This window comes from Haloarcula sp. Atlit-47R, assembly GCF_003665985.1.
GTDB classification, from domain to species: domain Archaea; phylum Halobacteriota; class Halobacteria; order Halobacteriales; family Haloarculaceae; genus Haloarcula; species Haloarcula taiwanensis.
In genome coordinates this window covers 1-43,016 of sequence record NZ_QPLQ01000010.1, presented here as the reverse complement: position 1 = coordinate 43,016, position 43,016 = coordinate 1, and the positions used below count along the sequence as shown (strand labels likewise).

53 protein-coding genes and 2 pseudogenes are annotated in these 43,016 nt (G+C 55.8%); 28 read left to right on the top strand and 27 right to left on the bottom strand.

Annotated elements, in window-relative coordinates; all coding sequences use genetic code 11:
• The first annotated feature begins 290 nt into the window (after nt 1-290).
• Entirely contained in the window at nt 291-1,313 is a 1,023-nt protein-coding gene (locus tag DVK00_RS20315; protein ID WP_121538476.1) for a tyrosine-type recombinase/integrase, read from the top strand.
• 89 nt (nt 1,314-1,402) lie between these two features.
• On the opposite strand, the gene DVK00_RS21915 is transcribed toward DVK00_RS20315, so the two are convergent.
• The 3 genes from DVK00_RS21915 to DVK00_RS21910 all read right to left on the bottom strand — a co-directional run bounded on the left by DVK00_RS21915 (nt 1,403) and on the right by DVK00_RS21910 (nt 3,016).
• Nucleotides 1,403-1,555 (bottom strand): hypothetical protein, encoded by a 153-nt coding sequence (locus DVK00_RS21915; protein WP_199722506.1) that lies wholly within the window; start codon nt 1,553-1,555, stop codon nt 1,403-1,405.
• Nucleotides 1,556-1,697: 142 nt separating this feature from the next.
• On the bottom strand, nt 1,698-2,357 hold the full coding sequence (locus DVK00_RS21275; RefSeq protein ID WP_147435208.1) for a hypothetical protein: 660 nt from the start codon (nt 2,355-2,357) through the stop codon (nt 1,698-1,700).
• Nucleotides 2,358-2,872: 515 nt separating this feature from the next.
• Nucleotides 2,873-3,016, bottom strand: coding sequence for a hypothetical protein (locus DVK00_RS21910; protein ID WP_198560286.1), 144 nt, complete (start codon nt 3,014-3,016; stop codon nt 2,873-2,875).
• 312 nt (nt 3,017-3,328) lie between these two features.
• Here DVK00_RS21910 and DVK00_RS20310 point away from each other — a divergent pair, with 312 nt between their 5' ends.
• Nucleotides 3,329-4,414 (top strand): substrate-binding domain-containing protein, encoded by a 1,086-nt coding sequence (locus DVK00_RS20310; protein WP_121578478.1) that lies wholly within the window; start codon nt 3,329-3,331, stop codon nt 4,412-4,414.
• Nucleotides 4,415-4,534: 120 nt separating this feature from the next.
• On the opposite strand, the gene DVK00_RS22355 is transcribed toward DVK00_RS20310, so the two are convergent.
• On the bottom strand, nt 4,535-4,666 hold the full coding sequence (locus DVK00_RS22355) for a hypothetical protein (protein WP_255410840.1): 132 nt from the start codon (nt 4,664-4,666) through the stop codon (nt 4,535-4,537).
• Between the two features lie 99 nt (nt 4,667-4,765).
• Here DVK00_RS22355 and DVK00_RS20300 point away from each other — a divergent pair, with 99 nt between their 5' ends.
• Complete coding sequence (locus tag DVK00_RS20300) at nt 4,766-5,047, top strand: hypothetical protein (RefSeq protein WP_232794608.1); 282 nt, start codon at nt 4,766-4,768, stop codon at nt 5,045-5,047.
• Between the two features lie 426 nt (nt 5,048-5,473).
• Here the strand turns inward: DVK00_RS20300 and DVK00_RS20295 are convergent, their stop codons facing one another.
• From DVK00_RS20295 to DVK00_RS20270, 6 genes are all read right to left on the bottom strand, one after another.
• The gene (locus DVK00_RS20295; RefSeq protein ID WP_121578477.1) at nt 5,474-5,866 is read right to left on the bottom strand and encodes a PIN domain-containing protein; all 393 of its coding nucleotides are present in this window, start codon (nt 5,864-5,866) and stop codon (nt 5,474-5,476) included.
• The gene (locus DVK00_RS20290; protein ID WP_101352139.1) at nt 5,863-6,102 is read right to left on the bottom strand and encodes an antitoxin VapB family protein; all 240 of its coding nucleotides are present in this window, start codon (nt 6,100-6,102) and stop codon (nt 5,863-5,865) included. The genes DVK00_RS20295 and DVK00_RS20290 overlap by 4 nt, the downstream gene beginning before the upstream one ends.
• Nucleotides 6,103-6,261: 159 nt before the next feature.
• Nucleotides 6,262-6,420 (bottom strand): hypothetical protein, encoded by a 159-nt coding sequence (locus DVK00_RS22110; RefSeq protein WP_233560857.1) that lies wholly within the window; start codon nt 6,418-6,420, stop codon nt 6,262-6,264.
• Between the two features lie 807 nt (nt 6,421-7,227).
• The gene (gene hcsS / locus DVK00_RS20280; protein WP_121578476.1) at nt 7,228-7,410 is read right to left on the bottom strand and encodes a halo-CC-star protein HcsS; all 183 of its coding nucleotides are present in this window, start codon (nt 7,408-7,410) and stop codon (nt 7,228-7,230) included.
• A complete protein-coding gene (gene hcsL, locus DVK00_RS20275) occupies nt 7,407-7,775 on the bottom strand; it encodes a halo-CC-star protein HcsL (RefSeq protein ID WP_121578475.1) in 369 nt (122 codons plus the stop codon). The genes hcsS and hcsL overlap by 4 nt, the downstream gene beginning before the upstream one ends.
• A 493-nt stretch (nt 7,776-8,268) precedes the next feature.
• The gene (locus tag DVK00_RS20270; RefSeq protein ID WP_199722505.1) at nt 8,269-9,336 is read right to left on the bottom strand and encodes a CNNM domain-containing protein; all 1,068 of its coding nucleotides are present in this window, start codon (nt 9,334-9,336) and stop codon (nt 8,269-8,271) included.
• 129 nt (nt 9,337-9,465) lie between these two features.
• Here DVK00_RS20270 and DVK00_RS22105 point away from each other — a divergent pair.
• The 3 genes and pseudogenes from DVK00_RS22105 to DVK00_RS20260 form a co-directional block, all read left to right on the top strand.
• Nucleotides 9,466-9,671 (top strand): annotated as a pseudogene (locus tag DVK00_RS22105) (hypothetical protein); the annotation flags it as partial.
• 176 nt (nt 9,672-9,847) lie between these two features.
• Nucleotides 9,848-11,296 (top strand): cytochrome ubiquinol oxidase subunit I, encoded by a 1,449-nt coding sequence (locus DVK00_RS20265; protein ID WP_121578473.1) that lies wholly within the window; start codon nt 9,848-9,850, stop codon nt 11,294-11,296.
• The gene (locus tag DVK00_RS20260; protein ID WP_121538755.1) at nt 11,289-12,284 is read left to right on the top strand and encodes a cytochrome d ubiquinol oxidase subunit II; all 996 of its coding nucleotides are present in this window, start codon (nt 11,289-11,291) and stop codon (nt 12,282-12,284) included. The genes DVK00_RS20265 and DVK00_RS20260 overlap by 8 nt, the downstream gene beginning before the upstream one ends.
• A 272-nt stretch (nt 12,285-12,556) precedes the next feature.
• Here the strand turns inward: DVK00_RS20260 and DVK00_RS20255 are convergent, their stop codons facing one another.
• From DVK00_RS20255 to DVK00_RS20235, 6 genes and pseudogenes are all read right to left on the bottom strand, one after another.
• The gene (locus DVK00_RS20255; protein WP_101352087.1) at nt 12,557-12,949 is read right to left on the bottom strand and encodes a DUF5684 domain-containing protein; all 393 of its coding nucleotides are present in this window, start codon (nt 12,947-12,949) and stop codon (nt 12,557-12,559) included.
• 97 nt (nt 12,950-13,046) lie between these two features.
• On the bottom strand, nt 13,047-13,199 hold the full coding sequence (locus DVK00_RS21905; protein WP_199722404.1) for a hypothetical protein: 153 nt from the start codon (nt 13,197-13,199) through the stop codon (nt 13,047-13,049).
• 211 nt (nt 13,200-13,410) lie between these two features.
• Nucleotides 13,411-13,542 (bottom strand): annotated as a pseudogene (locus DVK00_RS22100) (radical SAM domain-containing protein); the annotation flags it as partial.
• Nucleotides 13,543-13,572: 30 nt separating this feature from the next.
• Entirely contained in the window at nt 13,573-13,752 is a 180-nt protein-coding gene (locus DVK00_RS20245) for a hypothetical protein (RefSeq protein ID WP_121578472.1), read from the bottom strand.
• Between the two features lie 185 nt (nt 13,753-13,937).
• A complete protein-coding gene (locus DVK00_RS20240; protein ID WP_121578471.1) occupies nt 13,938-14,477 on the bottom strand; it encodes a MarR family transcriptional regulator in 540 nt (179 codons plus the stop codon).
• Complete coding sequence (locus tag DVK00_RS20235; protein ID WP_147435941.1) at nt 14,474-15,115, bottom strand: hypothetical protein; 642 nt, start codon at nt 15,113-15,115, stop codon at nt 14,474-14,476. Before DVK00_RS20235 ends, DVK00_RS20240 begins: the two co-directional genes overlap by 4 nt.
• A gap of 276 nt (nt 15,116-15,391) precedes the next feature.
• Here DVK00_RS20235 and DVK00_RS20230 point away from each other — a divergent pair, with 276 nt between their 5' ends.
• Nucleotides 15,392-16,396, top strand: a complete 1,005-nt coding sequence (locus DVK00_RS20230; protein WP_147435939.1) for a hypothetical protein — start codon at nt 15,392-15,394, stop codon at nt 16,394-16,396.
• A gap of 799 nt (nt 16,397-17,195) precedes the next feature.
• On the opposite strand, the gene DVK00_RS20225 is transcribed toward DVK00_RS20230, so the two are convergent.
• Entirely contained in the window at nt 17,196-18,539 is a 1,344-nt protein-coding gene (locus DVK00_RS20225; RefSeq protein ID WP_121578468.1) for a radical SAM protein, read from the bottom strand.
• A 133-nt stretch (nt 18,540-18,672) separates the two neighbouring features.
• Between DVK00_RS20225 and DVK00_RS20220 the strand changes: the two genes are divergently transcribed.
• A complete protein-coding gene (locus tag DVK00_RS20220) occupies nt 18,673-19,719 on the top strand; it encodes a radical SAM protein (RefSeq protein WP_121578467.1) in 1,047 nt (348 codons plus the stop codon).
• Here DVK00_RS20220 and tcmP read toward each other — a convergent pair.
• On the bottom strand, nt 19,711-20,895 hold the full coding sequence (gene tcmP, locus DVK00_RS20215) for a three-Cys-motif partner protein TcmP (RefSeq protein ID WP_121578466.1): 1,185 nt from the start codon (nt 20,893-20,895) through the stop codon (nt 19,711-19,713). The two genes, DVK00_RS20220 and tcmP, sit on opposite strands and share 9 nt — an antisense overlap.
• Nucleotides 20,896-21,302: 407 nt before the next feature.
• Between tcmP and DVK00_RS20210 the strand changes: the two genes are divergently transcribed.
• The 5 genes from DVK00_RS20210 (at nt 21,303) to DVK00_RS20190 (ending at nt 26,818) form a co-directional block, all read left to right on the top strand.
• Nucleotides 21,303-21,752 carry a type II toxin-antitoxin system antitoxin SocA domain-containing protein gene (locus DVK00_RS20210; RefSeq protein WP_233560856.1) on the top strand — a complete coding sequence of 150 codons (450 nt, stop codon included), beginning with the start codon at nt 21,303-21,305 and terminating at the stop codon, nt 21,750-21,752.
• On the top strand, nt 21,752-22,240 hold the full coding sequence (locus tag DVK00_RS20205; protein ID WP_121578464.1) for a hypothetical protein: 489 nt from the start codon (nt 21,752-21,754) through the stop codon (nt 22,238-22,240). The genes DVK00_RS20210 and DVK00_RS20205 overlap by 1 nt, the downstream gene beginning before the upstream one ends.
• Nucleotides 22,206-23,480: a hypothetical protein gene (locus DVK00_RS20200; RefSeq protein WP_121578463.1), complete on the top strand. Its 1,275-nt coding sequence runs from the start codon at nt 22,206-22,208 to the stop codon at nt 23,478-23,480. Before DVK00_RS20205 ends, DVK00_RS20200 begins: the two co-directional genes overlap by 35 nt.
• A 398-nt stretch (nt 23,481-23,878) precedes the next feature.
• Complete coding sequence (locus DVK00_RS20195; protein ID WP_121578462.1) at nt 23,879-24,805, top strand: hypothetical protein; 927 nt, start codon at nt 23,879-23,881, stop codon at nt 24,803-24,805.
• Between the two features lie 30 nt (nt 24,806-24,835).
• The gene (locus tag DVK00_RS20190; protein WP_158598835.1) at nt 24,836-26,818 is read left to right on the top strand and encodes a restriction endonuclease; all 1,983 of its coding nucleotides are present in this window, start codon (nt 24,836-24,838) and stop codon (nt 26,816-26,818) included.
• A gap of 74 nt (nt 26,819-26,892) precedes the next feature.
• On the opposite strand, the gene DVK00_RS21455 is transcribed toward DVK00_RS20190, so the two are convergent.
• Complete coding sequence (locus tag DVK00_RS21455; protein WP_158598834.1) at nt 26,893-27,060, bottom strand: hypothetical protein; 168 nt, start codon at nt 27,058-27,060, stop codon at nt 26,893-26,895.
• A 233-nt stretch (nt 27,061-27,293) separates the two neighbouring features.
• Here DVK00_RS21455 and DVK00_RS21270 point away from each other — a divergent pair, with 233 nt between their 5' ends.
• Nucleotides 27,294-27,833, top strand: a complete 540-nt coding sequence (locus DVK00_RS21270) for a hypothetical protein (protein WP_147435937.1) — start codon at nt 27,294-27,296, stop codon at nt 27,831-27,833.
• A 253-nt stretch (nt 27,834-28,086) separates the two neighbouring features.
• Here DVK00_RS21270 and DVK00_RS20180 read toward each other — a convergent pair whose 3' ends face one another.
• Both DVK00_RS20180 and DVK00_RS20175 read right to left on the bottom strand, forming a co-directional pair.
• Entirely contained in the window at nt 28,087-28,338 is a 252-nt protein-coding gene (locus DVK00_RS20180; RefSeq protein ID WP_121578459.1) for a hypothetical protein, read from the bottom strand.
• Nucleotides 28,335-28,616, bottom strand: a complete 282-nt coding sequence (locus DVK00_RS20175) for a hypothetical protein (protein WP_121578458.1) — start codon at nt 28,614-28,616, stop codon at nt 28,335-28,337. Before DVK00_RS20175 ends, DVK00_RS20180 begins: the two co-directional genes overlap by 4 nt.
• Before the next feature lie 89 nt (nt 28,617-28,705).
• On the opposite strand from DVK00_RS20175, the gene DVK00_RS20170 reads away from it, so the two are divergent.
• Both DVK00_RS20170 and DVK00_RS20160 read left to right on the top strand, forming a co-directional pair.
• Nucleotides 28,706-29,947 (top strand): PQQ-binding-like beta-propeller repeat protein, encoded by a 1,242-nt coding sequence (locus DVK00_RS20170; protein ID WP_158598833.1) that lies wholly within the window; start codon nt 28,706-28,708, stop codon nt 29,945-29,947.
• Nucleotides 29,948-30,578: 631 nt separating this feature from the next.
• Nucleotides 30,579-32,609 (top strand): hypothetical protein, encoded by a 2,031-nt coding sequence (locus DVK00_RS20160; RefSeq protein WP_121578455.1) that lies wholly within the window; start codon nt 30,579-30,581, stop codon nt 32,607-32,609.
• A 152-nt stretch (nt 32,610-32,761) separates the two neighbouring features.
• On the opposite strand, the gene DVK00_RS20155 is transcribed toward DVK00_RS20160, so the two are convergent.
• From DVK00_RS20155 to DVK00_RS20140, 3 genes are all read right to left on the bottom strand, one after another.
• On the bottom strand, nt 32,762-33,022 hold the full coding sequence (locus DVK00_RS20155; protein ID WP_121513187.1) for a hypothetical protein: 261 nt from the start codon (nt 33,020-33,022) through the stop codon (nt 32,762-32,764).
• Nucleotides 33,019-33,315 carry a hypothetical protein gene (locus tag DVK00_RS20150; RefSeq protein WP_121578454.1) on the bottom strand — a complete coding sequence of 99 codons (297 nt, stop codon included), beginning with the start codon at nt 33,313-33,315 and terminating at the stop codon, nt 33,019-33,021. The genes DVK00_RS20155 and DVK00_RS20150 overlap by 4 nt, the downstream gene beginning before the upstream one ends.
• A gap of 370 nt (nt 33,316-33,685) precedes the next feature.
• Nucleotides 33,686-33,931 carry a winged helix-turn-helix domain-containing protein gene (locus DVK00_RS20140; protein WP_121578452.1) on the bottom strand — a complete coding sequence of 82 codons (246 nt, stop codon included), beginning with the start codon at nt 33,929-33,931 and terminating at the stop codon, nt 33,686-33,688.
• Between the two features lie 420 nt (nt 33,932-34,351).
• Between DVK00_RS20140 and DVK00_RS20135 the strand changes: the two genes are divergently transcribed.
• The 5 genes from DVK00_RS20135 to DVK00_RS20115 all read left to right on the top strand — a co-directional run bounded on the left by DVK00_RS20135 (nt 34,352) and on the right by DVK00_RS20115 (nt 37,831).
• A complete protein-coding gene (locus DVK00_RS20135) occupies nt 34,352-35,032 on the top strand; it encodes a transcriptional regulator (RefSeq protein ID WP_121578451.1) in 681 nt (226 codons plus the stop codon).
• Nucleotides 35,029-35,346 carry a helix-turn-helix transcriptional regulator gene (locus DVK00_RS20130; protein ID WP_121578450.1) on the top strand — a complete coding sequence of 106 codons (318 nt, stop codon included), beginning with the start codon at nt 35,029-35,031 and terminating at the stop codon, nt 35,344-35,346. Before DVK00_RS20135 ends, DVK00_RS20130 begins: the two co-directional genes overlap by 4 nt.
• 814 nt (nt 35,347-36,160) lie before the next feature.
• The gene (locus tag DVK00_RS20125; RefSeq protein ID WP_121578449.1) at nt 36,161-36,460 is read left to right on the top strand and encodes a hypothetical protein; all 300 of its coding nucleotides are present in this window, start codon (nt 36,161-36,163) and stop codon (nt 36,458-36,460) included.
• Complete coding sequence (locus DVK00_RS20120; protein WP_121578448.1) at nt 36,460-36,672, top strand: hypothetical protein; 213 nt, start codon at nt 36,460-36,462, stop codon at nt 36,670-36,672. The genes DVK00_RS20125 and DVK00_RS20120 overlap by 1 nt, the downstream gene beginning before the upstream one ends.
• A 280-nt stretch (nt 36,673-36,952) precedes the next feature.
• Complete coding sequence (locus DVK00_RS20115) at nt 36,953-37,831, top strand: hypothetical protein (RefSeq protein ID WP_121578447.1); 879 nt, start codon at nt 36,953-36,955, stop codon at nt 37,829-37,831.
• Nucleotides 37,832-38,067: 236 nt separating this feature from the next.
• On the opposite strand, the gene DVK00_RS20110 is transcribed toward DVK00_RS20115, so the two are convergent.
• The 3 genes from DVK00_RS20110 to DVK00_RS20100 all read right to left on the bottom strand — a co-directional run bounded on the left by DVK00_RS20110 (nt 38,068) and on the right by DVK00_RS20100 (nt 39,266).
• Nucleotides 38,068-38,493, bottom strand: coding sequence for a type II toxin-antitoxin system VapC family toxin (locus DVK00_RS20110; RefSeq protein ID WP_121578446.1), 426 nt, complete (start codon nt 38,491-38,493; stop codon nt 38,068-38,070).
• Entirely contained in the window at nt 38,493-38,762 is a 270-nt protein-coding gene (locus DVK00_RS20105; protein WP_121538764.1) for an AbrB/MazE/SpoVT family DNA-binding domain-containing protein, read from the bottom strand. Before DVK00_RS20105 ends, DVK00_RS20110 begins: the two co-directional genes overlap by 1 nt.
• Before the next feature lie 117 nt (nt 38,763-38,879).
• Entirely contained in the window at nt 38,880-39,266 is a 387-nt protein-coding gene (locus tag DVK00_RS20100) for a hypothetical protein (protein ID WP_121578445.1), read from the bottom strand.
• Between the two features lie 376 nt (nt 39,267-39,642).
• Between DVK00_RS20100 and DVK00_RS20090 the strand changes: the two genes are divergently transcribed.
• The 7 genes from DVK00_RS20090 to DVK00_RS20060 are packed head-to-tail and all read left to right on the top strand — an operon-like array spanning nt 39,643 to nt 42,791.
• Nucleotides 39,643-40,185 carry a hypothetical protein gene (locus DVK00_RS20090; protein ID WP_233560855.1) on the top strand — a complete coding sequence of 181 codons (543 nt, stop codon included), beginning with the start codon at nt 39,643-39,645 and terminating at the stop codon, nt 40,183-40,185.
• On the top strand, nt 40,182-40,769 hold the full coding sequence (locus DVK00_RS20085) for a hypothetical protein (RefSeq protein WP_121538768.1): 588 nt from the start codon (nt 40,182-40,184) through the stop codon (nt 40,767-40,769). The genes DVK00_RS20090 and DVK00_RS20085 overlap by 4 nt, the downstream gene beginning before the upstream one ends.
• A 6-nt stretch (nt 40,770-40,775) precedes the next feature.
• A complete protein-coding gene (locus DVK00_RS20080; RefSeq protein WP_121578444.1) occupies nt 40,776-41,288 on the top strand; it encodes a hypothetical protein in 513 nt (170 codons plus the stop codon).
• Nucleotides 41,285-41,566 (top strand): hypothetical protein, encoded by a 282-nt coding sequence (locus tag DVK00_RS20075; protein ID WP_121578443.1) that lies wholly within the window; start codon nt 41,285-41,287, stop codon nt 41,564-41,566. Before DVK00_RS20080 ends, DVK00_RS20075 begins: the two co-directional genes overlap by 4 nt.
• Before the next feature lie 36 nt (nt 41,567-41,602).
• A complete protein-coding gene (locus tag DVK00_RS20070) occupies nt 41,603-42,046 on the top strand; it encodes a hypothetical protein (RefSeq protein WP_121578442.1) in 444 nt (147 codons plus the stop codon).
• Between the two features lie 2 nt (nt 42,047-42,048).
• Nucleotides 42,049-42,507 (top strand): hypothetical protein, encoded by a 459-nt coding sequence (locus DVK00_RS20065; protein WP_121578441.1) that lies wholly within the window; start codon nt 42,049-42,051, stop codon nt 42,505-42,507.
• Nucleotides 42,507-42,791: a hypothetical protein gene (locus DVK00_RS20060; RefSeq protein ID WP_101352059.1), complete on the top strand. Its 285-nt coding sequence runs from the start codon at nt 42,507-42,509 to the stop codon at nt 42,789-42,791. Before DVK00_RS20065 ends, DVK00_RS20060 begins: the two co-directional genes overlap by 1 nt.
• The last annotated feature ends 225 nt before the right edge of the window (nt 42,792-43,016 follow it).

The following is a 43,016-nucleotide window of genomic DNA, read 5'->3' as shown; positions in this document are numbered from 1 at the left end:
TGGCATTATTATCACCAGTACAACATGATCGAGTGGTTGAGAGCTAATCTGAAGATATCCTCGATCACTTAACCGTCCAAATGCACGCATCATAGCCCCGCTAAACCCGCTGTAGTCTCAACTTCCAACCGGCTCAGTTTTAGTATAGCGGTATATGATTTATAGATTGGTAATTTGGCCTGTTAGGGCTTCCAACACCGGAAATCGGCACTTCAGTCTGATATCTATTTGGTTATGATTAGTATAGTAAGCACCACCAGTTTTACCCGGACCGCCGCTGTACGGGAAGCATGGATCGGCTTCCGCCTGCATACGACGCTACTCCCGGGGATGACGCCCTCGAAGCAGCCATCGAGAAACGACTGGTCGATATCGACTCCGGGCGCTACCGAACGAACGTCGCGAGCGTCCTCCGCAAGTTCGCCGCATGGGCTCGCGACCGCCACGGCGTCGCCAGCCCCGACGACATCGACGAGAATGTCTGCCGACAGTACGCTCGCGACCTCGCGCGAGCTGAAGATCGGGACGACATCTCCCCCGAAACGGCACGCCGGTACTTCGCGTACGTCCGCTCCTTTCTCACGTGGGCCGTCTACGAGGGCCTGGTTCCAACAAACCCGGCCAAAACCAACCACGCTGAGGGACCACTGCCGACAGACGAAACCGAGAGTGACCAGCAGTACTGGACCACACGGGACCGCGACGCTATTTGTGCGACAGCCACCGCTCGCGTCGACGAAGCCAGCGAAAGCGACGGTATCAACCGCAGGGCGGCTTACCGTGACCAAGCACTCGTCTTCCTACTTGCCTACTCAGGTGCGCGTAGCGCCGAACTCGTCGCCGTCTCTGATGACGAAGCACGGAACGGGCTCCAGTGGCGACACGTCAACCTTGAGGACGGCACCATGCAGGTGTTCGGCAAGAACCGCACCCGGGAGGCCGCGCCGATCCTCGACGAGGCAATCGACCCGCTCCGACGCTGGAAGCAACTCCGTGACCCTGCCGAAGACGAAGCCGTGTTTCCCCGACTGGACAATGCGGCGAAAGCAATAGAGCCGACGCCCTCGATCACTACACAGTCTGCTCGAAACATCCTGGCCGACCTGTGTGAGTGTGCAGACTACGAGTTTGAAGAGCCGCTAAAACCTCACGGTGCCCGCCGTGGGCTCGGGCGGGAGATCTATCGTGAGAACCCACAGCTGGCACAGGATGTACTCCGCCACAAATCCATCGAGACCACGCATGAAGGCTACGCTCAGGAGGCTGCAAAGCGGACACGTGACGAAGCGAACGATATCATCTCTGGTGGGTAGACTAACCAACGAAAACGCGTAAAACTCTTTTTGTTGGTTAGCTCTTCCGAGACAGTCCCTGCGGAGAAGTCCCCAGGCTCCCTCTGGGATTACTCTGGTGCAACGATGTCTTCACACGTTGGACACTCGGCCCACATACCCTCCGTGTCGTCAGTTTTCTCGTATTCAACCAGCAGCCATGCAGTCGTGATACGCTCGTCGCAGTTTGGGCAGCGACCGAGACTGTGCGTGTCGTCGGACATGGAAAGGGTATGGAAGGAGCGCGTGACAGTGTTCCTTCCACGCAAAAATTCGATCGGTATCGAGTATAAGCGTCTGCTATGGTTCAGAGTGAATACATTTAGTACTGTTATCGCTAAGCTCTCGACACCTGCCCTTTGGTCCTCATCTTGGAGTGAACGTGAGCGATGTTCCAGAAGTTAGATTGTTGATACGGAACTTACGATTCGCTTCTGCCCCGAAAGCACAGCCTGTAGAGCATTCGATACCGACATCTCTGGTGAGGAAACGACCTGTGGTGTCGCTGCTCGTTCCGCCGCCGTGTCCGCTATCTTGTATTCTCAGACCGTCATTTGTGGTTTTTTGCGATGGCTGGACCGGTGTTGCAGACGAATTCGATACGGCCCCTGCATCTTGCATCGCTTCAGAGCTACTGGGGAACGGACTATCTTCAGGAGGGTTGACCTGTATGAGCTGGTCAAAAAATGTTCCGACCTCGATAGTGTAACTATTGGGGGGTGTAATCTCTAATATCCAGTCATAGCGGCCAGGCTCCACATTCGAGTCAGCGAAATTAAATTCAAACACACCTTCGTCAGGTCGTACCTCCGGGGTGACCTCGGATTCGCCACTTGGATACGACAGTCTGAGTGTTCGTTCCCACTCAGCCGAAATTGATGGATGATGGGTGATGAATGCCGCCTCTGTGGACTGTGCAAAGACGTACTGATAGCCATAAATGAGAAGTTTCTCACCACTTGAAGCGATAACTGACCCGTCCTCTAGAACCTCAAACGAGTACCTTGCACAGGTCTGACGAGACATGATGAGACAACTCGGCATCCTCCCGGACGCCCCGTGACGGTTACGCGCCCTCCATCTCGCACGCGAGTTTTGACAAGAAGTGGATAGACAGACGGTGCGAAGCTTTTTATGACACGCTCTGTAGAACGGTTAACAGCACTCGATCAACGGCATTGGTTTGGAGAGCTATAAGTTCTGTCTCAGTAATCATAGTAGTATTTCAACGCCTGATAAACTAAATGACACTGTGGTAGGTGTTATTACCGAGACTGATGAGCTGACGGTGATAGAAGGTGCGTATCTTTGATGAGTCGCACCGAGGCTCTACCGATTACGGATGTCGAGACGGCGAAGTGACGGTCCACCCACCGAACCCCTTCGGAAATCCACCGTCCGGTATTCAGTCGTCCTGACTGGTTCAGCACGAACGGACGTCCCGATAGACGATACCCTGTCGGTCCTGCTGGCTCGGGAGACGTCGATTTCGACTCACACCACTCTGAAGCCGGCCTGATGAGAGGGGTGGTCAAGCTGTACTACAGCCCGATAATGTCGTCCAGTTCGACGTCGGTGAGATGCCCGTCACAAACGGCACACGCATCCACGTGGTCGGGTGCAGAGCCGCCTTCCATGTGCAGGTTGCCACACTCGGTGCATACTTCGAATTCTGCGTCAAGCATACAGATTCCACGCCAGAGCTCACACACAAGAGTCTGGTGTGGTTGAACTCTGGACTCTCATGACCTGATCAGGGTACCTATACCTTCCCGTGCTGTGGAGTCTGGACTGGGGATATCGAGTTCCGTATCCCGAGTGTCCGACCTCGTGGTGCGCTGTGCGAGTGGAAAGATACCCACCAGACCTGCCAGAGGGACTCCGTACCCCTCTGCACCGTGCTGTGGCTGCCAGTCGTGGAATGATTATCACCCCCTCACTGCTGGGAGGAGAATACCCCCGACTATTACATATAGTCGCCAGTATGTCCGAATCAGATGCCCTCCCGTAGAGCCTTTCTCCGGGGTGTCGCTGCTCTATGTCCACCGGGGCTCTCAGCTGGATGTACAGGAATCTTCGGCAGGGACAGACCGACGGAACGGTACTCCACCACTGACCGCGCCGACCGCTCGGCGACGGCCTCAGCCACCCCGACGGAAACCGAAACAACTGCCGAGCCACTCAACATCGCAACGGTGGCGCTCACTGGTCCGGTCGCCCGCGCTGCGACGCTCTGGAACGGGAACCCCCTGCCGACGGACGACGAGTACGGCAGGTCGCTGGCCGACACCCTCGGAAGCGACGGGCCCGGACTGGCGGGATATTTCGGGCGCCAGCACGGACTGTCCCCGACTCGACAGGCGTTGTCCCCACCTTTCGAGATTACGGTCGCCAGCGCAACCCAGACCGACGCCCGTGACGCGCTCGCTACAGGATCGATTTCGATTGCCGGGCTCGGCACCGAGGCGTACGCCCCGATCGACAGCGAACTGGATCTCTCTGGATTCGTCCGGCACGACCTCTTTCGAGCGGGGACGGTGATTGTCGTAAGTACGGCGCTCTACGACAGTGGCGTGACCTCGATCACGAGGGCGGACCTACTCGGCATCTACAACGGGCGCCTAGACAACTGGGCATCGCTGGGCGGGCCGGCTCGTGAGATCCACCTGGCCGGGACAGTTGACGTGCAAGGTGGGCCGGAGATATTCAAAGAGACCGTCCTCGCGGGGCAACCCAGAGGCGGCGCGGACGAACTGTTTGGCCAGGTCGACCGGAAGGTGGACACCGTCAGCGACAGAGACGACACAATTACGCGAATTCCGGTTCGAGATGTCAGGAGCCTTCGTGACGGCGGGACAACCGACTACCGGATATTGCAGATCGAAGTCGATGGCGAGCCCCGTGGACCGGGAGATATCGGCTACCCCGCTACCTATCCGGTTCCACTGTTCACGACTGGTGCTCCGGGCCCGCGAGAGGCTGCCTTCCTCGATGCCCTGTCGGCAGACGCCTTACAACCCGAGATTCTGGATAGCGACGGCCGCCTCCATGTGCTACCGACTGGGGCTGACCCGAACTACTGACACCACGGTTACCTGCTCGAACCCCTCAGGCAGCACTATCCAGGGAGCATTGCACAGGTCGACTCAATCAGCAATCGAGGTCGACACTCCACCGGAGGCATCCCCACCGGACCCAGCAGTCTAGGCCTGGTAGGCGATAATAAGCATGCTGACAACGAGACAGAGCCCCCACAGCAGCGTCGACATTCCCACGATTGCGATGTCCGTCGCGGTGACCACCCAAATCGCCGTCGGGAGGAGCCACTGACCCATGAGATACAGCCCAGTAGTAGCCTGACGTGCTCGACCGACCACGTTCAGAGCGTCTACTTGCGATCCGACGACGATCGCAAGGATCGATAACATACCTATGTGAGCGTGACCGACGGTCAGCCACCCCACGTTGCCGTCTATGACTATTATATCGACGCGATGTATCTCGTGTTCGAACCGGCCGGCGATGGACGGACGAATCTCACGTTCTGCTACAGCGAAGAGGCCGTCGAAAACCCCGACTACCGCGGGGAACAATCACCGAAACTTTCCGAGCCGGAAGCCGTCGCGCCGACGCAAGCGCTCGCCGAAACCATTGCTGACGCGGCCCAGACGTATCTTGATACCATCCGGGAGTACGATCCCGATGCTGATTCTTAGTACGTCGAACCACTGTTAGATGAGTTACGTGAGAGACTCGGCGGCACCGAGAAGTAGCTGATCGGTCCCCTCTTTTGACGAATTTCGCAACTGATTGCCCGCCCGCCAGCGGACGACTCAGAAGTTGCGCGAGATGGACTCGGATACCTGGAAGTGAATCAACGACAACGGTGCCAAATTCACGTCGAAGACTACTCGCGCCATCCGGACAACCGGCGAAACGGGCCCCAAAGCGCTCGAATCGCTCGGAATCAACGTCAACGGTAGGGCCGCACTGCTGCAACTCTCCGAGGCGACTACGACCGTGCGAACGTCGCTTCAGGTCTAGAAACGCGGCGTTCTCTCTGATACTGCACTTCGACTCCTACAAACAGCTTGACCGGGCTGTCCGGAAAGTCGACGAGCTTGACGCCAGCATCGTCGGTCTCAGCGATACTCTTCAACGTCTACGACGCGCTTGGTCTCTTCGTGCGTGAGATCACGGTCACCGGAGACCACAGGTGCATCAAGTTCTCGGCCCACAGCGGCGATGAGACCGTCCATCCCCGCGAGGAACGGGCCTTGCGGTCCTACCTCGCTAGCGATTTCGCCAGCTATCTCGGCTGTCTCCGCGTCGGTCTCGTAAACTTCACCCCACGACAGGTCAGCTTTTACCGCTGCTACATCGCCGTCCGGGGCATTCCCCTCTCCGACAAGGACCTCGGCGTATGCTGGAGCCGGGATAATGAACCGTTCATCGTCATGGGCTAGTAGATACTCAGCGGTGGCGTCGACACCGTTGAGATAGTCGATGAGAAATGTCGCGTCGAGTACTTTCATTCGTCATCCGCCAGCCGACGCATCCGGTCTTTCGACTTCTGCTTGGACTTTTCACGTGTCTCTCGGGCCCGGTCAGCCTGTTCGTCTGACCACCGGCCGAACCCAGCCATGAGGTCGCGGTCGTCCTCAAGCATCCGCTGCAACACATCGTTATAGCTCTCGCCCTCCCGGCGGCGGCGGTCAAGCTCTCGCTTCACCGTGTCGCTAACTCGAATCTGCTCATCTGCGGTCGCCATTGGTACGTTGACTTTCGCGTTGACAGGCATTAATACTTGTGTGGCAAACGATGGAATCCCGCCGGGAACAGCTGCTGCTAACCTGAAAAACTCAACACGCACGCTTACTGAGCGGTCATTTCAATCGCTGTCATGAGCAAAGAAACCGTTCTACAGCGGCTACGACGAGTCGTACAGGTCCTCGACTTCCTGTCGGTAGTAGTTCTGACTGGGGTCTGGAACGGGATCAACCTCCTCTATGTCCTTCGCGATGCTGCTGGTGAACTGCTTGGGCGGCTTCCAACTGTCATCAATTTCGCGGGCCTCCAACTGTCTCATGACCGCATACTGACCGTCAGCGATGACGTACAAAGCACGAATCCCCGGCTTCTCACTCAGTGGACCTCTGAGTAGCTTCCCTGTTCGTGTATTCACTAGCCACTCAAGTAAGAGCCCAGCCCGACACTGGATTGCATACAGTTGCACTTCGTTCTCCTCGGGAGATTCTGTGCGACCGTTGTCGGCCCACGACTGGGGCAACGACCGATTCTCAGTTGCATCTTTCCAGCGCCACTTCAACTTTTTCGCCCGGTGTTACCTCGTCGGTATCCACTACTCATTGTTGGATTCTCTCAGCCACTAGAGAAACACAAAATCTGCTCTGTATCGCCTCTATAGCAACTTTTTGCTGCTTGAGAATATATGTGTCAGTACGAGGACTCACTATGAAAACAGCCGAGTCCCCCACCACGACCAGCGAGTATTCGGCCCCAGACCAGTGGATATCCCGCCAGCCCAGCGGCACCCGGGATCTTGACTTCCAGTAGATTCGTGACGACCGGTCAGCAACGTGGAACGCTGCCCTCGGCGATCTCGACCTGCCAGAACGAACGAGCGACAGTCAGTCATCGTCAGCCGTTAAGCACCGCTCCGGTGTTCGATTCTGTGAATTTCAAGCATCACTGGGCATCATGTGTAAGCACACACGCATACAACCTCAGAGAATGGACTTTGATGTGTGTCTTCAATACGTCTAATCTGACATGATCTAAACCCCGGTTGAGAACTTTGTAGGTTGAGTTGGTTAGGATTAAGTCTAGAAGTGCGAAATATGATATGAAGAACTACCGATATCGCCGTCAACTCTTAACAGCAACCGCCGGTGTCACAGGCATTGTCGTACTTGACTCCGGTCTCCTCGCTCATCGCCTTATTACACTCCTCTAGTATCGTCTCAAACTTAGAATCGGTCGCTTCGGATTGTTTCTGCGCTAGTTCCTCCCCCAGTGCTTCGGCCGCTTCCAGCACGTCTTCGTCAGTGATACTCAACAGCAGCCACCCCCAGTTGACTGAGCGAATTTTCGACCGATTTGCTCAGTTATTATCTCGTTGGTACCCTGCAAGAGTTCGACGAGCGCTTCTCGTGCTTCGCGGTGTCGCTGGATAGTGTCGTTATCTGCGATCTCCGATTTGAGGTCCTGCAGTTCGCTCATCACCGACTGGTCGAACTCACCCTGTTGCATTTGTTCCTGTTTCTGGTCAAATTCGCGGAGTAACGCTGTAGCTTCCGAGTCCTCATCAAGTGCTTCGCTCGCCTCGGCGAATTCGAGATATGTCTCGGAGTCTGTGAGTGTCTGTATGAACGTTTGAAACTTGTCTTCGACGGCTTGCTCCTCGAACTGGAGTTCACTCATGACATCCTCACCTCCTGTTTCTTCGTGAGTTCCGAGAGGCTGGTAATCTCGTCACCGAAGGCGCGCAGTTCGTCGAGCCCGACCGGCTCGTCCCGGCGCAGCGGCGCCGGCATCATCGGGGTCTCGAAATTACAAAAGATAGAATACTGCCTTCAGCTGTACTCTCTAACGATCTAAATAGTAGTGCTATTTCCGCACAAACAGGAATTTCTCCCCATAGAACCTGTTAGTGGTGAGTTGGCACTACCGATTGACCGATCGGTGTCATATAGCGACTTCCTTCAGCGTGTCATAGAAACGTTCGCAACCTTGTTGCAGTCATTGATGAACGATTGGTACAGGTGGAATGTCTACCAGTCCGATCTGCTCAATCTGTAGCCCGCTCCGGGAAAAATACGCCAGCCTCATAAGATGGTTCCGGCACCAGTTAGAAATAGCGAGTCCACTGATGTACATCTTAACGAGGAATTGTTTTTTGATGGCTCGGTATTTTTCACTCGAGTACGTTAGAGCTGCCTTGGTCAAGCGGATCTTCGATATCACCAATGATCGTTTCCAGCAGGTCAGTGACGGTCACCAGTCCAATAACCTCGCCGTCTTCGATGATGAGAGCCATCTCTTGTCGCTCTGTCTGGAACTGATCGATCGCGTCGCTCACATCGGTATCGGGCGAAAGCGTCATCGTCGGTGCCGCCAGTTCAGTGAACGCACCGTTGCCACTGGCGAGTTCCTCACGATGGCTGAACAGAGCTGGACTGTAGACGATCCCATGGAACTCAGTCAAATCCTCACTGATTAGTGGATACCGTGTATGAGGGTGCTCCTCGAGCTTTGCGAAGTTCGCTTCAGCTGAATCCTCCGTTGATATGGCTATGATTTCTTCGGTGGGGACCATGACCTCTCTCACCGACTGTTCACCAATCGTCAACGCGTTCATAATCTCTTCACGGCGCTCTGCAGGCAATTCACCCTCTTCGAGTACCGATCCAAGCCGGTTCCGAAGGTCAGCGCGGGTTTCGATGACTTCTGTTTCGGTTTCTGTCCATGCCTGAGTCATCTCGATGCCGAACAGGCCCAGTGTTGCCTTTGCAACCGAATCACCGACCCAGATAGCTGGAGCGAGTATCTTGGCAAACCAGTACAGCGGCCGTGACCCATACCGGGCGACCTGTTTGGAGCGTTCGACACCAAGGTAGGTAGGCGTCTGTTCCCCGTGTGTGAGGTGGACTAAGTTGATAATAAGAAAGCCGAGTAACGAGCCAGCCCCGACCGATGCGAACGTGGTGTTCTCGAACACCGGTTCGATCAGAGCCGCTAGTCCAGGTTCGGCGATAATCCCGAGAGCGATACTGGTTGCGGAGATCCAGACCTGGCAAGTGGTTAAGTAAAACTCCAGATCTGTGGTCATTTCCCAGGCAAGCTCAAGCCCAGGCGTATCGAACTCCGATTTGGAATATTGTCTGACACGGGTCAGCGCGAACTCGATCGCGACGAAATACGCGTTCACCCCGATGAGAATGATACCACCGAGAATCCGTAATCCAATCTCAAGCGGCTCCATCATCCCGCCGTACCAATACCAGACAGAAAATAGTGCGCAGTTCAAGATCAGTAAACGTACTCTCTGGGCGGCTGTTTCAATCCGGAGTTTGGCGAAACCAGTCCCAGTGATTGTTTCTATGAACGCTTCAACGATGCCATCCGGCCACGGCGCTGGAAGCAACTCCGCAATCCGAGACAGGCGAAGCTGTGTTCCCTAGTCTCGATGACGCGGCGAAGATATTGGACCCGACGCCATCAGTTACAACGCAGTCGGCTCGGAACATCGTGTCAGTGCTGCATGAGCTCCCTGACCACGAGTCTGGGGACCCACTGAAGCCACATGGCGATCGCCGGCGTTGTCATGATCATCGCTGGGATCGGTCAACTCTATCTATCAGCTATCGTATACTGATACGGCAATTGAGGTGTGCAAGCAGTACGGTTCTAATAATACAATACTGTTGTGGTGAATTCTCTAAAGTGGGAACTGTGGGGCTACTCATAAGCTATTGTGTCGTAGCGTAGGGTGAATGGGTCCAATCACACTATTGAGTGCCGTCGATCCAGTATGGGCGGCAATCCTCTCTCCGGAACTCGCGAGCCGTATGCAGTTCGGATGGACAATCTCCGTTCACATCATCTTCGCGTCCCTTTCGATCGGGCTCGCACCGTTTATCATCTACTTTACATGGAAAGACGTGCGGACGAACGAGAAGCGGTATATGCGATTGCGCTCGTTCTGGGTGAAGGTTTTCGCCGCCGGCTTCGTGATGGGTACAGTCACCGGGATTCCGATGAGCTTCCAGTTCGGCACAAATTTCCCACAGTTCGCCGAAGTGGCCGGTGAACTGATCGGCGGCCCGCTGGCCTTCGAAGCGAAGATGGCGTTCTTCTTAGAGGCCGTCTTCCTCGGCGTGTTGCTGTACGGCCGCGATCGCGTCAAGGATCGGACCTACGTCATCTCGTCGGTACTCGTCGGCTTCGGTGCCTGGCTGTCGGGGTTCTGGATCTTGATCGTCAACGCCTGGATGCAGACCCCACGAGGCTACGAGATGGTCACCCGCAACGGGATGGAAATCGCCAAACTAACCGACCCGTTCGCCGCGTTCTTCACCCCGAGAATGCCATGGATGTACGTCCATATGATGAACGCGTCGGTGATCTCGGTCGCACTGCTGGTCGCAGGCGTCTCGGCGTACATCGTCTGGAAAAAGCCCGATGCTGAAGCCTGGAACACCGCACTCAAGTTGGCTGTCGTACTCCTGATCGTCTCCGCACCATTCCAGGCGATCCACGGCGACGCCTACGGCCGCCACGTTGAGGACACCCAGCCACAGAAGTTTGCCGCGATGGAGGCACACTACGAGACGGGGCAGGCCGATCTACACCTGCTCGCGTTTCCGAAGTCACCTGAGGCACTCACCGATCCGCGTGCCGAGAATCTCGTCACCGTAAGCCTCCCCGCGGTTGGGTCGTTCCTCGCCAGTGGCGGGGACTTTGACGCCGAGGTCATCGGACTGAACGAGTACAAGGAGAACCCCCCCGTAGCACTCGTGTTCTGGTCGTTCCGTTTCATGGTGGGGCTCGGGTTCCTGTTCATCGGGCTCGCGCTCTGGGGCGGGTTCCTCATGTACCGAGGCCGGTTGGCCGACAGCACACGCTACCTGAAGGCGATGATCGCTGCATCACCGTTCGGCTACGCTGCGTTGCTCACCGGCTGGTACGTCACCGAGATCGGCCGGCAGCCGTGGGTCATCCAGGACGAGCTCAAGACGAGCGAGGCGGTGTCATCGACGCTCACCGGGGCCGAGGCGACACTGACTCTGGTCGGGTTCGTCGTACTCTACGTCGGGCTGATGCTGACTGCACTGTACATCCTGAAGTGGCTGGTCCGGGAGGAACTCCGGTCACTCGGCGTCCGGGAGTCGAGTGGCGGCCGGTGGCACGGCCCGATTCCGTGGGTGAGTAGCGATGACTGACACGCTGTTGCCCGTCGACGCGTACCTCGTCGAGTCCCTGCCGGAGATCTGGTTCGGCGCCGTGCTGTTCGCGTTGGGGATGTACGTTGTCCTCGACGGGTTCGACTTCGGTATCGGGATGCTTTACGCGACCCGGACGGACGAACGCGAGCGAGAGACGTTCCTGGCGGCGTTCGGACCGGTCTGGGACGCGAACGAGGTGTGGGTCGTCGCCTTCGGGACGATGCTGCTAGCGGCGTTCCCGCGCGTGTACTCGCGCCTGCTGGCGGACAACTATCTGCTCGCGCTCGGATTCGTCGTCGCGTTGGTGTTTCGCGGTCTCGGTCCGGAGCTCCGCGAGCAGCGCGACGACGAGCGCTGGAAGCGCTACACCGACTACGCGTTCATCAGCGGGAGCGTGTTCGCGCCGCTCCTGTTGGGGATGCTCGCGGGTCGCTGGCTGTTCGGCGAGGCGACGCTACCAGTGGCGTTGACTGGCGTCGGCCTAGTCGCCGTCTCGATAGCCACGGGGGCGGCGTTCCTCGCAGCCAAGACCGAGCCCGGTCTGGCATCGGAACTGCGAGCGTACGGCATCGGTGCGACACTGGCGTACCTTGGCGGTGTGGTCGTGCTGCTGGGAACCGTCGTCCTGACCGATGCGGGTGGCGCTGCCGACGCGGTGCTCTCGTTGCCCGTCACTGCAGTCGTCGCTCTCTCGGTCACCGTTGGGCTGGGCGGGAGCGTACTGGCCAGACGCGGCCGGTACCGAGCCTGGCTCGCGAGCGCGCTAGCGCTGCCCACACTGTTGACGATCTTGGTCGCAATGCTGCTGTACCCGACGATTTACCCGCCGACCGGATTGTTGGTCAGAGAAGCGGTCGTGTCGCCACTAGCGCTGAACCTCGTGACCGTCCTCGGGTTTCCGGTCCTGCTGCTGGTACTGTGGTACTTCAAATTCCTCTACGGCGTGTTTAGCGGCCCAATCAAGGGCGAGGGCTACGGGGGATAACCTCACAACCTCTCGTCGTGCCATTCTCCGCTCAGTACTGGTGACTCTCGGATCGTGGGTGTGTACGGGATGATGGAAGCACATCCCCGCGATAGTGTATCACTCTCGGTGTCACACATCACCAGTGCCGCCAACTGGAACGCGACTAAGCGTATCGGCTTGGACTGCTACAGACTGCATTCTGTTGCAGTTTGTCGAGCAGATCTCCAGTTGGGGCCATCAAAGGAAGATAGTTCGATATACATTGAGAACGCCGGTCTCAGCTTCTGAGATTATGCGAGCCCACCAGACTGACGATGCTGATAATCGCCAAAGCCCAGCAGTGGGAAGAAGAGGATACCAAGGAAGGTGAGCCCAAGCCCAAACCCGATACCTCTCCCAAACGCTCGAGCTACTCCAGCATGAATCTTATACAGCGCGTATAGATTTATCACCGGAATAAATATGAGGAGCAACCACCACCATGCATTCTCCCCGATCCGAAGCATGATATAGAGGTTGTATAGCGGAATGATTGCCTTCCACCCTGCATGACCAGCTTTCTTGAATACCATCCACATCCCGGCAATCTGGATGCCAGCAATCAGTAGGTTGAACAGGAGGAGCACAATACCACCGGCATCACTGCTTTGGAGGGGGGTAACTAACACCTCGAGGGGAACCATATCAGTAGTGGTTTACTGATTTAGTAAAAAAGTGGTGAATCTTATAGGCGTGCTTGGACACTGTCTCTGTCGGACGATAGTATTGACTAATAAACAGCTACTCCGGCGCAACGACATCTTCACACATTGGACACTCGGCCCAGATTCCGTCTGTCCCATCGTCTTTCTCGTATTCAACCAGCAGCCACGGAGTTGTGATACGCTCGTCGCAGTTTGGACAGCGACCGAGACTTCGCGTGTCATCAGGCATGGAAAGGGGATGGATGGAGCGTGTGACAGTGGTCCGTCCACGCAAAAATTGCCTGTCTTCGGAAATAAGTGTTAGCCAGGGTCTCGACCTCCCGACACAACGCTGGGGCACGGGCTCGCCGTACTGTCCCGGTTACGAACAGCGCTGGCACTGTATCGGCGATTGGTTCGAGGCAACCGAGGATGGGGAGCTGCCAGAACCGACGACCTGCCCCGAGTGCTCTAACATAGCTTAGTAGCTCGTGAACGTCGTCTTCGCTCATCGTCGGATACGTTGGTGACATCGAGACGAACACGGACACACCGGCCTGCTGGAGTTCGTCTAACGCCTGCCAGCGCGTCATCGACAGAACATCGTACTTTGAATGAAACGATCACCGTGACATCCACGCCATCGTCAAGACTGTTGAGAAGCCCATTGTCGCGACGACCAGCACCCCGAGAAGAGAGGCTTTCGGCAGGTCGTACAGCTGGGTCAGGACGACGACAGCGCCGAGCAGTTTCGCGACGAAGAGCGTGATCTTCGCGGGGAGTTCGTACTGATCGCTGTTCATGCTCCCTCCATGGCGCCGACGGCGAGTCGAGCGGGCGATGCGATCGGTGTGGACCGTCGTCCGTGGTCCGGTGGTGGCGTACACTGGATCGACGCTCACGAGTGACAGCGATGGCTCTCATGTCCTGTCGCTCGGATTTACTCCCAGTGTGAGTGTTTCCACCACTGCCACATGCACCAGACTACCTACGTGAGTAACACTATATTCCCCATTCCACGGCGTTTGCGTTCGACGAGATCACGGGCCCCCAGACTGTCGAGCGTGCGGCTGACCGTCGCTTTCGAGAGGTCCGTTCGGTCGACAATCTCACTCTGAGGCAGGACGCCATCGGCGTCAAGCACCGTCTGATAAACTAGTTTTTCATTGCTCGCGAGTCGTTCCGAGGTGGTCTCCCATTCCCGTCGACGAGCCTGCAGCAACTCGTTGCTAGCGTCGTCGGGCTGCTGGGCCGGTGGATCTGAGCGTTCGGTGTCCGCTGTGGCCACCGCTGACGAACCAGCGCCGCTGAGCAGCACTGTCGCGCTCGCTCCCGCAGCACACGCCCCGACCGCGATGACGACCGCGTCACCGAGGGAGAACTGCCAGCTACTGATTCCAATACGCTCACCACCAGCCACGACGGTTGGGGTCGCCTGCAGGAACTGTGTGACGAGGATAGCGGTAGCGATGACGAGAATCCCAGCTGCGAGTACCTCGGATCGTGGGCGGGAGCGAAGCGGTCTCATCGGGCACCCCTGTCAAGTCGAACGAGCGAGTCGACGGTCTCGGTGCGAAGGTTGACGACGACACTGTACTCGGTCCCGGAGTCAGGTGATGTCACGACGACGAGCACGCGGTCGCCGCTCCATTGCGGCTCGCGTCGCTCGAAGACCACGGTGTCGTCGTGCTGTCGGACGGTGAACGCAGACGCGTTGGGGGCGACCACCGCCTGCAGGGACGCGTTCGGAGTAGCTCCGAGCACTGCTGCGCGGTCGCTGGAGAGCTGTGTCGGAATCCGATGGACGGTGTACGCAGCGCTGTCTGCCGCCGGGATGTCGCCGCCGACTGTCTCGACGGATGTGACGATTTGCTGTGCTCGGACACGCATTTGCGTACCGACTGCTGGCGGCTCACGGTCGACCGTTCGGACGACGTACTGACTGTCACTGTGGCTGATCTCGATTCGGGACACCGTGTGCACGTCTTCGACCAGTTCGTGCCGCTGTCCGCTATCAGTCGTGGCGATGAGTGTGTCGTCCTCGACGGCGAACTCGTGGGTGTCGTCGGGGACGATGCCACTGACACTGCCAAATACTGCGAGGCTGCTCCCGAGGACGATCAGCGAGAGGACCAGCACCAGTCTGGAGGGAGGGACTGGGGACATGGTTGATTCTCGAAACATCGGTGATATGAACCTGATGGTTTTCATCAGTTTCAGCCTGTGAAACGCCGGTGAAACGCGTTTCATTCGTGTTCCACAGCTGTTTCCAACGGTACTTTACAAGGACTTTCTTGTAAGCCACGACCACAGCAGTCGGACGACCGTATGCAGTCGACCGCGGCTCTGGCTCGACGCTGGCCGGAGTCGCCCTGCGGGTCCCCGCCCGACTGGTGTCGGAGTAACCAATGCACCCGAATCAATCCACATGGAGCGAAAATCATGCAACATGACTACAGACTCGCGATGTACGCCCTCGGCATCTCGACCGTGTTGTTAATCGCCAGTGGCGCGACCGTCATCGCAGGCGCGACCCAATCTGGTGGGATCGACGGCCCAATCAACGAGACGTCCGACGCCCCGGCCAATGAGACGGTTGACATGCGACTGGACACGGACCAGCAGATCAACGTAACGGCGACCCGGACCGACGACAGTGAGTACACCTTCCAGCAAGCGCAACGCACATGCAGCGGTGCCCTTCGCCTCGACAGTCCCGAGCGCAACAGCACCCGCCATCAGGTCAGAGACGTGACCGTCACACTTGTCACCCACCACGATGGTGCGACAGTCGACGCAATCGGTCGCCAGCGGCTTGCCGAACTCGTCGTCGACGAGACGAGCGACCGCGCAGGGCTCGGTGAATACAGCCACCTCGAAGTACAGATCAATCAGTACTACGAGTCCACAGAGCGAGTGGAACCGCTGGACGTTGCTGGGATTCACGTCCGACCTGTCGACGACTGCCTCCCGTCGGTTCGGGGGACGGTCAACCGAACCAACGAGACGGTCGACGTGCGAACTGCCCGGCCAGACGTCAACGAAGTAAATCTGAACTTCGTCGACGAGGTCGGCGTGCTCGAACAGGATGACCGAGAACTGATAGAGCATCTTGTCGTGGCCGACGGACAGACAAGCTACAACGTTCGGACACATCTGGACGCAACGACGCTGGAAGCGACAGTCACGGAAGCGACCGCCGATGGCGCCGTCGATATCGAACTCCAGCGGCCCGACGGAAACGGGAGTTCGGTCATGCTGACGGTCGATCTCGACGCGGAGACCGTTACCCACACTTGGGTCGAACTCCAGATAGCTGAAGAGAACATCGAAATGGCCGACGGAGACGGCCAGGCCGAAGCCGAAAACACATCCGAACAGACTGATAGCGTCGCTATCGACCTCGACGAGTCGACCGTAACAGTGGTGAACAACACGAGCGGATAACGGCCTCTCGACACTATCGCACCGACGTTCGACTCTCTGGTAGCGACTGGGGTCACGTGGCTTGTAGCGGTTTTCTGGGGACGGCTACGAATAGCCATACTGCTGATGGCTGAGTCGTCGTATAACGGTCTCGGTGACGCCGGGGTGTTTTGGTTAGCTACCCAATTGACACCCGTCATATCACCGCAACATCCACGCCATCGTCAAGACCGTCGAGAAGCCGAGAAACAGCGGGCGGCCTTGGGAATAGTTCACGAGCGGTAGTCAGTACAGTCTACTCAAGGACCGTATCCAAGTAGACCGAGAATGATGAGCGCGATACCACTCAGTATCACAAAGAACGCAACCATAGCGGCATATGCGCGTTGCTCCTGTTTAGCTTTGTCAGGGTCAGACTCCCACTGGTTTGCACTTGGATAGTTACGGATCGACAGCGGACGAGCCAGTGCATATCCTCCAGCGAGTACACACAGGAGGCCTGTCACCTCGATGAATACCATACTCTGTACGGATAGTCCTAACCGGAACAGTGCGTTGTAACTCTTCTGCCGCTCACCTTCAGCAACACTTGATACGCATACCCACTGGGCGGGTATTTCTGGTGAGATGGTAAGAAACAAACGACGGCCAGAAATCAATTGATCGTCGGCTAACCAACGGTGGTGGGTATTGGTCAGTTAATGTTGGTTAGCGGTCTGCTCACCTACACCGTCGCAGCCATGTGCTGATACTCGGCCTGCGACGGCGGCGGCTGCAACGTTAACCCAGCCAAACCCTAGCGCGGTGCCTGATAGACGCGTTAGATGAGATGCTCTATAGACTCGCCGTCCCGGGCTAACTCGGACTGCCCAGGCGAGGTATCTGTCTCACGCTCGGAGAACGATTCCGGTGATACGGCCTGTTGCATTGCCGTGAGCTTCGACCGCAGTTGGCCGCTCGTCGAGCGCACCAGCTCATCGTCTGGCCAAGAATGGACATCGAGCCCGTCGAAGCGGGTGGCCACCTGCTGGACCGTGTTCAACTGTTCGAGGGCGTACTCGACCCAGTACTGGTGGCTGTCCTGCATCTGCTGGAGTTCCTCGGCCACGTCGTCGTAGCCGGCTTGCTCGGCGGCAGTGAGACACTGCTGGAAGTTCTGGCCCCTCGGGTTGATTGGCTCGTGGAAGACGACAACCTCACCGAGCGCTCTAACGTAGCTGAGTAGCTCGTGAAAGTCGTCTTCGCCCATCGTCGGGTATGTAGGCGACATCGAGACAAACACCGACACACCGGCCTGCTGGAGTTCGTCCAACGCCTGCCAGCGAGTCATCGGTGGTGGGGCGTTCGGTTCCATCGCCCTGACGAGCGTCGCATCGAAGGAGGGAATCGACGAGCCGACGGTAATGCGGTCACCGGCGGCCTGGAAGAGATCGATGTCCCGAGTCACGGCAGGACTTCGCGTGAGAATTCGAACCGGAATGTCGTGTGTGATGAGCTCGGCAACAGCGCCACGCGTAATCTGGGCTGTCCGTCGGTCCTGGTAACAGTCAGTGCCACTGGACAGCATCACCACGCCGCGACCACGGTCAGTCTGCTTGCGCTCGCTGGCATCACGCTCGTCGAGGATGTTGCCCAGTCGCTCTGGGAGGTCGTCTCGGTACAGCAGATAGCTTCCCCAGTCGGATTGTGGGTCGTCGACGCCGGCCTGTTCGGCGAGCATCTCATCGCGGCTGTCGATAGCCGGGGTGGTTGGCACGTAGCAGAACTCACAGCCGTGTCGGCACCCAGTGGCGACGTTGATGACGTGGTCACAGAGGCTCTTGGTGTGGAGATGGGACTCGCTCATCACCGACTTCGTCGGGTCAGTGTTGACCGTAATCCCATGCTCGGCGTGGCTCTCGGTGTCAGTGGCACAGTCCCAGCATAGCAGGTCTCCCTGTGGGTTGGCGGCAAAGCGGTCGTTGATTTCGTCGTTGCACTGGGTACACAGCAGCCCGGCTTGCCAGAGGTCGAGCCGTTCGGTCGGGGCACCGTAGTCCCGTGAGAGTGCACGGAGCTCGTCCAGCGTTGGCTGGTCGTCGAACGTAGCGACCGTCTCCCCAGCGTGTTCAACGGCGTAGGTCCGCTCGAACCAGCTATCGCCGGTGTCCCAGGTGAGGTCCATGCGTCTCTCTCCTACCTGTCTTTTTATACTGGACCCCATTAGAAGTCAGCCACGCGGAGTGAAAGTGAAACTGAACGCTACATTTGATGTATGTATTTATATCTAGAAGTAGACGAGAAAGACAAGATAACATATGACAGACGGCCACGAAGACGTTCGAACAGGAGAAGACCCTACAAAGGCGATTCTCAGTGAGTCGGGCCTCAACAGCAAGCATCTGTGTGACTACGTTGTCAACGTAGCGACAGGCTGTCGGCATGGCTGCAAGTTCTGCTATGTTCCCTCGACGCCGAACATCCGGACCCGGCCGGATATGCTCAAAGAGGAAGCCGATGTTGATAACGGCCAGAAAGAGTGGGGGAACTACGTGCTCTACCGGGATGATTTAGGCGAGAGACTGGACGGGCACTTGGATCGAAAACGAACATGGCGGGAAACAGAGCGTGGGCAGGGTGTTGTTGGTGTCTCATTTTCGACGGACTGCTACATGGATGGTCGAGCCGGGAAGATCACCCGCGATGTCGTTGACGCTATCGCAAGCCACGAAGAATACGTTCGGGTGTTAACCCGGAACCCGATTCTGGCGCTGCAGGATCTGGATGTCTTTCAGGATGCTGGCGAGTATGTGACCATTGGGTCATCGATTCCGTGTATGGACGCTGAGCAAGTGGGTGCGATTGAGCCGAGTGCGCCAGCACCGGAACTGCGGTTGAAGGGGTTGAAGGAATTCAACGAGCATGGCGTGCAGACGTTTGTCAGTATGAGTCCGACCTATCCCACGCAAGGGAAGGCCGACCTTCGGGAACAGCTAGAGCGGGTCGCAGAGTGTGACCCGGCGGTTGTGTTCCACGAGCCGATCAATCCCCGTGGTGGGAACTTCGAGATGACTGTCGAAGCAGCGCGGGACGCTGGTGAAACGGAGTTGGCCGAAGAGTTGGATGCGCTGCGGTCTCGTGAGCAATGGGTTGAGTACGCGACGGATCACCTACGGTGGGTCCAGGAGATCGGGCGAGAACTGGATTTGCCTGTGCATCTATGGCCCGACAAGCAGTTGATCAAGCACGTCGACGAAGAGACGGCAGCGTGGTTGCAGTCCTGGCGAGATCGGCAGTCACCGGAGGAGTTTGCAGAACGGAAGGTGCCACAAGAACGGATGCCGATGGTGCCAAATTCAGTCTAAGAAATCATCTAACCCGGGATGATCTATAAACCGCACCCGGTCATCATTATTCAATCCGGTCTCGGTCCCTTCAGCCAAAGCAGGTCGGTTAATAATTCGCGCCCGGTCCTGTTCAACTAACGTTTTACACGCCCTTCTGTAGTGTTTTTCAATCAAAGTGGTTTGTTCGTAGGTTAACCGCATCACATCGCCAAATCTCAACTTATCATCGGCAAAGACATCGTGAAGAAAATCAGCTAATTTTTGAATTCTCTTATTACTCTCATCACGTTCATCAAAATCGCTGAGACCCGTTTGAGAATCTGCATATCTGTAGTGATCGGGGCCCAAATATGCAAATTGATCTTCGGCACCTGCTCTAAACATGGTGTCCTTCATTAATTTGAATCCGTCGTAGTGATTTGTCGCATGTACGAGGTAGTAGTTCGTCTGCCGCGACTCCTCCTTCTTCATTTCAAAGGGCCAAACAAACTCAACATCAGCTACGGAACGTAACTGCTGTTCATATAACCGCATGAATTGTTCTGCTCGCTCATCTCTAGATTCTGCATCGACTTCTTGTCTCCAAGAGTCCGTACCCATGATTTCATCAATAGCTACCTGATGAGTCTCGCTATCTTTGAAGCGAGCCATCTTCCCCGACATGAATGTAATAAACAGCTCAATCCCCTTCGGTCGAAGATTAATGAGATCGTCAACTACGCTGAAGGGAACACCACTGAATCCGAACGGATCAACAAATATGAATGAGGGGGAAACACCGTCTTGATGCTTCGCAATAAAGTCGTAAGCAAACTCCGTGAATTCTCGATTCTGAGTGTCTGTTACGATCTGAGAGGGAGTATTTTTTTCTTCAGTTGCCACCGCTCTGCTCAGTGATTTATAATTTTCATGCGTTTTCTCTATGAAAGTACAATTAAAAGTATCTAATTTTGAATTCAGTCTTCCCACCCCGTCATTTAAATTCTCACTTACAACCTCCATTGCAAGCAATGGTGATCCAGGTGATCCATCATCATATCTACCCCATCCGGCAAACCCGTCGATATAGCGTATGTGATCGTCAACTTCCGTGATTTTATAGAGCCACGGTCGGAGATATTTTTGAAGAATCGTATGCTTGATCTCGGTTTGACCCTTCATCCGCTGTTTCTCAGGGTCGTTATCGTCTCTCATTTGCCGGTCAAGAATATCGTATGTCAAGGCGATACAAATACGCTAGGGTTGCTACGCAGCCACGAAGAGAATTTCGCTGTCAACCGGCTCCGAAAGCTCATGCCGCCGACTGTTGACGACGTTTGCGTAAGTGAGAGAGCAACATCGAGATCAAAGACCGGGCTGGAACTGGAGGTGAAGATTGAACAGGCGGACGACCTTATCACTAGGTTGTCTACGAGCTGTATGGGTTGACCGACGAGGAAATCGAAATTATTGAGGAAGCGGTCGGGGAGTGATTTCAAGTTCTCCCTCAGGCTGTAAACTTTCATTACCCAAGAGCTAGTCAGATGCGATAGGTATCTCACGTGCCACCGATTGATGAAATTGATCGCCGGACTGACGTTGTCTTCATCCTATTTTACCATATGGAGTCAATCCATGGTGTCACGAAACTCCAGAAGCTACTTTTCCTGATTGAGCAGGAAACCAACTTCTTTGAAGAGTACAGAGACGATATTGCGTTCAATTTTGCGCCCTATAAGATGGGTCCTTTCTCAGAGGCAGTTTACGAAGAACTCCACTTCCTTCTCCAACTGGGAGCTATCGAAGCTACTCCGCTAAACGGTAGTTCAGTGGACGGTGTCGGTGACGATGACCTAACAAACAAAGAATTTACTATTACCTCAAAAGGGGAGAAGATTGCATCTCAGTTAGTCGAAATTCTCGAACCCGAGTATCGAACGGAAATTGAGAACTTGGTGGAGTCATATGGCAACCTATCGCTACAGGAACTACTGGAAGTTGTCTACACGTCATATCCGTCGTTCGCCAGGGAGTCCGAAATCAAGGATGAACTTGAGTTGGAGGGAGACTGATGGCTGATATCGAATATGTCGAACAAGAATATACGAAACGGTGGGCTGAAAGTGAGGATGAGCACTCCAATCAGTACATCCCCGAAAAGTATCAACTAGGAATCCTCGCAGACTATTTGCAAAGTGAAGAGATTGTGTTCACCACTGAAGCACGTGTCTTCTCGTACCCGATCGACATTTTAGCTGTTGACGGTGATGAGACAATTGCAATCGAAATGAAAGCACGGAATATTGGCCGCGGAATTGAACAGGCCCGCCGTGACGCCGACGTGGTTGATTACTCTTATTTAGCCGTCTGGGACCATTCTGTTTCTACAGAACTTGAAAATCGTGTTGAAGACCTCTCAATTGGGCTACTAAGCATCGATGAAGACGTTGAAGTTATTTCCAAAGCTGAATCTGTGTCACAACAATTATGTAGGAAGGAAAACATCGTCAACCGAGTCTTAGACGATGTTCGAGACGATCGTCCGGTACAAGAGCAATAACGAGCGGGCTATTTTCGACGACTACCACGAATTATGGGATTCAGCTCTCGTATCAGCGCATCTCCTCGCTAATTCCAAAAAACGGGTTCCAAAGCTGCTTGCTGACTTGATTGAGGAACGGAGCCTCAGTTATTATATTGACCCTATACTTACCGAATTTCGACAAGGGAAGAGCTTCCGGTATGAGAACGGAAATCTTCGACAATGGCATAGTGCCTATGCATCTGAGCTTGGCGATCCATTCAAACGACTGCTCAACGATCCGGGGACGGTCAACGCTCGATTCTTACAGACAGGTGTAATCCAACAGATTGCACAGGACGCAATCGAATTCCAAGAAACCATTCTCTATGACCGTCTTGAATCCAATCTCGGAAAATATGAAGAATTAGACATCGGTAGAGAGGAAGCTAAACCGGACGCTGTTATCCCATGGGGACATAAACTGGAAACACAGCAAGATTACGACGCATTCGAGACAATTCTTGAAGCCTCGAAGGCCCAAGCAACTCGTCCTTTGCGACCGGTAGTGTACACATCGACGGGAAAAATCGCTCGCGGTGAGAACCGGACTGAATTGGTTCAGCTACTCAACAACGAGGATATTGGAGAGTGTTTCCTTCTGTTTGAAGATCTTGATAAGCACGATACCACAGAGTCCGAATACAAACATATCATCGACTTCGTATATGATCTCTCGTCTGCGGGTATTGATCCGTACTTCTACTACGGTGACTTCTTCGCAAACCTTCTTCACGACTTCGGCCTCCAGGGGGCGGCCTATGGGACAATCCATGGAGAGCAGTACCGAGAGTCCGTCAAGCCAAAGACAAGTAGCGGTATGTCGTCACGATATTACCTCGATAAAGCCAAAGACTTCCTCCAGATTCAGGCTGTAGTGGACATCATGACACGGGCAGATGAGCCGGTATGCGAGTGTCAATTCTGCAGCCAACACTTCGATGACTGGCTAGATCTCGCCGAGCTTGATGAAGCAGAGGATGACGAGACGGCACTGCAAACGATTGTGATGAAACACCGAATTTTGAAACGGTGGGAACACGCTCGGCTGGTTGAAGAGACAGGCGTAGAGGACGTGGTTGAAGATCTCCAAGAGGATTTCAAAGACATTTCAGGAGAGTATAGTAGCTCACAGCAGGTTGCCTCACGCAAGACGTTGCAGTACATCCAGCGGTGGCGGCAAGCCGTTGAAAATCGCACTGCACTGCTTCAAAATTAAAACCAGAAACCCCTGTGCTATCGCCGTTACGTCCACGAATTATACTTTCACTCCGCTGGTCTGACAATTAAGACCATCTGTGGACTACTGTTTACTGGAGTGTAGAACACACAATGCCCTGGATTGCAATTTATGATGGACGAAAAGCTGCCCCGCGACAAGTACCAAAAAAGACCGATGTAGAATGTCCTGAATGTGGTGGGCAGATGCGAGTCTGGAGTAGGTCCAGTGACGGGCGCGCTCGTCACTTCAAACATACCGAAGGGATGGGTCATAGCGATGGAAGTGGGACTTCAGCCTGCGAATCCGTCGCTGAATCGGATAAGCACCTAAAGTGGAAATCACTGGCTGCCGACCGATTGGAGAGTATTTTTGAGAGCAACATTTCGAACTGCCAAATGGAGAAGCGACTCGGAGCACCCCATTCGGACAAAAAGCGGCGATTTGGAGACGCAGTTATTACCTTCGAGAAGAGAGATTCCCAGCTAGGTCGTGGCGTCGTTGTTGAAGTCCAGCATAAGAATGAGTCAAAAGATATCGACGCCGCGACGGCAGACTTCATCGAGCAGGACTATGCTGTTGTCTGGACAGATGCGGATGATTTTGGGAAACACCAATGGCGGATGGCGGAGGTCGATGTCCGGTCACGCGCTCAGGAAGCGGCATGGCCTGAGTGGGTACCGTCGCAGAGTGAGTGGTGGCAACCACCGTATAGTCACCGCGCTCACCAGCAAGAGTGGCACACTGCGTGGGAAGAGTTACCTTCGGGAGAAGTGCCAGCCACACTCCCGCCAGAGTGGTACGATCAAAAGGCACGATATCTTTGGAAACAGCAATCATGGGATACTCTGTTTCCGGCGTGGGTAGAACAAGGCAAGGAGGAGTATCCTGCAACAGAGTACCAAGCTGAAGTACGTGATGAGGTCGTTGATCAGTCGGACTTGGTGATTAGCCTTCCGCCGGACGTGATTGAACCAATAGTATTTCGGACGGTTTCTTGGGAGCGGTTGTTTGCACGCGGAACAGAACCGCCCTACTCCGAGCGATCGGATGTATCCCTGGAGATCAACATCGCCCCACTCATCGACGAGAGAGTATGGAAACAGTGGTATCGAGAGGGCGTTCGTGACCGACAGTCTAAGCAGGATGGCATTGATCCCCCTCCAACGGCGTTCGACGATGTTCAGTGTCATGAATGTGGAAATTATTTTTTCTGGAAGAACGGGTATTCAGAGTGCCAAAACTGTGGAACTGAGATTGACTGGCAGTGGAACATAGCAACCGGCCGTATCTCAGAGGACTCAGTACCCGAAGAGTTCAATTAAAGATATATGTTCCTAGTTAGAAATTCAAATATGGTATTTCCTGGATTTAGTATTTCTGACAACATCGTGGGTAAATCAGTTAGCTTTGATACAATTCGATTAGAAGAATACGGAGAGTTACAACACCATTGGGAAGGCGATCTTCCTCCACAAGTCCGGTTAACGTCTGAGGCACAAGATGCGATAAAATGTGTTCTAGACAAATATTATCAAAGGTACCCTGAGCTAAGAGATTGGTACCCTCCGGGTAGTACTTCGTTTAAATTCCCAGTTCGAGAAGCTGATATTGACCCCTTACTAAATTGTTTAGCCCACTGTATTGTCCTGCGGCTAACCCCAGGAGCCCCTTCTGAATTTTCCTCATCGGAGCCTAGGACGCTGCTCTATTCGGAGTTTTTAATTGACGATTTAGATTATTCGATTAACCCCCCAGACTGGAGCCAGTTAGACGATTCCGAGATGAACGTTCAGGCCGAAATAGAGAATCAGATACCAGATGGTTATGATTCGATAGAGCTGACGCAAGAAAAATTCCGCGAGTATGTGTATGATGTGCTGAGACCGATTGCTACGGAATCAGACTGGCCCGAGGGTGCGGCTTGGAGTATTAATCTCGCTTTGCATGAATTACGGAAAGGCCGATATCAAGAGGCAGCATACGCATTTGCAGCCGTTCGGAACAGTGTTACCAAATCTCCGACTCCGGTTGAGGAGACAGACTACACTCAACTTCTTAATAAATATCTCATAACTCTCAGAGACCTTTCCCTTCATCATAGCACCGCTGAAGCACCCTCAGTTAGCCAAGAACGATTTGTTGACATATCTGACCGCACATACATTTTTGTGCCGACATTCATTTCGGAACCAACTTTTCACGATCCCTACTTCAGAATGTCCTCGCCAATCTGGATAGCGAATGCGTTAACCTTCATTTCTGGATTGGCACATGCCCTCGCAGCTCCCACAATTTCTCGAAACGAGATTGACCCGTTTGGGTCAGAAATGACATTTAATAATACTTCATTTGTGCTACGCGCCGCGAATGAATTGGTTGGAATTGACGAAAGGACGAATCAAGAAGATCCGGTTGGATACTTAGACTATATCGATTTCCGCGAATTTGCACCGGAAGCTGTCCTCACTGATGTGTTCGAATCCATCGGGTATGAGACCGTCGGTACGTTCGAAAGTTCCTTTGAATATGAAGGTATTGAGGTGTCATTAGATGCGGATCTAGTTCTCGAAAAGGATTCCAAACTACACCTGGTCTACTATAACCCGTCCGATGTCCAGAGCCTGCATCAAGAAGTGGAACAACTTGATATCGAGGCGCTACTACTCATTGTTGCTGAAGAAGAATATACTGAGACGATTATTGATAGTGCACGAAACTCTGAGACTATCGAATTGTATTATCTTGATGTGGGCTCAACTACCTTGCGTTCAGTTGACACAGGACTCCCAGTAAGGAGCCAAGCACCAGTAACAAAAAGTGAGGTACAAGAACGCCTTCGTGATCTCTACGACTCAGCAAATACTGTCGACAACCCACAGCAAAAAGGTGATTTACTCGAACAATTTGCAGAATTGCTATTTAAGAGGTACATTTCGGAGACAGAAGTTCTCCGCGTCAACAGCGAAACTGGCAGTGAAGAATTTGATTTGGTCCTTCGGAATAATCAGGAGTCCGACCCATGGGAGAACCTATCGTCGATTATTATGGTGGAATGTAAGAATTGGAGTGGGTCTGTAGGTGCGAACGTCATCCACACGCTTAATTCGAAAGCAGATACACTGGGAGCTAATTGCACCACGGGAATTTTGCTGTCATGGAATGGTATCTCAGGGTCTGAATATGAAGACGCAGCACATCAACGGATTAGAGAGCTCAAGCAACAAGGGTTTGAAGTTTTACATTTCGACAAAAGCTCGATGGAATCAATGATCGAATCTGATACTCCGAACGAAATTTTCGACCAACGATATATCGAACTTATTACAGAGTATTGACTGAAAGTTTGATGGTATAATCGACGGGAACACTGTTCCAAAGCGGGAAAATCAGGTAGAACTTGTCTCCCCACTCAAGTCCGCCGCATCGTCGTCACAACTTCCCGCTCGGTCACCCACCACTGATAGCCGTCACAGACGGCCTTGATACGCTTGAACTTGCCATTACTCCACGGTTCGAACTTGATCTTCCGTTCGGAACCGTGGACGTGCTCGTACCCCAAGCCGTTTGCGTCAGCCACACTGGCTATTCATGCCCCACTATCCGAACGAGATTACAGATCCGCAAACCACTGACTTGTGTACCACTCTCGCGGATGCGCGTACAAGCATTTCTCTGAGAGTCTGCTACTTGTCTTTCCATACTTTTTGAAGATCCTTGGAGGAGAGCGCCGAACAAAGGATCACGTTGCACAAATCTGCAGTCCCGAGAGCCAGCGCAACACACTTGTTGTCTCTATCCCAACAAGTATTCATGCCACGATACACCAAAGCACCGATTTTCTGCGGCCACTGCGGTGAACATGGGCGTCACTCGCCGGAGTCCCCGTATTGTGAGCACTTTGCGAGGGATGGGACTGACCAGATTTGGTTATCAACAGTGGGAGCCTTGCGCCGGGACCGCTTCCACCGCGACGACCGTCGGCACACGAAGTTTTATTTCCAGAACCCATTTAGCTGTCCAACCCACCCACTTTTCAGCGACGTACAACGAGAATTGAACCAGACAGATCCAACTTTTAAATTCAGATTGGATAGTGGAGGCCGCGCTCATTTCGAAATTCTTCCAGAAAATGAGGAAATGTTCTCCACCGTTCACTGCGACGACATTGATCCCGACATGGAGAAATCCTTCGGTGATAATATTTCCCACGCCATCGAAGTCGTCAGCTACAAAGCCGATCAAATGCAGAATGGTTTCCAACGGTTAGCCGGCACCGAAACCCAACCAGATCCGTTGTACGTCTTTCAGGACGATGCTCATATTGCTCTTGAATGTGCTGCTGCTGAATAGATTACAGAGAGGAATGCCCTCCACAGTAGCAGAGAGGTAATCCAGCCGTGCAAGATACACACCCTGTATCTGTCATGCTACTCAGACCATCATCTGGTAGTGATAGAATTGACGTTGGTCAGTACGCATACACACTGAGCGGATATTTCTGGTAAGGTCGTGGGAAACAAGCGACGGTCAGAAGCCAATCGGTTCTCGGCTAACCAACAGTCATAGGCGTTAGTCAACTATTGTTGGTTAGCGCTCTGCTACTCTACACCGTTGCCGCCACGTGCTGATACTCCGCCTGCGACGGCGTCGGCTGCAACGTCAACTCGGTGAGGGCCAGCTCCCTGAGCACTTCGGGCGGAATCCCATCAGTATCCCGAAGCACGGCATCAAGCGTCCATTCGCCGTACTGACTCGCGCTCGGTGCGATTACGTCGACGGACTCGGTCGGCACTTCCTCTTGAATCGCCCGCGCGGCTCGACGAACCCGCTTGCGTTCCTCCACAGTGCAGCTCACGCCTCAACACCTCGCACAAGATCGCCGACCAACGAGCCGCCGACGTGCGGGCCAACGTTCCACCCGCGCTCACTCCGAGTATATTCGCACCACTCCGAGAGCGTCTCGAAGGGCGTCTCTGCCAACGTGACCTTCTCTGCCTCACCGTCAGCCTCGACGACAGCCACGGCGAACTCATAGCCGTCCCAGTAATGCGCTGCCCCCTCGCCGTCGACGCCGGGGAAGAGCGGGCGGCCCTGAGTGAGATGACTGCCACTTTTAGAATATAATTTGATAATAGTACGGGTAGTATTAACTCAAATAGTTGCTAACTGGATAGTATATGCTGCAGCGGACACGTCGTGAGTGGCTTCGTGATCTTGGAATAGTGAGCGCTGGAAGTTTGAGTGGTTGTCTGTCCGGAGACAACGCTCCCTCCACACCTGAAGAGGCCCCCAGTCCAGAAGACACAACTACAGAAGCGAGAACACAAACGGAAACTCCACAGTCTGAGATGGGAACAGAGACTGAGACGGAAACAGAGACCGAAACAGAAACCGAGACTGAAACCGAAAGGAAACCAGAAATCAGCGGTTGGCCAATGTTTCAGTTTGACCAGGCTAACAGAGGAGTTACTACAGAATCTGGTCCTTCTGGAGAGATCACTGAATCCTGGGTGTTCGAAACAAATGAGGAGATACATTCCTCGCCAGCCGTCATGAATGGGAGTGTCTATGTGGGTAGTAATGATGAGAACTTCTATGCGGTGAACGCCGTAACTGGTGAGGAACAATGGGTCTACAGTACAGGTAGTTCTGTAACTTCATCCCCAGCGGTGGTAGATGGGACAGTCTATGTCGGGAGTAGTGACACCACGATGTATGCCCTTGATGCAACTACGGGCAGCGAAGAGTGGTCGTTCAGTTCGGGCGATTCGATAATGACTGACCCCGTTGTTGTGGATGGGATGGTTTATTTCGGCAGCAATGATGACGCATTCTATGCGATAGATGCGACAAGTGGAAAACAACAATGGTCATTCAATACTGACGGAGATATCACAGCCTCACCAGCAGTAGTTGACGGTACGGTGTTCTTCGGAAGTTTGGACTACCATCTCTATGCTGTCGATGCTGCTAGTGGGGACCAACAGTGGTCGGTGGAAACTGAGGGTTACATAAGGTCTGCACCTGCCATTGGAGACGGAACTGTCTATTTTGGATGTGGTGATGGGAACGTATATGCAGTAGACAGCGAAACTGGAAGCCAACAGTGGTCCTTTGATACCGGTGGGCCAGTATGGGGTTCGCCGGCAGTGACCGAGAAATCGGTGTATATCGGTAGCTATCACGCTGCCAATACAAGGAATGTGTACGCAATAACCCAGGATACCGGCGACCAGCGCTGGGACATGTCTCTCAATTCACCCATACCGGTGTCTCAAGTAGTAGTCGATGAAACTGTCTATCTCGCAACTGCGGGGGGACATCTATACGCACTTGAAACATATACTGGTGATAGAGAATGGGATTTTCAGCTGGGTTCTCGGATATATTCATCACCAGCGGTAGCTGATAGACGGATCTATATTAGCAGTGGAAATACTTTGTACGCACTCACAGAACAATAACCCTCTTAGTAAACATACTCACTGGGGGAGTGATTCGGTCAGATTGCGAAAAACGAACCCTCGATGGCACAACTCAGGGTTCTACCACCGGAACAAGCTCACAGACGACAGCAAGAGGGGCGGGTGTATGAGTCGCCACTTCTTGACTACGGCTATAAGACCACCGTGTGGAATCAACAGTTGGCGGTATCCCTCGTCGAGACTGAACGGTTTCTGGAGTGCCTTGGTGGACCGACAGCCGGCAATGAGTGCAAATGCGCGAAAGTTCACGAGGAGTATGAGCGACGGAGTGGAAAGACGTAGGACGTTCATGCCATGGTCGCAACAGAGCAGCTAAATCGAGTGTGCTGAGAGTTCTTACGGGGGGCTCAAGAGGCATTCGCCTGCAGGTTTTGAACACGACAAAACGAGGATGCTGGCGATGTGAAGCCGGTCTGTCTGTCAACCGATGGGCTGTCTGGTGAGCAACGACATCGTGGTTCTGACGATTGCTGATTTGAGTCAAGACTATAATATTCAAATTACATATTATACTGATACTTTTTCGGTCGATAGCCTATTGGACCCATTTTAAACGTCTGAGGTGGTGCATTTCGGTAGATTTATTCTCTTCGTAAAGTGACAACGGAACATGGATTCGGGCCAAGTGATCGCAATTGTGTTGGCAATCCTTATGTTGCTTTCTGGGTGCTCGGGTCTTGGCGGAATAGACCAGACTGAGCCAACCCGGCCGGAGTCGACTGAAGTAAGCGATAGCCCAACTGAAGAACCGGAACGCGATACCGAAGTCACTGCTGCTACATCGACAGTAACACCGACATCGGTAGACTCCGATGATGACGGGCTGAATGACCGGCGTGAAGCCGAACTCGGAACGGACCCAGACAAGGCTGATACAGACGGTGACGGTCTCAATGATCATCGTGAGGTGACTGAGCTCAAAACGGACCCAACCTCAGCAGATACGGACAATGATGGGCTTGCTGATCCCACTGAATTGGAGCGTGAGACAAGTCCACGTAGCCGCGATACGGACAACGATGGGCTCATAGACAGTGCTGAGATTGAGCATGGTACGAATCCCACTGTTCGGGACACTGATGGGGACAACCTTCTCGATGGCTGGGAGGTCCACAGCGAGGTTTATCCAAACGCGAATCCACTGCACAAGGACATTTACGTCGAAATTGACTACATGAAGAGCTACTCGCTCCCTGACGAGGAGCGAGCACTCATCAAGTCCAAGTTCGCTAATGCACCGGTGTCAAATCCGAATGGAACGAACGGGATCGACCTTCATCTCGTAAGGAGTGAACAGGTTCCCTACACTCGTACGCTTGGTGGTATGAGAACAGACGAATACGAAGAGAAGTATTTTGACCACCGCGGGCAGGCATATCATTACGCGATTTTGGTTGACCGGAGTTCTCTCTCACCTTCTGTCGATGGTGGCGCCTCTCCGGGGTCGGTACACGTGTCGGGGACCGTCGACGACACACGCATGGGAACCGTGTTCATACACGAACTGGGGCACTCGTTGGGCCTAATGCCTGATGTATACCATGGCATCGACAGCACTGATGTTCCGTTTGACGAATACCCGAGTGTACTGAACTACAACGCTCCCTCGGATCACTACAGCTACACCTCAGAAGCCGCTTCCAGCGATGGCTTTGACGACTGGGAGTATATCGAGCAGAAAATGCACACCCCACCAACTCGGCTCATGCCGGCCCCTAATGCTCTAGATCAATGCGTTGCCGTTTCGTTTGCAGGCGGGGATGGGTCCGATAGCAATCCGTACCAGATCGAGACACTCCATCAACTCGAGTGCATCGGCGTCGACTCTGATGCGAATTATGAACTCGTCTCAGATATCGACGCAACGTGGCGGACTGGGTTCGACCCGACACCACGTTTCTCTGGAACGCTCGACGGGAACGGCCACACGGTTCGTGGACTTACCGTTCATCGGTCGGGCAGCGCCGGTGGGCTCGTCAGGACACTCAACGGTGGCACAATCAAGCGAATTCATCTTCGAAATGTCTCCGTCCGTGGACATGAGAATGTCGGAGGCATAGCCAGCACCTCAAGTGGTACGATCACGCAGGTTACGGTTACAGGGAGTGTTCGTGGAGAGTGGCGTGTCGGCGGTGTCGCTGGCGTTGTTGCCGAGCCGAATGCCAACTACCGGATTGGCGAGATATCCGCCGTCGAAGTGAATGCCACAGTTGTTGGTGAACACAACGTTGGCGGTCTCGCCGGCAACAGCATTGGAAACCTAACAAACTCAGCAGTCTTCGGCAGCATCCGAGGCGAATCGGAGGTCGGCGGACTGGTAGGAACGAACTATGCACCTGGTCGGGTCGCTTCCTCGTTTAGTGCCGCGACTGTTAGCGGCGAAGAGCGCGTAGGTGGCGCTATCGGTCGGAACTACGAGTCTGGCCCAGTTGAGGATGTCTACTGGAACGCTAACACCGCTGGCCAGTCATCGTCTGCTGGCAGTCCATCGTCAAACGGGCTTTCTGCAGATAAGATGACTGGAGAAGCCGCCACAGAGAGTATGTCTGGGTTTGATTTCGGCGGGCCATGGGTTACAACCGATGGCTATCCCGTGCTTGACTGGCTCTCTGAGCGTGTCACGCGCGAGATGCGCACATAGCCAGTCTTGAGCTTACTCGCGCCATCGTGGGGTCTGCCTCACTAGGTCCCGGCACGGGGTCGCAAACTGTCAGGAGTAGTCTCGAAACCACCGCGACCCATGAGAAGAGCACACACACGATTCAGCAAAAAGTAGAGGTATCGCTGTCTCGCTCAGGCTGTCGCCACGACGTGTTGATGCTCGTTCTGGGCGGGCGTCGGCTGCAACGTCAGTCCAGCCAGTGCGAGCTCCCGTAGCACCTCGGGCGGGACACCCTCGGTGTCTCGAAGCACGGCATCGAGCGTCCAGGCGTCGTGTTCTGAGCGAACCGGCGGCGTTGTCTCAACCAGAACGGTCGGCACAGTTTCCCGGAGGGCACGGGCGGCACGCTGGACACGCTTCCGATTCTCGACCGTGCAGCGGAGCGAGCTCACGCTTCAACACCTCGCACGAGATCGCCGACGAGCGAGCCGCCAACATATGGCCCAACATCCCAGCCACGCTCCCCACGTGTGTACTCGCACCACTCTGCAAGCGTTTCAAAGGGCGTATTCGCCAACACAACCTTATCGGAGTCTCCATCATCTCCGACAACAGCCACGGCGAACTCGTAGCTATCCCAGTAATGCGCCGCACCCTCACCGTCGACGCCAAGGAAGAGCGGTCGGCCCTGGGTGAGTAGTTCACGAGCGGTACGTTCTTGTGGATTGGATTGCGTAGTTGTCATTGGTTCTTGTGGGAACCACGCGCCTCGGTGCTCCTACACCGGGGCGATTTCGTAGAAAATCGACCAGCAGCGCGTGTGTTCCTATACTTAGCTTATGTTACGCCACCACCATAAAACTATTGTCGTGCGGTAACCAAAAGGCGGCTGTAATAAATGAGTCCAACACACGGGAATCAACTCGTCTCAGATGAAGAGATAATAGACGCTTTTGACGAGATCGAGGGTCCGTTCGTAACTGCGAGTGAACTGGAGAAAGTGCTGCCCATTACCCGTACTGCCATCCACAAAAGGCTACAAAAGCTGCACCAAGATGGAGAAATCAGCCGAAAGAAGCCCACACAGCATATGATTGGATGGTGGCGTGAATAGATCAGGAGTTCTCAGAAAGATGGCGTCGGCCTGCATCTGTAAGCCACCAGTTCCGTGTATCGGCAGCCTTCTTGCTCTCTAAGAGTCCTCGCTCTTCAAGCGCCTTCAATCGCTTGTATACACCCTGACGAGACATCTCAAGCGAATCAGTTAGTTCTGTAGGGTGCATGAAGGGGGCTGGCTCTAATGCAAACTGGCGGAGGATTTCAACATCTGACACGGTTTTCTTCCGCCCTCTCTCACCCATCTTGCTTGCTATCTATCTCGCAAACAAAAATCACCACCGGATTATTCCGTTACTTCCGCTCGGATACTGGTTACCGTACGGTAACTATTAATACGGTTGACTACGGTATTCTGAGATAGGCGACGCCCACAGCAACCACCGGCGTCCCATCGAACCCATGACAACCACCAAGCCCACCCACGAAGAGTCGCATCGCTCGCCACCAACCGGCACTTCCGGTCATTCAGAAACCACCAGACGGCGGTACATTCGCTCACTTCCGTTCAGTTTCCGTTCATCGACTGAGCGGCCCACGAACCCGCCACAGCGGGCCAGAGACGAAAATCGACCCGCGAAAATCCACTTCCGTTCACGCGCGCCCCAGGCTCTTACCATGTCACCTCCCAGCGTTGGCCAGATGCATATCACGGGAGGCAACCAATGACCGCCTGGCACACCTGCACCGCCCTCCAGCGGGACCTCCTGAAAGCCATTGCCGACCACGACCACTACGACCGCGCGGCCACCGCCGACGCCCTCCAAATCGCCGTCGAAACCCGGCGCGAGGCCACCCTCGACGACGCTCGCGTCACGGACGCCCTCACCGAGCTCGAAGCCGACGACCTTGTCACCACCACCGACGGGACCTACGCCCTGACCGACCGCGGCCAGGACGCCATCACCCAGGCCGCCCGCTCGCTGGCTATCGTCACTGGCCACGACCTGGTCGCCACCGACGGCGGCACCACCATCCCCTCACACACGGCGGCGGCCACCCGACTTGACACCGTCCTGCAGGCCGCCGAACCTGCCCTCGCTGACGAGGAACTCGAACTGCTGGACGCCGTCAGCACCTACCTCCGGAACACGGACGGCTTCGTCGTCCAGACCCACGCCGAGCCCGCAATCCGCAGCCACGCGCTCGATGTAATCGCCACCCGCGAGGACGGCCACGGCGCACCCGCTGGGGACGTACTGGACACGCTCGCCCGCGAGTACGGAGCCCAGCGGGCGCTGACAGCCTTACTGGATCTACTGGTGCAAGGTGACTGCTACCAGCCCGAACCAGCGACGCTGCGGCGGGTCGACACCGACGCCGACGAGCCGGGAGGTGCCCGATGACGATCTACCACGAACTGACGGGCTTCCAGCGCGATCTGCTGGAAGCCATCGCCGCCGTCGACGACGATCCCTACGGCCTCGCGCTCAAGGACTATCTCGACGAGCGCTATGCCGAGCCGATCAACCACAGCCGCCTCTACCAGAACCTCGACCAGCTCGTTGACCAGAATCTCATCAACCGCGACGAACTCGACGCTCGCACCAACGTGTATACGCTGACTGACGCTGGCGGACAAGAGCTCCAACACCAGGCGGAAACACTCGCAGGCCTGTGTAAGCTCTCCCGACCCGTCGCTGACGGAGGGACACAGTAATGACTCGGCACCCAACGCAGCGCCGGCCCTCAGTAGTCAAAACGGAGGGCACAGTCGGCCGGTGTTGTCAGAGGCACGCAATCACCGGGCAAGTGATGACCGACTGGTACCCTACCACAATATACGCATACCTAATAAATAACAATTATTGCTGGCGAATTACCATTAGCGCAATCCGTGAGACAGTCCGCCGTCGCCCGCAACGGCGGACTGCATCGCGTGCCTCTGACAATTGTTCAGGACAAAGTGAACCACTTTGTGCCTGCACTGTCAGATTAGTTAGCCCTTATAATTGTAGTTTTCGCCTCGTTATCTGTTCTGAATACAGCGCACGGCACGCCGAAAACTGGGGTCCGGCCCCGAAACAACCTATAGGATGGGTGGTGTCGCTGGGAGCAGACAGGGCACGGATCCCATGTGGAGCCGATACAGGAGTATATAAAAGCGCTTGCGATATCCAGTCGCCGTCTGTCGGTTTCGCTCACTCTCACGATGTAGTCGACTCACACGAACAACAGCCCGAAGGCGGCCCACAGAGACAACTCCTGGAGTTCGAGCAGCAGAATGGTGGGCAGCCGGGGGGAAGTGGCGTGCAACGCACCATTGGAAGTCGTCATCCACGACGACAGGTCCTGGTCCCAGGCCAATCGATGAATTGGGTGGGATCCATAGGGAGATGGAGCGGGGACCAGAACCCAACCGACCGGTACTCACTTGGTAAGGAAAACGCCTGTGATATCCTCCCGCAGTTTACTCATTCGCCGCCCAGCGCGAACCCGCTGACAGGCCGCTCCCGACTCCGGGAGGTGGCCCGATGACCGCCCAGCCGAGTGTCGGCGAGATCGTCGCCATCACGACCACCGACAGCGAGCCGCTGTTGCTGGTCTGTCACTGCCACGAAGAGCACGCTATGGGCGTGTTACTGGCCGACCTCGCAACGGAAACGCTCCATCGGCTGCGGGCGTCCGAACCCGACACAGCCACACGCCAGCAACTGGCGCAGGCCATCAGTCGGACTGACAAGCTGATGTCGTTCACGGTCCCGACCACAGATTGTGCGCTAGTTGAACGCGACAGCAGCCGTCCTGGTCCTTTCGAAGGGGAGGATGCCTAATGGCCCGCGCCGACCCAGCGCCGGGCACTGCGACCGACACAGCGACCACAGAACCCGATCAGTGGCGACTCCGCTACATGGTCGGTGATCTCGAACACTACACCGAGTGGACGGCCGACTTCCCCACCATCGAGAACTACTACGACCAGTACCGCCGCGGTGACTACGCCCACGACGTTGTCATCGAGCGCCGGGCGGTGGTCGAAGGATGACCGGCCACGGCAACCACTACGGCGTCGATTTAGACGACTGCGAGCCACCGGGGTGGCGACAGGCGTCTGAATCCACCGACACCGAACCCACGCCACAGGACGACTCCCGATGACCGCCGCTGGTCGCACTCAGGTCGTTGCCACGAGGCAAATTCGCTGGACTACCCGGAGTTGCCACGAGCCAACTACCGCGTCCAGATAGCGCCTGCTACGTCATCGATAGCCCGTGCCGTGGTCGGCACTGCCCGGTTCGATTCCGGGGACGGGCACTGTGGTCACGATGCCACGACAATCCACCAACGACAGCGGAACCGACAGCACAGCCACCGACCAAGCACTCGCCGACGAACTCGGGATGGATATCGACCAAGAGGGAACGGACATCAACGCCCTCCAGTCGCTCGTCAGTGAACTCGGCGACGAAGTGGCACCCCCCGTTTCGAGTGTTCTTGAGCTGCTGGTCGGGACCATCGAGGACCTCCAGGAACGCGTCGACGACCTGGAGGACGACGTCGAACGGACCCACGACGTTGCCACCACGGCGGTCGGCAACGCCGCGACGAACGACCAGCGCCTCGACGACCTCGAAACCCAGCAGGAGGCGACCCACGACGTCGCCAAGAGCGCCATCGCCAAAGCCCAGCAACTCGAAGCCGATAGCGACCGCCAAGAGGACGCCGAGCAGCTGCCCGAAGGCATCGAACCCAGCACCTCGCCGCTGGATTTCTTCGCGAACTGCCGGCAGTCGAAAGTCAAGGCGATGTTTGTCGAACGCTCGAACCGCCAGAACACCTACCGCGCCATCACCGTCGCCAAGCGCTGGCCCGAATTTGCCACGACACGAACCGACGGCAGCGGCGTGTTCATGACCAAAGCCGACCTGCAAACGGCCCTGACTGCCGAACTCGGCAAGGAACCGCATCGCCAGACGATCAAGCGCGTCTGGGAGAAGCTCATCGAGATCGGCGGCGGCGACATCGTCGAGAAAACCCGGCAGGTCGGACGGGACCAGACCCAAACCGAGATTCTCGCGATGGATATGGCAACCGCCGAAGGACTGCTGGAGAAACGCTACGTCGGTCTCGATCTGCTGGAGAACAGCGACCACAAAGCCGCGACGGGTGGCGTCACACCCGTTGTGGTGGAGTCCTCGCCCTAACCCTGTGACACGCACCGAATAGAACGACAATCGCCACTGAACCGACGTTGTTGGACGCGGTGGCACATGCCCTGCCGCCGCTGACGCCGCTGTCTGCTAGCTGCAGGAGCCGGGAGCGACCCCCTGTTTTCAGGAGTGTAGTGAGTAATCGTAACACGAACGGAGCGACCACGGCGATCCAGTCGTTCACAACGGGTGTGACGGCAAAGTTGGATCAAGCGCCGCCTAACAATTCACTAGAACGGATTATCCGCCGTCTCCAGTCGAGTGATATCCGCAATCACGTCAAAGTCATCATCGAACGAATACAAATAGTCAACCCCCTCTCGCTGCATGTACGCGGCAATGGTTGCGTCACCAAGGGAGAGCCCGTCGTACGTTTCGAACAGATCAAGAGCGTTGGTAAAGTCCTTCTGTGCCGCCTGGCGGACCTCAAACCCAGCGGACCGATTGAGCCGCTCATACGTCTCGACAGCCTTCTGCTGGCGCTTTCGATTGTGTATCCAATTGAGCGTTTCGAGGGCAACGTAGTTTGTTACATGTCCTGTCGGTAAGTCGCCGTGATCCATCCCACGGACGATCTCCATAGCGATGTCGTGGTGCTGGTCATCGGCATCTGCCATCCCAATGAGAACACCTGTATCCACTACTGCAACTGCCATCAGTTGTCCCCTGGAAGGCCAGACTCATCCTCATGTCCAGCGAGGTCGTGCGTCTCTTGCCCATCGCCACCCATCGAGACGGGCTCAAAGTCATCAAACGCACCGTAGTGTTGCTTGACAACCTCTACGACGAGCGTCCCATCATCGTCAGTGTCCCAGCGGAGTTTATCGCCAGGTTCGATATCGAGCCGGCGACGCAGCGATGCCGGGATCGTAACCATCCCCCGGTCGCTAACCTTTGTCTCTTCAGGAGCGTCGTCTGCTGCCATACTCGGTAGTACCGCTGCGTACGTCATACATGTTGCGCCACATGTACCTCCGGATGAGCACTAATTGAGAGATATTCCCTCCATAGCAGCCAGAACCGACGATAACGAGCCCACCAGTCACGCTAGCAGTCGGTCATCACGAGCGGACGGAGACACCAAACGATACTCAATGCGGCCGTCGCCGAGATATTCCGCATTGTACCCGAACTCTCCGGTAATCCCACGGTCATGACGGATGTCGGAGGGCAGGCACCACTGAATGTCCGTTTGGACGTCGACGGGATCGATGTCGAACTGTCCCGGTGGGTTGTCACTATCGCTGTAATCTTGGTCGATAAACAGCGTGACAGTCAGTGCGCCATCCTCAACACCGCCAAGCTGCAGTCGGCACGTGTCTTCCATATCAAGCCCCGCACGGGACACCCAGTCAGCGTCAATGCTCAAATACAGTGAAACCTGGCCCCGTAGGATAATGTCCCGCCCCAGAATCGCTGTCTGTGACATATGACTTCATTGGCAACATTCTAGAATAAAGCCATCGGCTCAGGTGACAGTCAACTCTTACATAGCTCTTACAGCATCTTACAGCAGCGTTTCAGGCACTGACAGCATCGTACAGACTCTTGTAATTTTCCTAGGGGATTTATTCGGCCATCGCGACTCCCGTCGCGTCCGTAGTCTAGCTTCGGACAGTACCCCTACCCATGCGCGAACACGACCCCGGCGACCGACAATCGCCGGCCAACGCGGCCAAGCCCGCGTATCAACCGTATCGAACCGAATGGCACAGGGTCGACACCCGTCGACGCGTGCGAACACGGCATGAGATTGCCGGCGCGAGTCGGGATCTCACAGCAACCCTGATCGCTGGAGGTGGCGTGTGAGCGTCATCGAAGTCGACAACGCGCGCCGGTCGGACCTCTCGGTGGTGGGCTGGCTCGGTATCGGGCTCGCCGTCACCGGACTGGCCTACGCCGGCTGGACGCTGATGACTGCGGCAACTGTCGGCGGCGGCATCGTCGACGGACTGGTCGTCGGCGTCGGTGCTGCCCTGCTGGGCGGCTATGTGGCCTATGAGGTTGCCACGCCGGAGGTAGATGGCTCGTGCGACCACTGTGGCGACCGGATTGTCAACCACTCCGGCCGGGACAGCTTTGACGAGCATACCGTCGTCCACTGCAGTTCGGGCCCGCGGCGGGGCCGACTCGGGCCGCTGCCGGTGGTGATGCTCCGACGACAAGCGGCCTTCTACTACTGTTCTGGCGATTGCGCTGATGCCGATGCTGACCGACGGCGGCTGCAGAGTCCGTCGAGGGTTGACGACTCGACTGCAGCTGCCCGGTTGGCGGCGACCGACGGCGGCACGGACCAGACAGACAACCAGGGCGTTCCCCAGCCCGAAACCGGGGATTCAGACCTATGATAGGACTATTCTCGACTGACAAGAACAGTTCACGACCGATTGCGCTGCTGCTGGCTGGCCTTATCTGTGCCAGCATGGCCGTCGCTGGCGTTGGCGGCGCGGCCGCAGCGACGACCGAGACCGCGACAGCGACGGAGACTTCGACCTCGGACACGCTGGCGGACAAGACCGTCGCAGTGGACAACCAGACCCAGCAGGTCTACCTCGAAGTGACCAACACCAGCGGGCAGAGCGTCGATTACACTGTCTATGGCGTGTCTGACGGCATCACTACGCAGGTTGACTCCGGGCAGGTGTCGGCAGCCGACGGCGAGACCACGGAGAAGACATTCGCCGTTGACTCGTCGGAGTACGACAGCTACCGTATCCTCGTCGAAGAGGACGGGACCGACAGCGACTCCGAATCAGCGGAGTCCATCGAGATCGGCGAGATCGTCCAGCAGGAATCGGGCGGCAGTGGCATCTTCGGCGGTGGCGGGGATGGCCTGCTGACGCCGGTGAACATCCTCATTGCAGCGCTGCTGGGGGCGGCGGCGTTCCTACTGGGGCTGTTCGACCCGATCAAGCGCCGGATTGCGGGGTGAGACGGGATGAACCAGACCGGTGCTGATGGCGGAGGCAGCGATGATCCGAGTCTTAGCCTCGGTGACGGCAGCGGACAGGAGTCTCTGAGCGGCATCACGAACTTCCTTCAGAATGGTGGAGACGCGGGTAAAGTGCTGTCTGCGTCGATTGTCGGCCTGATTGTCTCGCCAGTCGTCGCAGTCATTGATGTCATCAACGCGGTGGCGAACTTCTTTGCCCAGCCGTTCAACAACGCGGGCGATGCGATTGGGTCGCTCCTAACGGGGCTCTTTGAGGCTCCCGGGAATCTGCTGATTGCTGGTGCGGATGTCTCGGAAACCGTCCTGCGTTCGATTCTGGGCGAGACGTTGGCCGGACTGTTCGCGTTCCCAGTGACTGTCGGGCTGGTGATGATCGGGCTGTACGCAGTCGTGCGCTATCTCCGTGAGGACGAGACTGGCGATGTGCTGCCGGGCCTGCCTATCGACGTGCCAACGGATATCTTCGGCGTCGAAGAGGAGGAGACGATAGACGAATGACGGCTCGCCAGCTTGACTTGCTGGGAGTGGTTGTATTGCTGTTTGGGTTCGTTGTGGTGGTCCCGACTGCCGACTTCAGTGCCGCCATTGCAACCCTCATCGTTCGTCCATTCGCGACGAATCCTGTGCTGTCGGCAGGCATCGTCGCTGCTGCCAGCAGCGCTTGGTTGATTGCCTCGTTTATCCGATTAGAGCGGTCTGGTCCGCCCATGCCGCCGATGTCGGTGCCAGAGTGGCTGGCAGACCGCCTAACCGAGGAGGAGACGGTCAACAAATGACGGCTCGCCAGCCCCACAACTCGGAGGTCGCTGCCGATGGCTGATGACTCGGGGCTGACGGGCTTGATTAATAACGCCGACTCCAACTCGAAGTTTGAAGATTACCGCATCGTCGATACGGCGAACCCGGTCAACTGGACTCGCGTCGGCGCGTCGATACTCCTGTCGACGGTCGCGACGGTGTACATCGGCCTTCGGAGGTACATCGACGAGCTGTTCGGCATCCCCGAGCGGCTCATCGAGGGTGTAACGTCGTTCGTCGGGGAAGTGTCGACCGGCGAGACGCCGACGGGATCGGGCGTGCTGGGTGAGCTGTTCGTCCCGATTCTGAAGTGGTATCAAAAGGACCTCTGGGCCAGCAGCGTCGAACAGTTCGGACTCTGGGGCTACCTCGTTGCGGTGGGGTTCACCCTGTTGACGCTGTTCGTCGTCGTGCGCGGCCTTCGAGAGGGAGCCCAACGGCTTTCCGGGGGTGACTGACAGTGTCACAGTCATCCAACGGCGGCGGCGATGGCCCTGCCCTCCCGCCGTCGCTGAAAGCATTCGCGTCCTCTCCGACCGGCTTCATTCTGGGGCTCATATTGACGCCGCTGCTGAACGGCGTCGAGGAAGTCGTTGAGAAAGTCCTCTGGGCCATCAACTACGTGTTTTTCGGCCATTCGCGGTCGTCGACACTCGGGGACCTCGGGCTCGTGGATGTGCCGGTCGTCATCGCGACGACGCTCATCGACGCTGGGTCCGCAATCGGTGAGCCAGTGCTCAGTGTCATCGGTTCTGGTGTCCAGTTGCTAATCGACTTTTTCAACTGGACGGGACCGGCGGGACTGCTGGGCGCGGCGATTGTGTTCGCGATTGTCGTGGTCGCGTACTCGACGTACCTGCGGACAGCCATCGAGATTGCGCTGGACTTCATCCCCGGCGGAGGTGCCTTCATCAACTGATGTCGCTCAAAGACTTTCTCACCCACCCAGCAAGTGCGGCAACGGCAACGGCGACGACACTGTTCGGGGCATTCCAGTTCGACGTGCTGGCGGTGCTACTGCAGTGGGGCTGGGCGAACCTCGGACAGTTGTTCTACGGGGCGACGTTGTTGGTCAGCTCCACGCCGGTCCTGCCGATCACGCAGGCGACGGCCTCGAAGTTCGTCGCTGGGCTGGCGGCGCTGTTGTTGCTGAAACTGCTGCTGAAAGCTCGCGAACAGATTGACAACCGAACGGACGGCTAAACTCATGATTCAGAACGAACACATCAAGCGGACGTATCGAGCAAGAACGGCGGACAGCGTGGAGGTGAGCCGATGCCAGACGTGACGACGGCAACGGTGACCGGCTGGGCCATCATCGGGATGGTGTTCTACGTGATCGGCGAGTACACGTCGGTGCTGACAAAGACAGCCTACCCGATCAAGTGGTTCAAAGGCCGCCCGGCCCGGCTGACGACGGGACTGGTG

What these genes read in the sequence shown, in the direction of transcription:
- DVK00_RS20125 (WP_121578449.1), top strand. Translation starts at nt 36,161, where the DNA reads ATGACCGCCCAGCCGAGTGTCGGCGAGATCGTCGCCATCACGACCACC.
- DVK00_RS20160 (WP_121578455.1), top strand. Translation starts at nt 30,579, where the DNA reads ATGGATTCGGGCCAAGTGATCGCAATTGTGTTGGCAATCCTTATGTTG.
- DVK00_RS20150 (WP_121578454.1), bottom strand. Translation starts at nt 33,315, where the DNA reads ATGACAACTACGCAATCCAATCCACAAGAACGTACCGCTCGTGAACTA.
- DVK00_RS20315 (WP_121538476.1), top strand. Translation starts at nt 291, where the DNA reads ATGGATCGGCTTCCGCCTGCATACGACGCTACTCCCGGGGATGACGCC.
- DVK00_RS20135 (WP_121578451.1), top strand. Translation starts at nt 34,352, where the DNA reads ATGACCGCCTGGCACACCTGCACCGCCCTCCAGCGGGACCTCCTGAAA.
- DVK00_RS20105 (WP_121538764.1), bottom strand. Translation starts at nt 38,762, where the DNA reads ATGGCAGCAGACGACGCTCCTGAAGAGACAAAGGTTAGCGACCGGGGG.
- DVK00_RS20225 (WP_121578468.1), bottom strand. Translation starts at nt 18,539, where the DNA reads ATGGACCTCACCTGGGACACCGGCGATAGCTGGTTCGAGCGGACCTAC.
- DVK00_RS20070 (WP_121578442.1), top strand. Translation starts at nt 41,603, where the DNA reads ATGGCTGATGACTCGGGGCTGACGGGCTTGATTAATAACGCCGACTCC.
- DVK00_RS20220 (WP_121578467.1), top strand. Translation starts at nt 18,673, where the DNA reads ATGACAGACGGCCACGAAGACGTTCGAACAGGAGAAGACCCTACAAAG.
- DVK00_RS22110 (WP_233560857.1), bottom strand. Translation starts at nt 6,420, where the DNA reads ATGAGACAGTTGGAGGCCCGCGAAATTGATGACAGTTGGAAGCCGCCC.
- DVK00_RS21905 (WP_199722404.1), bottom strand. Translation starts at nt 13,199, where the DNA reads ATGCCTGATGACACGCGAAGTCTCGGTCGCTGTCCAAACTGCGACGAG.
- DVK00_RS20310 (WP_121578478.1), top strand. Translation starts at nt 3,329, where the DNA reads ATGCCCTCCCGTAGAGCCTTTCTCCGGGGTGTCGCTGCTCTATGTCCA.
- hcsL (WP_121578475.1), bottom strand. Translation starts at nt 7,775, where the DNA reads ATGAGTGAACTCCAGTTCGAGGAGCAAGCCGTCGAAGACAAGTTTCAA.
- DVK00_RS22355 (WP_255410840.1), bottom strand. Translation starts at nt 4,666, where the DNA reads ATGGGTCAGTGGCTCCTCCCGACGGCGATTTGGGTGGTCACCGCGACG.
- DVK00_RS21915 (WP_199722506.1), bottom strand. Translation starts at nt 1,555, where the DNA reads ATGTCCGACGACACGCACAGTCTCGGTCGCTGCCCAAACTGCGACGAG.
- DVK00_RS20260 (WP_121538755.1), top strand. Translation starts at nt 11,289, where the DNA reads ATGACTGACACGCTGTTGCCCGTCGACGCGTACCTCGTCGAGTCCCTG.
- DVK00_RS20290 (WP_101352139.1), bottom strand. Translation starts at nt 6,102, where the DNA reads ATGGCGACCGCAGATGAGCAGATTCGAGTTAGCGACACGGTGAAGCGA.
- DVK00_RS20255 (WP_101352087.1), bottom strand. Translation starts at nt 12,949, where the DNA reads ATGGTTCCCCTCGAGGTGTTAGTTACCCCCCTCCAAAGCAGTGATGCC.
- DVK00_RS21910 (WP_198560286.1), bottom strand. Translation starts at nt 3,016, where the DNA reads ATGCTTGACGCAGAATTCGAAGTATGCACCGAGTGTGGCAACCTGCAC.
- DVK00_RS20120 (WP_121578448.1), top strand. Translation starts at nt 36,460, where the DNA reads ATGGCCCGCGCCGACCCAGCGCCGGGCACTGCGACCGACACAGCGACC.
- DVK00_RS20085 (WP_121538768.1), top strand. Translation starts at nt 40,182, where the DNA reads ATGATAGGACTATTCTCGACTGACAAGAACAGTTCACGACCGATTGCG.
- DVK00_RS20295 (WP_121578477.1), bottom strand. Translation starts at nt 5,866, where the DNA reads ATGAAAGTACTCGACGCGACATTTCTCATCGACTATCTCAACGGTGTC.
- DVK00_RS20205 (WP_121578464.1), top strand. Translation starts at nt 21,752, where the DNA reads ATGGCTGATATCGAATATGTCGAACAAGAATATACGAAACGGTGGGCT.
- DVK00_RS20190 (WP_158598835.1), top strand. Translation starts at nt 24,836, where the DNA reads ATGGTATTTCCTGGATTTAGTATTTCTGACAACATCGTGGGTAAATCA.
- DVK00_RS20210 (WP_233560856.1), top strand. Translation starts at nt 21,303, where the DNA reads ATGGAGTCAATCCATGGTGTCACGAAACTCCAGAAGCTACTTTTCCTG.
- DVK00_RS20110 (WP_121578446.1), bottom strand. Translation starts at nt 38,493, where the DNA reads ATGGCAGTTGCAGTAGTGGATACAGGTGTTCTCATTGGGATGGCAGAT.
- DVK00_RS20080 (WP_121578444.1), top strand. Translation starts at nt 40,776, where the DNA reads ATGAACCAGACCGGTGCTGATGGCGGAGGCAGCGATGATCCGAGTCTT.
- DVK00_RS20230 (WP_147435939.1), top strand. Translation starts at nt 15,392, where the DNA reads ATGCAACATGACTACAGACTCGCGATGTACGCCCTCGGCATCTCGACC.
- DVK00_RS20235 (WP_147435941.1), bottom strand. Translation starts at nt 15,115, where the DNA reads ATGTCCCCAGTCCCTCCCTCCAGACTGGTGCTGGTCCTCTCGCTGATC.
- DVK00_RS20130 (WP_121578450.1), top strand. Translation starts at nt 35,029, where the DNA reads ATGACGATCTACCACGAACTGACGGGCTTCCAGCGCGATCTGCTGGAA.
- DVK00_RS20140 (WP_121578452.1), bottom strand. Translation starts at nt 33,931, where the DNA reads ATGGGTGAGAGAGGGCGGAAGAAAACCGTGTCAGATGTTGAAATCCTC.
- DVK00_RS20245 (WP_121578472.1), bottom strand. Translation starts at nt 13,752, where the DNA reads ATGAACAGCGATCAGTACGAACTCCCCGCGAAGATCACGCTCTTCGTC.
- DVK00_RS20100 (WP_121578445.1), bottom strand. Translation starts at nt 39,266, where the DNA reads ATGTCACAGACAGCGATTCTGGGGCGGGACATTATCCTACGGGGCCAG.
- DVK00_RS21275 (WP_147435208.1), bottom strand. Translation starts at nt 2,357, where the DNA reads ATGTCTCGTCAGACCTGTGCAAGGTACTCGTTTGAGGTTCTAGAGGAC.
- DVK00_RS20075 (WP_121578443.1), top strand. Translation starts at nt 41,285, where the DNA reads ATGACGGCTCGCCAGCTTGACTTGCTGGGAGTGGTTGTATTGCTGTTT.
- tcmP (WP_121578466.1), bottom strand. Translation starts at nt 20,895, where the DNA reads ATGAGAGACGATAACGACCCTGAGAAACAGCGGATGAAGGGTCAAACC.
- DVK00_RS20115 (WP_121578447.1), top strand. Translation starts at nt 36,953, where the DNA reads ATGCCACGACAATCCACCAACGACAGCGGAACCGACAGCACAGCCACC.
- DVK00_RS20060 (WP_101352059.1), top strand. Translation starts at nt 42,507, where the DNA reads ATGTCGCTCAAAGACTTTCTCACCCACCCAGCAAGTGCGGCAACGGCA.
- DVK00_RS20200 (WP_121578463.1), top strand. Translation starts at nt 22,206, where the DNA reads ATGTTCGAGACGATCGTCCGGTACAAGAGCAATAACGAGCGGGCTATT.
- DVK00_RS20265 (WP_121578473.1), top strand. Translation starts at nt 9,848, where the DNA reads ATGGGTCCAATCACACTATTGAGTGCCGTCGATCCAGTATGGGCGGCA.
- DVK00_RS21270 (WP_147435937.1), top strand. Translation starts at nt 27,294, where the DNA reads ATGCCACGATACACCAAAGCACCGATTTTCTGCGGCCACTGCGGTGAA.
- DVK00_RS20240 (WP_121578471.1), bottom strand. Translation starts at nt 14,477, where the DNA reads ATGAGACCGCTTCGCTCCCGCCCACGATCCGAGGTACTCGCAGCTGGG.
- DVK00_RS20195 (WP_121578462.1), top strand. Translation starts at nt 23,879, where the DNA reads ATGGAGAAGCGACTCGGAGCACCCCATTCGGACAAAAAGCGGCGATTT.
- DVK00_RS20270 (WP_199722505.1), bottom strand. Translation starts at nt 9,336, where the DNA reads ATGGAGCCGCTTGAGATTGGATTACGGATTCTCGGTGGTATCATTCTC.